The sequence below is a fragment of the Enterococcus sp. DIV0724b genome (genome assembly GCF_050531475.1).
Taxonomy (GTDB): domain Bacteria; phylum Bacillota; class Bacilli; order Lactobacillales; family Enterococcaceae; genus Enterococcus_L; species Enterococcus_L haemoperoxidus.
The window spans coordinates 1095757-1153427 of record NZ_CP172890.1 but is presented as its reverse complement, the minus strand read 5'-3'; the positions used below and the strand labels follow the sequence as shown (position 1 = coordinate 1153427).

Here is a 57671-nt window from a genome sequence, read left to right as displayed (position 1 = left end):
TTTATCTGTTGGGATTTCTTCCATTAATACTTCAGATATCCGCTTATGACTTCCCTGTTCCAAGCCTTTACTAGCATGAATGATCAAAGGTTGATTTGTACATTTTTCTGTAAATTCTTGCGCCACCGTTCGAATGGCTTTAGTCGGAACAACAAACAAGACCGCATCTGCATCTTGAATACATTCTTCTAAAGAACTCTTCCCTTGAATCGATTCTGGAATGACCAAATCAGGTAAGTAATGATGATTCGTATGATGCGTGTTGATTTCATCAATTTGTGCTTTATTATGTCCCCATATACGAACCTCATGACCATTTTCTGCTAAAACTTGTGCCAATGCAGTTCCCCATGAACCTGGACCTAAAACAGCAACTTTTTGTTTCATTGGTGAAAATCTCCTTTCAAAATAAGAAGAGCTGATTCGGTGAATCTAGATCATAGAAAAGTTGAACAAACTAGATCAGCTCTGACAGAAAGATAGGAAAAACAATTGAGTCGTTCTTTGACTCGTTTATTTTTTATCTTCTTTCCTAAAAGCTCTTTAGTAGAAAATCTAGCTCAAAACGTTTCTATAACTCTACCGACTATCCAACTTCTTATTTCTTTAAATAACCAAAATAAATTACTATTCTTATAGTTTTTGTATCCACCTATCATTTTACCATAGCTTAGATGGAATAGGCAGTTCTAAATAGCCTTTTTTGATGTTCCTTTTTCACGGTCATAAAATTTTACAGACCCCTTTTTACGGCGAATAATCATAATCACAATTGCACCGAAAAATAACACAAGAGAAACTAATTGTGAAACTCGGACACTTCCAAATGCATATAAACTATCTGTCCGCATCCCTTCAATAAAGAACCTTCCGAAAGAGTACCAAATGATATATCCTAAAAAGACTTCGCCTTCTTTTAAGAAATTTTTCTTTTTTCTCAAAACAATCAATACAATAAAACCTAAAACATTCCAGATAGATTCATATAAAAAAGTTGGTTGATGATATGTTCCTTCAATATTCATATTGTCGATGATAAATTTTGGTAAATGCAAGCTTTCCAAAAAACCTCGAGTTGTTGCGGGACCATAAGCTTCATGGTTCATGAAATTCCCCCAGCGCCCGATCCCTTGAGCCAAAATCACACTTGGTGCTGCAATATCTAAAAAGGTCCAAGTTGAAATAAAACGATGCCTTGTGAAGAAAAATAAAGCTAGACCTCCGCCGATTAGCCCACCATAAATCGCGAGACCACCGTTTCTAGTCAAAATAATCTCAATTGGATTATCGACATAATCTTGCCACTGAAAAATGACATAGTACAAACGGGCACCAATAATTGCACTAGGTAAGCCCCACAACATAAAGTCAATTACGTCATCTTCTTTTAAACCGACACGAACTGCTTCTCTACTACTTAACCAAACAGCTAGCACGATTCCTGAAACAATAATAATTGCATACCAATACACCGCTATCCCAAAAAGATTAAGCGCTACTGGATTTACTTGTCCTAACATTCGGCTTCCTCCTAATTTAAAAGTGAAGCGGGATCGCTCAGCTCTGACAGAAAAATAGGAAATTATGAATAAGGTGTTCTTTACCTCATTCATAATTTATCTTTTTTTCTGAAGTGCTAACCCGCTTAGCTAGATAATACATATTGGTAAAAAACGTTCCACTTCGCTACACCTTGCACTTTTCAACATCAGTTCATTTTATTCACAGTGTTTCAAAGCAAAAACTGAACAGGCACGTTCAGTTCCAACTGAAAAATAGGAAAATATGAGAGTGGTGTTCTTTACCACAATCAGATTTTATCTTTTTTCCAAAGAGCTAGCTCACATAACTAGATAACCTTAAAAGTGAAACGGGCTCGATCAGCTCTGACTGAAAAATAGGAAAATATGAGGGTGGTGTTCTTTACCACAATCAGATTTTATCTTTTTTCCGAAGAGCTAGCTCGTATAACTAGATAACCTTAAAAGTGAAACGGGCTCGATCAGCTCTGACTGAAAAATAGGAAAATATGAGGGTGGTGTTCTTTACCACAATCAGATTTTATCTTTTTTCCGAAGAGCTAGCTCACATAACTAGATAACCTTAAAAGTGAAACGGGCTCGATCAGCTCTGACTGAAAAATAGGAAAATATGAGGGTGGTGTTCTTTACCACAATCAGATTTTATCTTTTTTCCGAAGTGCTAGCTCGTATAACTAGATACTTCCTGAATTTTCCTCAATCAATCGAGTCAAACGTTCTTCAAATGATTTTGTCGCATCATAGCCCATAGTCTTCGCACGAAAATTCATTGCAGCAACTTCAATAATGATTGCCACGTTCCGCCCGGTTTTAACAGGAATACGGATTTGAGGAACATCAACATTTGCGATTTCAACCATTGCATCATCTGATCCTAAACGGTCATATTTTTTATCTTTTTCCCATGCTTCTAAGTAAACAACAAGTTGGACTTGCATAAAGCCGCGAACCGCACTTGCACCAAATAAATTCATTACATCAATGATTCCAATCCCACGAATTTCAATCAGATGCTGTAAAATTTTAGGCGGTTCACCGACAACTGTCAATTCATCTTGCTGATAAACATCGACTCTGTCATCTGCTATCAATCGATGACCTCGCTTGATCAACTCTAACGCTGTCTCACTTTTACCGATACCACTATCGCCTTGAATCAAGACACCTAATCCATAAACGTCGACTAAAACACCATGTACGCTAGTTCTTGCTGCTAAACGACTGTCTAGGTAGCTGGATAACTCTCCTAATAATCTCGATGTAGAAATCGGTGAACGTAACACTGCCAGTCCTTTTTCTTTTGCGGCTTGTACCATTTCCTCAGGTGCTTCTAATCCTCTAGAGATAATAAAAGCCGGCGTATCCTTTTCACATAAACGACGCATCACCATCAAACGTTCTTCAGGTATCATTCGTTCAGAAAATGTAATCTCCTTACTACCGAATAATTGCAAGCGATTATGAGGATAATAATTAAAGTAACCTGTCAATTCCAGACCAGGACGGGAAATATCTCCTGTTGTGATTTCTCTATTTAAACTTTCTTCATCGCCATAAACGACTTCTAAAGAAAGCTTCTCTACCAGTTGATGAATTTTTACAACTTCTTCCATCTTTATCATTCATTCCTTTCCAGTTCTCTACTCGTTCCATTTTATCATTTCAGGTGGGAAGTTTCTAGCTATTAGGAAGATGTCAGGGGTTTATTTGATTTTCTTTATATCTGATTATTTATTTTGACTAAAGAAACATTATAAAAATGCAACTTTGTTAAAGTCTAAATGTAATTACCTGTTCTTTCAATTTTTCGATAGTAATATGCTTCACTCAATGATTCTATGTTATTTTTCTCATTAAAAAATAAAAAAGATGACTGATGTACCACTCTCATCAGTCATCAAGCCTAAAATAGGCCAATTATTCTACTATTTAAATTCTCAACACTTATGACTTATTGCCGAACTAGTTCTAACTTTTGTTCGTTGACAATTACAGAGTTTTCTTCTCCATTTGTTATATCACGCGTCACAACATTAAACTCAGTACCGTACACCGCTTCAACATGACCGAATCCTCCATCATATAGAAGAATATCATCATTGTTATAAACCGTATCAAAATTGTCTGCGAAACCACTTGGTACAAGTTCAGGAAACCAATTTACTGCATTGTTGTAATCATAGTATGTTGTGCTCATTTTCCTATACCAGAGACTTGTTGGTGATTCAGCAAAATAGATCTTTGCCTTAATGTTAGAAGTTAGTTTGATAGCCGCTTTTGTTGACACTCTACTCACTACGAGTTCTAATCTATATTTTTTATGTGCTGGTACTTTTATATTTTGAGCGGGCACTGTAAACGTCTCCGTGTGAGACTTTGTACTAGAATCCTCTTTGTTAAAATCAGCTTGAAAATGGATCGTTGAGGAAGCATTCACAATAAGATCAAAGTTGATATTGGACTCTATTCCTAGTGAATAATTTTGTGTGATGGTTGATGTCTCTGACTCTTCAATGGTCTCATTACGAGATAATGAGGTAAATACCTGTTCTTCATCAGTATCGTTTCTAAAAGTATCCACATCAATATATTTGGGCTGGAGATTATCGTGTATGATATCGTATGCTCTTACATGATGGTCAAAGGCTTCAAAATCACCTGGATCTCTTAATGCAGGCTTTGAACCAGGAGGTAAAAAACCACGCGGTTCTTCAGAAAGACCAACGTAATATCCCATCATCATTAACTGATACCTTGGTTGTTGCAGACCTGGTAATCTTATCCCGATATCTTGGTTGACCAACAGATTATTTTGAACTGGTATACTATTTTTTTTTTCAACTTCTGCTTCAGCAATACTTGCAATTGCTCCTACAGACGATAAACACATAATTGAAGCTATCATATAACAAAATATTTTTTTCATTTTTACCCCTCCTATGCTATTTTTATAAACTACTCTTCATCTTTTACCTTATTGCCTAATTAGTTCTATTTTTTTTTCGCTGACAACTACTGCTTTATCTTCACCGTCAGTTATGTCTACTATTTGCGCACGAAAATCAGAACCATATTCAGCCTTTACATGACCACGTCCTCCATCGTATAAAACAGGTATGTCTTGATTACTCCCATCTGCTTGTACTTCCCAATTTTTTAAAAGATTTGGCAAACTAGAATCATTTTTTCGAGCTTGAATATAATGATTTAGTAGTGGATTTACTTTTTCAAAATATCGAGTTCCGTTTGCTCCTTCTACTTTATAAACGTCCCCATTTATTTTAGAGGTAAGCTTGATATCTGCTGTTGTTGCTGTTTTTGCCATTATTAGTTGCAGTTTATATTTTTTATGGGCTGGTACTTTAACTTGTTGAGAGTTCAAAGTAAGTGTCTCAGAATGACTCTTCTTGGTAGAATCTGCTTTGTTAAAATCTGCTTGAAATTTAACGCCTATGCCAGCTTTGACTATAATTTCAAAACTAAGTTTTGCATCTACCCCTAAAGCATAATGTTGTGTAATCGTTGTCATTTCAGATTCATCAAACGTCTCTGAATGCGCAATTGACATATATGTTTGCTCTGTATCAGTTTCATTTGAGAACGTATCCACATCAATATACTTAGGCTGATAGTTATCATGTGAAATATTCTCTACTCTTATATGACGATCAAAAGCTTTAAAATTTTCTACTGAACCTATAGGGATTGAATCCTTATCCATATCACCTCTTTTTATTTGATATTGACCATAGTAAAAACCCATGTACATTAAATCGTTCCATGCTTCAGTATCCGCTTTTGATATTTCTTGGTTCATCAAAGGACTATTTTGTATGGGGGTAACGTTTTCTTTCTCCCCTACGGCTTCGGCAGCACTTGCAATTGACCCTACAGACGACAAACACATAACCGTTGCTAAAAAAAAGCATAATTCTTTTTTCATTTTTTAACCCTCCTATCTTATTTTATAAAAAATAGTTCATTTCGATAATCATCAGCCCTCGCTTTCTTTTAGAACTATTCATTAGCTCTATTCGTGAGTCTATTTTAATTATATTTACTCGTCCTAAAAAAAACATTTGTTTATTCATTTATATATTAATACATTAATATGAATAAGAACATACCATACATGTTATACTTACATAACTTATTGTCCTCCTTCATCGCCATAAACGACTTCTAAAGAAAGCTTCTCTACCAGTTGATGAATTTTTACAACTTCTTCCATCTTTATCATTCATTCCTTTCCAGTTCTCTACTCGTTCCATTTTATCATTTCAGGTGGGAAGTTTCTAGCTATTAGGAAGATGTCAGGGGTTTATTTGATTTTCTTTATATCTGATTATTTATTTTGACTAAAGAAACATTATAAAAATGCAACTTTGTTAAAGTCTAATTGTAATTGCCTGTTCTTTCAATTTTTCGATAGTAATATGCTTCACTCAATAATTCTATGTTATTTTTCTCATTAAAAAAATAAAAAAAGGTGACTGATGTACCATTCTCATCAGTCACCCAGCCTAAAATAGGCCAATTATTCTACTATTTAAATTCTCAATACTTATGACTTATTGCCGAACTAGTTCTAACTTTTGTTCGTTGACAATCACAGCGTTCTCTTCTCCATTTGTTACATCAATCGTCCGAACATTATAATCAGTACCGTACACCGCTTCAACATGACCGAATCCTCCGTCATATAGAAGAACATCATCATTGTTTTTAACTATTTCTAAATTGTCTGCGAAACCACTTGGTACAAGTTCAGGAAACCACTGTGCTGCAAGTCTGTAATCATAATGCATCAAGCTCATTTGCCTATACCAGAGACTTGTTGGTGATTCAGCAAAATAGATCTTTGCCTTAATGTTAGAAGTTAGTTTGATAGCCGCTTTTGTTGACACTCTACTCACTACGAGTTCTAATCTATATTTTTTATGTGCTGGTACTTTTATATTTTGAGCGGGCACTGTAAACGTCTCCGTGTGAGACTTTGTACTAGAATCCTCTTTGTTAAAATCAGCTTGAAAATGGATCGTTGAGGAAGCATTCACAATAAGATCAAAGTTGATATTGGACTCTATTCCTAGTGAATAATTTTGTGTGATGGTTGATGTCTCTGACTCTTCAATGGTCTCATTACGAGATAATGAGGTAAATACCTGTTCTTCATCAGTATCGTTTCTAAAAGTATCCACATCAATATATTTGGGCTGGAGATTATCGTGTATGATATCGTATGCTCTTACATGATGGTCAAAGGCTTCAAAATCACCTGGATCTCTTAATGCAGGCTTTGAACCAGGAGGTAAAAAACCACGCGGTTCTTCAGAAAGACCAACGTAATATCCCATCATCATTAACTGATACCTTGGTTGTTGCAGACCTGGTAATCTTATCCCGATATCTTGGTTGACCAACAGATTATTTTGAACTGGTATACTATTTTTTTTTTCAACTTCTGCTTCAGCAATACTTGCAATTGCTCCTACAGACGATAAACACATAATTGAAGCTATCATATAACAAAATATTTTTTTCATTTTTACCCCTCCTATGCTATTTTTATAAACTACTCTTCATCTTTTACCTTATTGCCTAATTAGTTCTATTTTTTTTTCGCTGACAACTACTGCTTTATCTTCACCGTCAGTTATGTCTACTATTTGCGCACGAAAATCAGAACCATATTCAGCCTTTACATGACCACGTCCTCCATCGTATAAAACAGGTATGTCTTGATTACTCCCATCTGCTTGTACTTCCCAATTTTTTAAAAGATTTGGCAAACTAGAATCATTTTTTCGAGCTTGAATATAATGATTTAGTAGTGGATTTACTTTTTCAAAATATCGAGTTCCGTTTGCTCCTTCTACTTTATAAACGTCCCCATTTATTTTAGAGGTAAGCTTGATATCTGCTGTTGTTGCTGTTGTTGCCATTATTAGTTGCAGTTTATATTTTTTATGGGCTGGTACTTTAACTTGTTGAGAGTTCAAAGTAAGTGTCTCAGAATGACTCTTCTTGGTAGAATCTGCTTTGTTAAAATCTGCTTGAAATTTAACGCCTATGCCAGCTTTGACTATAATTTCAAAACTAAGTTTTGCATCTACCCCTAAAGCATAATGTTGTGTAATCGTTGTCGTTTCAGATTCATCAAACGTCTCTGAATGCGCAATTGACATATATGTTTGCTCTGTATCAGTTTCATTTGAGAACGTATCCACATCAATATACTTAGGCTGATAGTTATCATGTGAAATATTCTCTACTCTTATATGACGATCAAAAGCTTTAAAATTTTCTACTGAACCTATAGGGATTGAATCCTTATCCATATCACCTCTTTTTATTTGATATTGACCATAGTAAAAACCCATGTACATTAAATCGTTCCATGCTTCAGTATCCGCTTTTGATATTTCTTGGTTCATCAAAGGACTATTTTGTACTGGAGTAACAGTTCCTTTTTCACCTACGGCTTCTGCAGCACTTGCAATTGACCCTACAGACGACAAACACATAACCGTTGCTAAAAAACAGCATAATTCTTTTTTCATTTTTTAATCCTCCTATCTTATTTTTATAAAAAATAGTTCATTTCGATAATCATCAGCCCTCGCTTTCTTTTAGAACTATTCATTAACTCTATTCGTGAGTCTATTTTAATTATATTTACTCGTCCTAAAAAAACATTTGTTTATTCATTTATATATTAATACATTAATATGAATAAGAACATACCATACATGTTATACTTACATAACTTATTGTCCTCAAATTATTTAGTATTATTATTTTAACTAGATTCAAACATACTTACTTATTGACTATCTCTATTTAATTCGTATACTTAGTTTGTACTATTTCCAGTGATAAAAACATGTATTGGATGTGTTTTTCATGAAAAATAATTTAAAAGAACAAGCGAGAAATCTACCTTTAGCCCCCGGTGTCTATTTAATGAAAGATAAACATGGAGCAATTATTTATGTAGGTAAGGCAAAAAAACTGCGAGAACGTGTCGGCAGCTACTTTGTTAAGAACAAACAACATTCAAGCAAAACAATTCGGATGATTCAACAACTAAATAGTTTCGATGTGATTGAAGTAGACTCGGAGCTTGACGCTCTCTTGCTAGAATGCCAATTAATTCAAGAATGCCGTCCAATTTATAATCGGCAGATGAACTCTTTTGAAAAGTATAAATATATTGAAATCAATATGGAAAAAGAAGACATTTCAATCAATATACGCACTGTCCCAACGAAAAAAAATTGCTTTGGTCCATTTTCCACTAATAGGAAACTTTCAGAACTAAAACAAATTTTAGAGAACCTATATGGATTAAATCAGAAAAATTATTGGCAACAAACTTTCTCTGAAAACGCCATGCCTCAATTAGACTCAAAGACTGTTGCTACAGAATTGCTCGGTGCATTCACTCAGAACAATCAACTACCTCAAAATCGTTTAGAAGAAAAAATGATTGTAGCAGCAGAAAATCAATCATTCGAAAAAGCGTCTAAATTACGTGAAGATTGGCAATTCCTCACGCGCTTTTTCAATCAAAATACAAAATTGATCCTAGCATCTCAAACCAATTGGCAGCTTTTGTCCATTCCGATTGGTTCTAAAATAAAATATTATTTGATTTATCAAGGTCTTATTCTAAATAGCCGAATCCTTACAAAACAAACTTTTTCCAACTATACATCTAGCGAACTTGCAAAAAAGATTCTGCCTAAAAATAAACCTGAAAAGATTCAGCAGTTTTCCAAAGAACAAGTCGATTTTATCAATATTTTATATGGCTATATTAACCGACACAAAGAATGCCGATTAGTCGAGCTTACTGATCCATTTGCATAAAGAAAAGGATAAAACCCAACTTATCGTTTGGGTTTTATCCTTATTCACTATATTTATCTAAATTACGTTCACTGACGATCATATTTACTAAAGACATGATTACTGCCATCAAAATCGCTGCTCCAAAGCTGGAAAAACCGAAATTTGTTTCTCCAACAAATGAAGAGGTCATTTTTAAAATTGCCGCATTCACAATGAAACTAAACAAACCAAATGTAAGTAAAGTAAACGGAAGCGATAAAATCGTCAACACTGGTTTTACTAACATATTTAATATGGAGAGCACAAAAGCAGCAATGATTGCCATCCAGATACTTCTCACGAAAATCATATTTGGAAAAATCACTGAGAGTGAAACAAATGTCAACGTATTAACGATCAAACGTTGAAAGTATGTCATTAGAAGTCACTCCAGTCATCATCGTTCACTTTTTCTGCTTGTTTTCTTTGTTTTTGTTCGTTAGCATATGGATTTGCGTTACGTGTATTTCTGTTGTATGGATTTTGATGGCCATAGCTGTTATAGTTTTTAGTTCTACCTGAAGGAATCAAGATAGCTAAAACAATATATAGAAAAATTGGACTGCCAATAAAGATAAAGCTGGCTACCACATAAATCACACGTACAATCGTAGGATCAATACCTAACCATTCCGCAATTCCCGCTAAGGTTCCTGTTAGTACCACATTATTGGGAGATTTTGTCAATCGTTTTCTCATTTTTTTCACCTCTTATCAATTAGATTTTACAATAGAATGGATGAAGAATCATCCTTTTTTTCTTTTATTTCCTCCTATATCGATAGTTAAGAGAACTATTCTTAACTATCGAGAAGGAAGTCAGCACAATTTAAGCAATCATGTTCTACGCATTTATTTATCTGTGTCTTTTAAATAAATGTTTCCTGTTGTTGTAGAAGCATTGATTTGAGCCATATCTTCATCATTTAATCGTCTAAATTGTAGTAATTGGTTGGTTCTTTCTTTCTTCTCACGAATCACTTCATAATCACTTAAGCGACTATTGATGCTACCTAAGCTCGTTTTCACTGTACCTTCAACACCCAGTTCATTTGGTAATGCGATTTTTACATTGCCGTTGACAGAACTTGCTTCTACTTTACGTAGTGTCTTTTCTTTCGCCGTGATACGAACATCACCATTGATCAATGAGACACTAATTGTTTGTGGTGTTGCAGCAATCGTTACAGTACCATTCACGGTTTCAATGATATTATCTAGGATTTCACCATCTAAGACTTTGATATCACCATTTACACCTTCAATTTCAAGCATTGTTGCATCGATTTTATTGAATGTGATTGAGCCATTTGTTGATTTAGTGTAAACATCTTTTGCCTTCAACGATTCAATCAAGACATTTCCATTTAACAATTTAATTGATACATGATCAAATGTACGTTCAGGTAAGTAGAAAATCAAATCTGCGCGAACACGTTTGTTTGGAATTTGGAATGAAATCACTTCGTCATCTACATCGATTTGGCTTCTTTCCAAGAACGCTTCAAGCGGTGTTTCAGCATCCATTTTACCATAAAGTTTGATTTTTCCTTCTACTTTAACATCTGGTTGATCCCAAGTTCTAAAGATAATATTTCCATTCGCTACTTTGACATCAATCAAACTTGCAAGCGGTGCTGGGTAATTGAATTCATGTTCAAATTTCGTTGTAGCAACACCTGGAACTTTGAAACTAACGTCTTTCCATTCCATATTATCATTCATTGTTTCAGAAAATGTGCTAAATGTTTTCTTAAGGAATGAACCCAATTGAGATCCTGCTTCACTCATTTTTTCTCCGACTTGATTGATCGTATCCGTTGCTTGATCTTTCCAATCATCAGGAATATCAAATTTTGAAGCGACACGATCTTTCGTACCAGACCATTGTTCTTTACGAATATTTTTCAATTCAGCTTCAAGAGCGATTTTTTCTTGAATTCGTTCGTCTAAAGAATCTTCTAATGATTTGATCTCAGCTTCAAGGGATGCTCTTACTTGTAAATCTTCACTTGTTAATTCGCTTAATTCTTCTTTGGTATTAAGTTCCATCAATTTTTCTTGTGCTTCTTTGACTTCTTCTTTGACACCAGCAATTTCAGCGTTGATTTCATCTAACTCAACAGAAGCACGATTCGCTTCAGTTGCTAGATTATCTAGAATTTTTTCTAGACGTTCATGATCTTGCGCCTCTTTTGCTTTAACATCTTCATCAGAAATTTCAGGTTCGACTACGTCTTCTTCCTTTTTATTTTCTAACTTATTTAATAAATCTACGACTTTGTCATTTTCTTTTGTGTCAACTGTTGGATTTGTTACGTTTACTTGGTCGGCAGCTTTTTTGATTTGTTTTTCATCTTTTTCTGTCGCCATATTTTCTAATAAAACTAAAGCTTCCTCTGAAGATAGGATACCTTTTTTAACTAAGTCTAATACTCTTTCTCTTTCTTTCATGGAAATTGCCTCCTTAGCAAATTTTTCACCCGAGGGTGTTTTCCTTATGTACCTATTATGCCTTCTTTTTAGTTGTTTGTCATAGGACTTTAGAATGAATTTTGACCTGTACTTACGTATGGTATCAAAAAACATTGTGTAAAAACAAAAAAGAAGAAGATCCTCACTTTGAGTATCTCCTCTTTTTCCATTAAATCTACTACACTACACAATCAATCCTTCTAGAAGCTTCTATAGTAGTAGTAAATGAATGATTATTTTTAAGAAATTTGTTTATAGATTAATTTAGGTGCTATTCCTGTATCACCAATTTGGATATTTTCTTTGATCATTGCTTCTACTTCAGCAACATCTTTTTTGTTTGCATGGATCGTTACAAGAGAATCGCCAACTTTAACATCGTCACCAATTTTTTTGTTTAAAACCAATCCTACTGCTAAATCAATTTCATCTTCTTTCGTTGCTCGACCTGCTCCTAATTTCATAGCAGCTACACCAATGGCATCAGCAACGATCTCAGATACAACACCTTCTTTATCTGCTGTTACTTCAAATGTATATTGTGCCGCAGGTAATAATTCTGGATTTTTGACCCACTCTGGATTACCACCTTGATTTTTAACGAATACAGCAAATTTATCTAGAGCTGATCCGTCTTCGATCACACCTAACAACATTTTGCGTGCTTCATCTAAAGAATCTGTTTTTCCTGCTAAAACAACCATTTGACTACCTAAAGTTAGGACTAGTTCCGTTAAATCTTCCGGTCCATTTCCTTTTAGAGTATCGATTGCTTCTTTGATTTCTAAAGAATTACCAATCGCAGCACCTAAAGGTTGAGACATATCAGAAATGATTGCCATTGTTTTTCTTCCAACAAGATTTCCGATGCGAACCATCGCTTCAGCTAATTTCTCAGCATCTTCTTCTGTCTTCATAAATGCTCCAGCACCTGTTTTTACATCTAAGACAATCGCGTCTGCACCAGCAGCTATCTTCTTACTCATAATAGAGCCAGCAATCAACGGAATAGAACTTACTGTTCCTGTTACATCACGTAGTGCATAGATTTTTTTATCAGCTGGCGTTAGATTGCCAGATTGTCCGATAACAGCGATCTTGTCTTGATTGACAATATTAATGAATTCTTCATCACTGATTTCAATATGGAACCCATCAAATGATTCTAATTTGTCTAATGTTCCACCAGTATGACCTAAGCCACGACCTGACATTTTTGCAAAAGGAATATCTAATGCTGCAATGAGTGGAGCTAAAACTAATGTTGTTGTATCACCAACACCGCCAGTAGAATGTTTATCCACTTTTACGCCTTCAATTCCAGATAAGTCAATCACATCACCTGAATCGACCATTGCTAGAGTCAAGTTTGCACGCTCTTCATCCGTCATGTCTTGGAAATAAATAGCCATTAATAAAGCACTTGCTTGATAATCTGGAATTGTTCCAGCAGTATAGCCATCAATAAAAAACTTGATTTCTTCTTTTGTTAATTCAAGTCCGTTTCTTTTCTTCTCAATAACATCGACCATTCTCATTTCCTTCACCATTCCTTTTTTTTATTTTAAATCTCCTAAGAAGCTAGTCCCATATTCCGGCATACGTACATTGAAATTATCCGCAACGGTAGCACCAATATCAGAAAACGTTGTTCTCACACTTAATTCATAACCGCGTTTGAAACGTTTAGAATAGACTAATAATGGTACAAACTCCCTAGTATGATCTGTTCCTTTGTATGTCGGATCATTTCCATGATCTGCTGTAATAATCAATAAATCATCCTCTGTTAACTTAGCAAAAACCTCTGGCAAACGTTGATCAAATTCTTGTAGTGCTTGTCCGTATCCTAAAGGATCTCTTCGATGCCCAAATACTGCGTCAAAATCAACTAAGTTTAAAAAACTCATGCCATGGAATTCTTTATCCAGTAATTCGATAAATTTATCCATACCATCCATATTTGAAACTGTACGAATACTTTCAGTGACCCCTTCACCATCAAAAATGTCAGATATTTTTCCTAGCGCGATTGAATCCAATCCACTCTCTTTTAGTGTATCCATCACAGTTTTGTCAAAAGGTTTCAAGGCATAATCATGGCGATTAGCTGTACGTGTAAATGTTTCTTTTGATGTTCCTACAAACGGTCTAGCAATAATGCGGCCTAGCATATAGGGCTCATCTCTCGTAATTTCCCGAGCATATTCACAAATGCGATACAATTCTTCTAAAGGAATGATTTCTTCATTTGCTGCAATTTGTAAAACAGAGTCTGCAGACGTATAAACAATCAATGCGCCTGATTTAAGCTGTTCTTCTCCTAGCTCATCAAGAATTTCGGTTCCGCTTGCAGCTTTATTGCCAATAATTTCTCTTCCAGAGAAGGCTTTGAGTTTTTCTAATAATTCATCTGGAAATCCATCTGGGAAAACTCTAAAGGGTTTATCGATATACAACCCCATAATTTCCCAGTGACCTGTCATTGTATCTTTACCAACAGAGGTCTCTTGCATTTTTGTATGATAGCCGATAGGCACTTCTACTTTTTCAACGCCCGCAATTTCTTTAATGTTAGACAAACCTAGTGCTTCCATGTTAGGAAGGTTCAGTCCGTCCATTTCTCTAGCAATATGACCTAGCGTATCCACATTGAAATCATCAAAATCATTTGCGTCAGGTGCCTCACCAATTCCTACTGAATCCATTACAACAACATGAATTCTTTTAAATTCTTTCATTCCTTTTCACCTCACCTATTAAACTTAAAAATTAATAAAGCAAACCAACGATCGTCGCTGTTAAACAACTAACTAACGTTGCACCGAATAATAATTTTATACCGAAACGTGCCACAACATTTCCTTGTTCTTCGTTCAGGCTTTTTACAGCCCCAGAGATGATGCCGATTGAAGAGAAGTTTGCAAAAGAAACTAAGAAAACAGAAATGATAGCTGTGGTTCTGCCAGAAAATTCTATCGAGCTTGACGTTAAGTTCGTCATTGCGACAAATTCATTTGAGACTAGTTTAGTCGCCATAATACTTCCAGCATCTACGATTTCATTTGCTGGTACACCCATTAAGAACGCAAATGGTGCAACGAGATAACCGATAATATCTTGGAATGACATTCCAAAAATTCCTTTGAAAATTGCGTTGATCATTGTAATAACAGCTACAAATCCGATCAACATCGCAGCAACTGTAATCGCTACATGGAAACCATCCATGATGTATTCCCCTAACATTTCAAAAAAGGATTGTTCTTTTTCATCTTTTACTTCTAAAACATCTTCTTCTGCTGTCACTTCATACGGATTAATCACGGATGTGATAATGAATCCTCCAAATAAATTTAAAACAATGGCCGTCACTACATATTGTGGTTTCAATAAAAACATATAAGAACCGATGATTGCCATCGATACAGTTGACATCGCTGAAGCACATAATGTATATAAACGATGTTTTGGTAATAAACCTAGCTGTTTTTTCACAGAAATAAAGACTTCTGATTGACCTAAAATAGCTGAGGCAACTGCATTATATGATTCTAATTTTCCCATGCCATTCACCTTACTTAAAGCAAGTCCAATGTATTTCACAATAAATGGAAGAATTTTAAAATACTGCAGAATTCCGATCAATGCCGAAATGAAAACGATCGGTAGTAAAACACCAATAAAAAATGAGCTTTCGTCTGGATTGATCAGACCTCCAAAAACAAAATTCACACCTTCAGCAGCATATTGCAGTAAATTATCAAATCCTTTGGCAATTCCTTCTATAACGAAATTACCAACGCTTGTATTCAGTAACACAAAACCTAAAATAAATTGCAAAACTAACATGACAATAATCGGTCTAACTTTAACTTTTTTACGATCATTACTCGTTAACCATGCCACTCCGATAAAAAATAACAAACCTAGGCAACCAATTAAATACTTCATCTTATCCTCCAATTGAACTCGTTTACATTAGCTTGTAAAAGTAAGCAAGTTGCTTACTTTATTTTCTTTTTAATAACCGCTACCTTGGTCAGTTGTTTCACCAGAAACGATTGAAACCCCAGCACTTGCACCGATTCTTGACGCGCCTGCTTCGATCATTGTTACTACTTCTTCTTTTGTACGAACCCCGCCAGAAGCTTTAACACCAACATCAGGTCCTACAGTTTTTCTCATTAAAGCAATATCTTCTGCTGTTGCTCCGCCTGTAGAAAATCCTGTTGATGTTTTAACAAAATCGGCACCTGCTTTAACTGATAACTCAGAAACTGTGACAATTTCCTCTTTTGTAAGCAAACATGTTTCAAGAATAACTTTTACAAGAACATCTCCTGATGCTTCAACAACTGCACGGATATCTGCTTCAACTGTTTCTAAGTCGCCAGATTTCAGTGCACCTACATTGATTACCATATCGACTTCTGTAGCACCATTAGCAATAGCATTTTTAGTTTCAAAAGCCTTTGTTTCAGATGTATTTGCACCTAAAGGAAATCCAATTACAGTACAAACATCAACGCCAGATCCTTTTAATTCAGTACTTGATAACTTAACCCAATAGGGATTCACACAAACTGAAGCAAACTGATATTTTTTAGCTTCTTGACAAAGTTTTACAATCATATCCTTTGTTGTTTCAGGTTTTAATGCTGTATGGTCAATCATTTTTGCAATAGTCATTATAACTCTCCTTTAGTTTTGATAATTGTATTATACACTCCGCAAGAACATTTGTAAACACCATCATGAAATTATGTTCAAATTAAGATAAAAATAGATAGGAACGTTGTTTTAATCCGTTCCTATCTATTCTCATTACCTTGTTTATAGCTTCAGTAAACCTTCCGCAGCGCTTTGATCGATGATCAATACATTAGCGTACTTACCTGCTAAAGCGCCATCAATCGCTTCAATTTTTCGTGAACCGCCAGCGACTAAAATCGCTTTTTCTTTTTCTCTTAGATCAGATAATTCAATACCGATCGTCCGTTCATTGATTTTCTGACTGCATATTTCACCACTGCTATCAAAGAAGCGAGAACAAATATCGCCAACCGCTTGTTCTTTAAGAAGTTGTTCTTCTTCATCACTAAAATAGCCTAAACGAAATAACAGCGCTTCGTCTCTAACTGTTCCTACTGTAAATAGCGCAATATTCGCTTGTTTCCCTTTTGTGATGATTTTTTGGATATGACGATCTTGCTCTACCATTTTTTTTACTTCTGCATTGTCAAAAATAACTGGTAACGGAAGTTGCATCGCAACTGTTTGAAAAGCTTTTTCAAATAACGTCAGCGTTTCATTGGCGTATGTATTCACATTAGAATGACTGATTCCGCCCTTCAATTGAACAATTTCTACACCAACTCTCTCTTGGGTATTCAGTTTTCTTGCCACTTCATACATCGTTGTTCCCCAACTAACCCCTAGAATATCACCATTTTTGATTGTTTCTTCTAAATACTCTGCTGCATAAGACGTAAGGTACTCTGTAATAACTTGATAATTTGTTTCAGGTGAAAATACAACATGTACTTCTAACAAGTCATATTTTTCTTTAAGTCGTTTTTCGAGCTCAAACAAATCGGAAAAAGGGTCTGAGATCGTAATTTGTACATATCCTTTTTCTTTAGCATAATTCAGTAATCTAGAAATCGTCGGACGGGAAACATCTAATTTTTTTGCAATTTCCTGCTGACCAAGACCAGATTGATAATACAATCTGGCTGCTTCAATACTAAGCTGTTGTTTTTGTTTATCCATAATTATAATCCGTTCTTTTTATTTTCTTCAATTATAGCAAGAAAAAATTAGGAAAACAAACCACACTTCCTTAGTCAATTAAATAAATATGTCTAAATTCTTCGAGTTTTTCTTTGTCAAAATCTAAACATTCTGCTGCGTAATTTTCTGCGGTGCCAAAATGTTTCTCAATCAAATGGAAGGCATGATCTAAATAATCTTCTTTTACATAAAGTGCAGTTGCTAAAGATTCCAATTGTTCTTCACTAAACCCTTGTTCTCTAAACTGCTGTACCAGTTCGTCATTAGCTTGTTTTCTTTCTTCATTCGTTACTAAGAAATCTTTATAAATCTCTTCTTTTTCGACATTTAGGAGTAATAGTAATAAAGCTGAAGCATAACCTGTACGGTCTTTTCCAGCAAAACAATGAAAAATGGTTGACCCGTTTTTATTTGCTAAGATATACGCCATAAATTCTGTGAAACCTTCTTGCGCTCCTGGATTTAAGATCAAATCTTCATAAACACCTAGCATATGTTTATCAACAGCTTCAATCGATTTTAGTTTAGCAAAATCAGCTAAACTCGAATTTTTAGCATTCATTTTCCCAAGCAAATCTAAATTGACATATTCCACATCTTCAATCGGTGTATCTGGTGACTCACTGATTTCAAACTCACGTCTAAAATCGATGATTCTTGTTAAATTGAATGACTCAATCAATGTTGTTTGTGTTTTTTTATCTAAATTGACTAGATGACCTGATCGTAATAATTTTTTTGATTTAATCATTTTTCCCTCTTTATTTTTAATACCACCTAAGTCTCTAAAATTCGTAATTTTTACATTCATATGTTTATTCCACCTTTACGCGTTTACTTTTTTTCTTCTTTTTTCTTCTGCAAATGCTACACTTCCTAAAAGAACCACAATAATTACAATGGAAATATAGAAGATAATAAATGTATCATTCCAACCATGAAGTACATGTCCAAAGAAATTCACACCATTTTTAGAGGGATCTGAAATTTTAGCTAATAAGATTTTCGCCATTGAGTCCCCAAACAAATAGGCAAACGCTCCTAATAAACCTCCTGAAACGACTGTTGCTTTTTTGGGCACGAATCCTAACATAGATAAGTTGATCAATAATTGTGGACCAAAAACCATCATACCTAACATAAATAATGATACGTTGATTACAAGTTCTGTCGTACCCAGTTGATAGCCGATAATGCCAATCGGTAATAGAATACTGCTGATTGTGGCAACTAAAGCAGGACGTCCTTTAAGTAAATCTGAGATATAACCCCAAGCTAAGCAACCGACTAAAGCGCCCATTTCAAAATAGAAAATCGTTTGAGCTGCTGCTTCTTGTGAAAAATTGAGATGTTCTGTCACGTATAATGGCGCCCAATTATCAATCCCAATACGGACAATATAGACAAAAACATTCGCTACGCATAAAATCCAAATGTATGGATTTGTTAATAAATACTTTTTAAAAATTTCCCATTTCGTTAAATTCTCTGCATCTACGTTTGCTTCTTCAATCGGTTCGCCAAAAATCTCTTCACTTGAATTCCAGCCTAAATCTTCTGGTCTATTTTTACCAATAAAAAATGTAACTACAGCAACTACTGCCGCAACGATTGCTGGAATAATAAACATTCCTGCTACTTGTCCTTTAAAGAAAGTCGTTGCACACCACACTGCAAAAATCCCAGCAAAACCACCACCGATATTGTGAGAAGCATTCCATAAACCGATATATCTCCCACGATTGCTTCTTGTTGTCCATTGTGTAATAACAGAAGCACTACTTGGCCCGCCCACACATTGGAATAATCCATTTAAAGACCATAAAACAACGATCCATCCCATCGGAACATTATTCATCGTAAATAATAGCCCTAAACATAAAACGGTAATTGATGATAACAACAATAAGATAGACAAAATTTTCTTGGTATTTTTACCATCCACAATATAACCAACAATAAATTTACCAAATCCATAAACAATCGAAAAAACAAAACCGATATAGCCAAGGTCTGTCGTTGTAAGTCCCAATTGACTTTTTAATAATGGCTGAGCTGCTTTAAAGTTATTCCGTATCATATACATCGTGATGTAAATAACCACGACAACTAAAAACGGTTTCATAAATTCTTTAAACCATCTTTTTCTTTGTTCAGCAATCGTTAGCTGATTCGTTTTTCCAACTTCACTATTCATTTCTTCCAATTTTTTTCACCTCAAACAAAATAATTATAATGGTCTGCGCTTTCCAATATAATTGTATAATACATGTTGAATGAAATAATGTAAACACTTTATTGAAATTATGTTCAATTTGATCGCTATTTTTCGAATGTTTAATTCTGATTTAACGTTTTTTTACAAAAAAATACCTTCGAAAACTTATCGAAGGTATTTTCTTTGATACTTATTCATCATGATTACTGTTTAACTCTGTGATTTTTCCTGTCGCAAGATAGACGATCCACTCACAAATATTTGTCACATAATCCCCGATACGTTCTAGATACGTTGCGACATGAAGATAATCTGTCCCACTGATTACAGTTTCTGGATTTGACTGCATCGCCTTGATTGAGTGGCTATAAATGCTATCAAAATACTCATTTACTCTAGTATCCATTTTAGCAATCATTCTTGCGTCTTTTTGATCGGTTTTGACATAAGCAATCAATACATTATCAACCATTTTCTTCACGTAGTCAGACATATCAGAAATTTCTTTTTCAATTTCAGGAATTCTTGTCTCACCTTTTAAGCGTATAGTTGATTTTGCAATTGATACAGCATGATCTGCCATTCTTTCCAAATCAGAGCTGGCTTTCATGACTGTGATGATCATTCTTAAATCAGTTGTTACTGGTTGCTGTAAGGCAATCATTTCAAAGCTTTTCTTTTCTAGCTTAACTTCCATATCATTGATTTCTACATCATAATCGATTACTTCGTTGGCAATCTTTTTATCATGATTGATATAAGCACGTACAGATTTATGTACGACATTACTTACCATCATGCCCATTTCATAAAATTGATTATGCAGATTTAATAGTTCTTCTTCAAATTGGCTGCGCAACATGTGTATTCCTCCTTTTTTTTAACCAAATTTCCCAGAAATGTAATCTTCTGTTTGTTTTTCTTTAGGATTTAAGAATATTTTCTTCGTATCATTAAATTCTATCAATTCGCCTTGTAAAAAGAAAGCTGTTTTATCAGAAATTCGTGAAGCTTGAGACATATTGTGGGTCACCATGATCATAGTGTATTTTTCTTTTAATGTTAAAAGCATATTTTCAATTTTACCACTTGAAACAGGATCAAGCGCACTTGTTGGTTCATCCAATAAAATAATCTCAGGATCAACAGCTAAAACACGAGCGATGCAGACACGCTGTTGTTGTCCGCCAGATAAAGACAAGGCACTTTTATGCAGTTTGTCTTTCACATCTTCCCACACAGAAGCTGCTTTTAAGCTATTTTCCACAGTTTCATCTAGTACTTGTTTATCCTTCTCACCTTTTAAACGTAAACCATAAATCACATTTTCATAAATCGAAAATGGAAACGGATTGGGTTGTTGAAATACCATACCGATTTCTTTACGTAAATCTACGATGTCCGTTTTCGGACCATAAATGTCTTTGCCTTTGTAAACCACGCTTCCAGTGATCGTAACACCTGGAATCAAATCATTCATTCGGTTCAATGAACGTAGATACGTCGATTTACCACAACCAGATGGTCCGATCATAGCAGTGATCTCCCCTTGATTGATGCTCAAATCAATCCCCTTTAGAGCTTCTTTTTTACCGTAATATAAATGCAAATCTTTTGATGAAATAATTTCTTTTGTCATCTTGCTCCTCCTAACCAAAATGTCCAGAAACGTAATCTTCTGTCGCTTGAATTTTTGGTCGTGTAAAGATTTTTCTTGTTTCATCGTATTCAATCACTTTGCCTAGGTAGAAAAAGGCAGTGTAATCACTGATACGGGCAGCTTGCTGCATATTATGGGTTACGATAATGATCGTATAATCATCTTTTAAATTCACCAATGTTTCTTCTACTTTACCAGTTGAAATTGGATCTAGTGCACTAGCAGGTTCGTCTAAAAGTAAAATATCAGGCTTCATCGCAATGGCTCTAGCAATACATAAACGCTGTTGTTGACCACCTGATAAGGCTAAAGCACTTTTGTCTAAATTATCTTTGACTTGCTCCCAAAGTGCTGCTTGTTTTAAACTTGTTTCAACAATTTCATCTAGTTTTTTCTTGTCTTTTTCACCATGTTGCTTTAGAGCAAATGTGATATTCTCATAGATTGATTTGCTAAATGGGTTAGGACGTTGAAAAACCATGCCGATTCGTTTGCGCATTTCATAAACATCGACTTCTTTTGTATTAACATTTACCCCTTTGTACATGATGTTACCCGTTACTTTGGTATTAGCGATCCCATCATTCATCCGATTCAATGAACGTAAATACGTCGATTTTCCACATCCTGATGGACCAATCAAAGCAGTGATTTTATTTTTTTCAAATTCCAAATCCACGCCCTTGATTGCTTCATTGTCTCCATACCAAACATGAAGATCATCTGTATGCAACGCAATCGGTTCAGGCAGTTTAATGATATTTGTGTCATTTAAATTATATTCTTTCATTCTGATTCCCCTAACATTAGGCTGATGTCATTCTTTTATATAATCTGTTTCCGATAAAGCGTGCGCCGAAATTGAAGAGTAAAACGACTAAAATCAGAACTGCAGAAGCACCCGCAGAAACAGCTGCACCATCCGGCATTGTACCTTCTGTATTGATTTTCCAAATATGAACAGCTAAAGTTTCAGCTTGACGGAAAATACTGATCGGACTTGAAACACTTAATGGATTCCAATTACTGAAATCTAATGCTGGTGCACTTTGACCTGCCGTATAAATCAAAGCAGCTGCTTCACCAAAAATTCTTCCTGAACTCAAAATCACTCCTGTTAAAATACCAGGTAACGCTTCTGGAACAACTACTTTCATCACTGTTTCCCAGCGAGACAATCCTAATGAAAGTCCAGCTTCTCGTTGTGTATAGTGAACTGCTTTTAATGACTCTTCAACATTTCTTGTTAATAAAGGCAAGTTGAAGAATGTTAATGCCAAAGCACCAGAAATGATCGAAAAACCATAGCCCATTTGTACAACAAATATTAAGAAACCAAACAAACCAACAACGACTGAAGGCAGTGAACTTAAAATTTCAATCGACGTGCGAATCACATCTGTTACCCAGTTTTTCTTCGCATACTCAGATAAATAAATGCCCGCACCTAACGAAATAGGAAAACTGATCAGCATCGTGATCAACAATAAGTATAATGAGTTAAATAACTGAATACCAATACCCCCGCCTGCTTGATAAGCTTTGGAAGGTTTCGTTAAAAAGTCCCAAGATATATGCGGGATACCGCGAATTAAAATATAAAGCAGCAAAGCTGCCAAAATCAAAACGATCACGCCTGAAATAGCGTATAGAACGCCTGTTGCAAATTTATCTGCTTTTTTTGCATTCATTATTTCAAGGCCCCTTTCCTACCGATGATCCGAATAATAATATTAAATAGCAATGACATTAACAACAGGATCAACGCAAGTGACCAAAGCACGTTGTTTTCTACTGTTCCCATAATTGTATTTCCGATGCCCATCGTCAAAATACTTGTTAACGTTGATGCTGGTGTCGTCAAACTTGACGGCATGATTGCTGCATTTCCGATAACCATTTGAATCGCTAAAGCTTCACCGAAAGCACGTGCCATTCCAAAAACGACGGCTGTTAAAATACCAGGGACTGCAGCGCGTAAAACAACTTTGTAAATTGTTTGCCAACGAGTCGCTCCTAAGGCTAACGATGCTTCCCGATAATGACGAGGGACTGACTTTAGCGCGTCAACTGTCATTGTTGTAACTGTTGGTAAAATCATAACAAATAGTACAAATGTCCCCGCTAAAATCCCAAAACCTGTACCACCAAAGATCGAACGAATAAAAGGTACGATCACAGATAAACCAATAAAGCCATAAACAACAGAAGGAATCCCAACCAATAATTCAATAACTGGCTGTAAAATCTTTGATCCTTTTTTAGGTGAAATTTCTGTCATAAACACAGCTGCACCAATCGCAAATGGCGTTGCAATGATCGCAGACAAAAACGTTACGATAAAAGAACCAGCAATCATCGGTAAAGCTCCTACCATTGGCTTACCATCTGTTCCTGTTTCACTTGGATTCCAGTTTGTACCGAATAAAAAGTCGGATACTTTGATTTTATTCGTAAAAAAAGTCGCTAAACCTTTACTTGCCACAAAATAAAAGATGGATAAAACAACCAAAACAATCAAAGCGATACAAAGAAAACTAATAAATTTTCCTCGTTGTTCCATTCTGGCGCGCTTTGATTTTGTTAACAATTTCTTCTGCACATCTTCCAAGAAAATTCCTCCTTAAATTAAAAGCGTAGCGGGCTCGTTCAGCTCTGACAGAAAAATAGGAAAAATTGACTGTGACGCTTTTTGTCACATTCCATTTTTATCTTTTTTCCAAAGAGCTAGCCCGCAAAGCTAGATAGCATTAAAAGCGTAGCGGGCTCGTTCAGCTCTGACAGAAAAATAGGAAAAATTGATTGTGACGCTTTTTGTCACATTCCATTTTTATCTTTTTTCCAAAGAGCTAGCCCGCAAAGCTAGATAGCATTAAAAGCGTAATGAGTTCATTCAGTTCTGACAGAATAATAAGAAAAATTGAATGCGATGTTTTCTACCGCAATCAGATTTTATATTTCTCCATTTGCTCAACACTTTCCATAATAAAATCAGTGTAACTTTTGAACATAAATTTGCGTTTAATAACATGTAAATCTTATGTTAAGTTTGTAAATTTTGTGTAAAGACGGATTATTTAACAAGATTTCCTTGCCAATCACGTTCTATTTTCATTTTTGAAACAGGGATATACCCTAATTGAGCAATAATTTTTTCCTGTACATCATCTGACAACATAAATTGCAAAAATTCATCTGTCAATTGCTTTGGCTTTCCTAACGTATACATATGTTCATAGGACCAAATTGTCCATTTATTCGTTATAACATTCTCGTCAGTTGGCTTTACCCCATCAATGCTTAACGTATTCACTTGATCATTAACATAAGAAAAGGCAGTATAGCTGATTGCTCCAGGTGTATCGGCAACAATAGAACGAACCATCCCACTTGAATCCTGTTCTTGAGCTTGAATCGCTGTTTTGCCATCTAATACCCAACGCTCAAAAGTCACGCGTGTACCACTTCCAGCTGCACGATTCAACATAACAATTGCAATGTCATTTCCACCAAGTTCTTTCCAGTTCGTTATTTCGCCTAAAAAGATTTTTCTAAGGTTTTCTAATGAAATATCTGATACCCCAACATTCTTATTAACGATTGGTGTAATTCCTACTACAGCAACCTTGTGATCTGTCAGTTTAGATGCATCGATTCCTTTTTTTTCTTCTGCAAACAAGTCAGAATTCCCAATGTCTACTGCACCAGACTGAACTTGACTCAATCCTGTACCGCTTCCGCCTCCTTGAACATTGACAAAGCGTCCTGGGTTTTGGTTTTGAAACTCTTCTGCTGCCGTTTCAACTAGCGGTTGTAGCGCAGATGAGCCGACTGCTGTGATCGATTCACCTCGATCGATCCACTTAGCACATCCTGATAAAGTTAGTATTCCAACTAGACTAAAAAATAATAGCATTTTCTTTTTCATTTATCTGATAATCCTCCAAACTAATTCAATCAATTCATTTTAACATTAACTGTTTCCATTGAAAATTATAAGTTGTCGACATTGGTCATTTTTTAGAATAAAATAACAGAAAAAGGCAAATTAAAAAGTGACTGGAATCCAACTCTTTGAGTCACATCCAATCACATGAATTCCGGATAAACTGTGAAATCAGAAGCAAGTACTACACTTCAATCACATCAAATTCTAAGTGCTAAAATACTGATTTTTGAAGAATTCGGAAATAAGTTCTTCTGTCCCCACAGCATTATAATAGTGGTGAAATTAGGCGTGCTAATCCTTCTTTTAATTTAATCAGAACACCACGATTCCGATATTTTTCTTCTGTCAAAAGTTCAGATACTTTAGAATCTTCGTAAAAAGCATCCCGTACTTCTTTCGAAAATTCTTGATCATAAATTATCGTATTGACTTCAAAATCAAGCCGGAAAGAACGAACATCGATATTCGCTGATCCAACAGAAACAATTCCTCCGTCAATGATCATTGTCTTCGCGTGAATAAACCCATGTTCATAAGTTTCAATAATCGCACCATATTCCAATAGTTCAGCTGAAAATGAATACGTTGCCCAATAAACCAATATATGGTCGGGCTTATTTGGTATTTGTATACGCACTTTAACACCAGATAGTAAAGCTAATTTTAACGCCTCGTGAATCGAAGCATCCGGTATATAATAAGGTGTTTGAATTAAAATTTCTTTTTTAGCGATTGATATCATTTTTAAATATGTCATTTTAATTTGCTCGTGTTCTGAATCGGGACCACTCGTTACTACTTGAACCGCTTTCTTCCCAATAGAACAAATGGGTGGAAAATAAGTCGAATCATAGCTCAACTCTTTTCGATGTTGTGAATTCCAATCCATCAAAAAACGATTCTGTAAACTATAAACAGCTTCACCGTGAATTCTCAAATGATTATCTCGCCAATAGCCAAATTTTTCAACTTCACCTAGGTATTCATTTCCAACATTAAAACCGCCCGTATAACCAATTTTCCCATCAATCACCACAATTTTTCGGTGATTGCGATAATTGATTCTTGGATTTAAATATGGAACAAATAATGGAAAGAAAAAAGCAATTTCTCCACCAATTTTCTTTAGTTCTTCAAAAAATTTCATATTTACTTGGGTAGAACCCCAAGCGTCTAAAAGCAAGCGAACTTTTACTCCTCTTTTCACGGCATTAATCAATTCCTGACGAATTTCTTTCCCTAATGTATCTCCACGGTAAATGTAATATTCCATATGGATGTGCTCTGTTGCTTGTCGAATATCTTCGATTAAGCCGTCAAATTTCTCTCGTCCATCTGTATATAAACGAATCTCATTATTTGTGGTATACAACGAACTTTCAAACACAGTTAGCATGTAAATCAGTTGCTTTGAATCCACTTCTCCTGTTGGTGGATGAGGAAAAAGTCCTCTCAATAATGACTGCTTTTCTGATTCTATTTCTGCATTCATACCGATTTTAGCCTGCATTTTCATATCAAAAATCTTATCTTTTGAAATTCCTCGTCCTAAGAAAATATAAAGAATAAATCCTAAGACTGGAATAAACATCAATACAAGTAGCCAAGACCATGTCTGAGCCGTTTGTTTCCGTTCTCTAAAAACAATAACTAACGATAATAGCATATTCGCAATAAAAATAATAACAAATATATTTTCATATAAAAATTTCATTTATGCCCCCCAATCATTTCACTCTTACATCCCCAGTAAAGCATAACGAACTTATGAAAATAAGTAAAGAAAAAGCAGACAAAAATGTCTGCTTCCTCTTACTAAATTTTTAAGAAACGACGCATTGAAATGATTGACCCAAGTGATCCGATTGTCATTCCAATTACAATCATTAATAAATCGATTTGCCAAACAAATGATTCAGGTTTTAATAATGAATAATTTGAACTCAACAGTTGTGGGTTGAACAACGTATAGAATTTTTGGTATCCGAAAGTTAAAACCAAAATCGGGATGATCGAGCCAATTAAACCGATCCAAGCCCCTTCTATAAAGAATGGCCAACGGATGTAACCATTTTTCGCACCAACTAGACGCATGATTTGAATCTCTCTTTGGCGAGAAAGAATCGTAATACGAATCGTGTTAGAAATCAAGAATACTGCAACAAACAATAATAGAATTGCGGCGCCCAATCCCCATGTTCTAACTTTTCCGGCAATACTGAAAATCTTATCTGAGGAAACACCACCGTAATCGGCTTTAAATACATTCGGCAGTTTTGCTGCTTTCTCTGAAATCTTCTTCGTATCTGATGGTTCTTTCGCACTTACATAATAAACATCGTATAAAGGATTGCTATCCCCTTCAAATAAGTTCCAAGCTTCACCCATTTGTTTTTGGATTTTCTTTAATTGCTTGTCTTTATTTGAATATGAAATCGTCTCGACATTATCGATTTTATTTAATTCTTTTTCTAATTTTTGCATTTCATCTGGTGTTGTACCAATATCCACAAAAACAGAAACTGTTACGTTTTCTTCGATATCTTTTGCTAATTTTGTTGCATTAAAAATTACTGCCATAAAAATCCCAACAAGGACTAAAGTAATCGTAACGGCACTGGCAGAAGCAATTGTCATCCACCCATTACGTTTTAAACTTTTGATACTTTCTAGGACATGAGAAAAGAACGTTCTAATCATCGTAGCCATATTCTCCTTCCGCTTGGTCTCGAATAATTCGGCCATTCTCGATGGCGATTACGCGATGACGGATCGTGTTTACAATCGTACTGTTATGTGTTGCCATTACAACGGTCGTTCCTTGTGCGTTGATCCGGTCTAAAAGTTTCATGATTTCCCATGAGTTTTCCGGATCAAGATTTCCTGTTGGTTCATCGGCAATTAGAACTTTAGGTGTATTTACGATTGCACGAGCAATTGAAACACGTTGTTGTTCCCCACCAGATAGTTCACTTGGGAACACTCGGACTTTATGTTTCAAACCAACAAGATCAAGAACTTCCATTACTCTTTTCTTGATATCTCTTGGCTTACGCCCAACAACTTGCATAGCATAAGCAACATTCTCATAAACAGTTTTCTTCGTCAATAATTTATAATCTTGAAAGACGATACCGATTTCTCTTCTAAGATAAGGAACTTCGGCATTTTTTATTTTCATTAAATCATGACTAGCAACTTTTAAACGTCCTTTAGTTGCTTTTTCTTCACGGTACATTAATTTAATAAATGTTGATTTTCCGGCTCCGGAAGGTCCAACAACATAAACGAATTCACCTTGTTTTATTTCTACTGAAATATTTCGGATAGCTGTAGTACCATTCGAATATTTCTTCATTACATCTTTCATTTCAATCATGGCGTATTCTCTCCATCTCTGTTTTCTAGACTATCAATCATTATAACATGACTTTGTTTCAAGGCTCTTTCAACAGTTTACAATTTTGTTTCATTTCTGTGAATTGATCAATTTAGTTTTTGTTTCAAGTAAGCATCAATAAATCCATCTAAGTCTCCATCCATTACAGCCTGTACATTTCCAGTTTCATAATTGGTACGATGATCTTTGACCATTGAATAGGGGTGGAAAACATAAGATCTAATTTGAGAGCCCCAACCAATCTCTAGCTGCTCACCACGTAATGACGCTGCTTCCTGCGCTTTTTTATCCATTTCTAATTGATAAAGCTTTGCTTTCAGCATGCCCATCGCTTGCTCACGGTTTTTTAATTGTGAACGTTGTGCTTGACTAGCAACAACGGTTCCAGTCGGAATATGTGTGATTCGAACTGCTGATTCTGTTTTATTAATATGTTGTCCCCCAGCACCGCTAGCTCGATACGTATCGACTTTTAGATCATCTGTATTGATATCAATCTCAACGTTTTCATCTAATTCTGGCATAATATCAACTGAGCAAAAGGAAGTATGACGACGTTTGGCTGAATCAAACGGTGAAATCCGGACCAAACGATGAACACCTTTTTCTGATTTTAAATAGCCATACGCATTATATCCTTTAATTAAAAGCGTAACACTTTTAATGCCTGCTTCATCTCCAGACTGGTAATCCAATGTCTCTACTTGAAAGCCGTGACTTTCAGCCCAACGAGTATACATTCGAAGCAGCATACTGCCCCAATCTTGCGATTCAGTACCGCCAGCTCCCGGATGAAGTTCCATGATAACATTATTTTTGTCATAAGGCTCGTTTAACAATAAAGAAAGTTCATAAATACTTAATTTTTCTTTTAAAGCTAGTAGCCGTTCTTCCAATTCTACTTGCGTATCAGAATCGTATTCTTCTTGCTGCATCTCACTCATGATTTCCAATTCTTCTAACTCATCAGCAAATTGATGAAATTGTTGATATTTCTCTTTATAGGAATTGGTTTCATTGATCAATTGTTGTGCTGTTTCAGAATTATCCCAAAAACCTGGCTCTGCCATTCTGTTTTCAGCCTCGGCTATATCTTCTTCTAACTGATCTAAGTCAAAGAGACCCCCTAAAGCTTGTGATTGATTGATTCATTTCATCTAAAATAGTGCGGATTTCAGCATTTTCCATGATATTTTCTTCCTTCCATTTTCAATACTTTGTGACACAACAAATGAAGGCGAGGCGAATGCCTCACCTTCATCAATTTTTAAAGACCTTTACCGTGACAATTTTTGTATTTCTTACCACTGCCACATGGACAAGGGTCGTTACGGCCAATTTTTTCGTCAACATGAATGGGTTGCTTCTTAGCACTTGTATTACTTTGAGGTTCTTCTTCATCTGTTGGATGAACAGCTTCCCCTTGCGCCACTTGTTCACGTTGAACGTTTTGACGAATTTCTGATTTCATAAACAGACGAGTTACTTCGTATTCGATTGCTCCAATCATTTCTTCAAACATATTGTAGCCTTCAGTTTGATATTCAACTAATGGATTATTTTGTCCGTAAGCACGTAAGCCCACTGATTGACGTAATTGATCCATTGCATCGATATGATCTGTCCATTTTGTATCTACAACACGTAGAATAACCACTTTTTGGAATTCCAGAATTTGTTCTGGACCATTTAATTGTTCTACTTTGATGTCATAAACTTCTTGAGCACGTTTTACTAGATACGTTTTGATTTCTTCTGGTGATTTGCCTTCTAGATCAGCTTTAGAAATAGAGTCTTCATGAACCAATGTTGAAGAAGCGAAATCAACGATTCCGTCAAGGTTCCAGTTTTCTTTTTCTAATTGTGTATGGCTATCTACAACGCGAGTGATTGTACGTTTTACCATGTTTAATAATGTTTCAGTCAACTCTTTATCTTCCATGATAACTTCTTGACGCTGCGCATAAATAACTTCACGCTGCTCACGCATTACATCATCGTATTGTAAGACATTTTTACGTGTATCGTAATTGTTCCCTTCAACACGTTTTTGAGCTGATTCTACTTGTTTACTTAACATTTTACTTTGGATCACTGCATCGGATTCTTCAATATTCATACGATCCAAGAATGCTTTGATTCGTTCTGAACCAAAACGTTTCATCAAATCGTCTTCAAGTGATAGGTAGAATTGAGAAACCCCAGGGTCTCCCTGACGACCAGCACGTCCACGCAATTGATTATCAATACGGCGTGATTCATGACGCTCAGTACCTATCACAGCTAAACCGCCAAGTTCAACAACACCAAGACCAAGCTTGATATCTGTACCACGACCAGCCATATTGGTAGCGATCGTAACTGCACCTTTTTGACCAGCATTCATGATGATTTCGGCTTCTTTAAAGTGATTTTTCGCATTCAATACTTCATGCGGTACTTTTTCTTTGTTTAATAACTCTGATAATAATTCAGAAGTTTCAACAGCAACTGTACCAACTAAGACGGGTTGACCATTATGGTAACGTTCTTTAATGTCTTGGACGACTGCTTTAAATTTACTTTGTAGTGTTGGGTAAAGTAAATCTGCACGGTCATCACGAATGATTGGACGGTTTGTTGGAATTTGGAAAACTTGAATATTGTAGATTTCACGGAATTCTTCTTCTTCTGTTTTAGCAGTCCCCGTCATCCCAGCTAATTTCTTATACATACGGAAATAGTTCTGGAATGTAATTGTTGCCATTGTTTTTGTTTCGTCTTCGATCTCTACGCCTTCTTTGGCTTCAATTGCTTGGTGTAACCCATCTGAATAACGACGACCGTCCATTATACGACCAGTAAATTGGTCAACAATCAAAACTTTGCCATCTTGAACAACGTAATCAATATCACGAAGCATAATAAAATTCGCACGTAATGCTTGATCCATATGATGTGTCAAAGCAGTGTTTTCAATATCATAAAGGTTCTCTAAACCGAAGTTTTCTTCTGCTTTTTCAATACCAGCTTCAGTTAAACTAATTGTTTTCGATTGAACATCGATTTTATAGTCTTCTTCTTCTTTTAAACGTTTAACAAAATTATCTGTACGTGTATAAAGAGCTGTTGATTTTTCTGCTTGTCCAGATATAATCAACGGTGTACGAGCTTCATCGATCAAAATGGAATCGACCTCATCCACGATTGCATAGTTCAATGGACGTTGTACCATTTGATTACGATAAACAACCATGTTATCACGTAAATAGTCAAACCCTAATTCGTTATTCGTACTGTAAGTGATATCACAGTTATAAGCATCACGTTTTTCTTCTGATGTTTTTGAATTGATATTTAAGCCTACTGTCAAGCCTAAGAAATTGTACAATTCACCCATCTCATCTGAGTCACGAGTTGCTAAATATTCATTGACGGTTACGACATGAACCCCTTCACCTGTCAATGCATTCAAATAAACTGGCATTGTAGCAGTCAAGGTCTTACCTTCACCTGTTCTCATTTCAGGGATATTTCCATCATGTAAAACAATACCACCCATTAACTGTACATGATATGGATATAAGCCCAACACACGTTTCGCAGCTTCACGAACAACCGCAAAAGCTTCCGGTAATAATTGATCCAATGTTTCACCTTTTTTGTAGCGAGCTTTGAACTCTTCGGTCTTTGCTTTTAGGTCTTCATCACTTAGCGCTGCAATAGCGGAAGCGTGAGACTCTACTTGGTTAGCTATACCATCCAAGCGTTTTAATTCTTTTTTATCATTTTCGATTATCTTTTTTAAAAAATTCGCCATGTTTTAAGTGTTCCTTTCAATTGACTCTATTTATTTTTTGCACTAAATGCACAATCATCCTTTCTATTTTATCATTAGTTGGCAAGAAAGGAAATAACTTCTCTTAATATTAACAATATATTATTTTATTTTTTATGTACATACGTTTGAAATAAGGAAAGAGACTGCGGCAAAACGTGTGCCGTCCTGCTACAGTCTCTTAGAAAATCGGAAATTTGAAAAAAAATACTCTTGATAACAATTTTTCTAATACTAGCTAGTCTTAGTTTTCCCTTGTTAAACCAAAGAAATTTACTTCCTTCATACTAAATTAATCTGTTTCGATCAAACCATATTTACCATCTTTACGACGATAAACAATGCTTGTTCCATTTGTTTCTGAATCTTCAAAGATAAAGAAGTTATGTCCTAACATGTTCATTTGCAAAACAGCTTCTTCACTATCCATTGGCTTCAATGAAAGACGTTTTGTACGAACAATGTCTAATTCTGGCGTTTCATCTGGTGTTTCTTCACCATTCAAGAAAATAGCTGCTTTAGCAGTGTTCATCCCTGTTTCACGAGATTTACGGTTAATTTTTGTTTTAAATTTACGAATTTGTCGTTCTAATTTATCTACAACTAAATCAACACTTGCATATAAATCAGGTGATGTTTCTTCAGCACGTAAAACTAAATAAGGTAGAGGAATCGTAACCTCAACTTTTGCTGTTTTTTCAGTATATACTTTTAAGTTCACGTGAACAGTTGCTTCAGGTGAATCACTGAAATAACGCTCTAATTTACCAACTTTTTTCTCTACATAGTCTCTAATAGCTTCAGTAACTTCGATATTTTCTCCACGCACATTATATCTAAACATAACGATTACCCCTTTCATCTGACACTAAAGAAGGAATAAAAGGACCACTCTGTTATCCTTCTTCTTAATTCTATTATAACGAATTATATTACTTTTGCCAACCAAATTGCGGTCGATTTTTCATTTTAATTCTTCTGTTATCTCGCAATAGAAAACGTATACAGTTTTGAAGGGTTCATTTCCAAAATAACTTGTGCTGCATGAAAAATTGTCCGACCGGTTGTATAAATATCATCAACTAAAAGAATTTCTTTATTTGAGATTTTTTTTTGACCTTCTTTTGTCAGTAGGAAAGGTTGTTTTAACGCTAGTCGGTCTTTCCTTGTTTTTTGTACTTGTGATACACCATCTACGAAACGCTCGAGATAGGGCTGATAAGTGATCCCTGCTGCGTCCAAAAGACCTTCAACTTGATTAAAGCCTCTGACCTTCATTCGTTCATTTGAAATTGGCATTGGAATCACTATAACGTTCTTTTTATGCTTAAAATAGTCCTGTAAGAAATTCGCAAAACTATATCTAAGACGATAATTACCTTTGAATTTATATTCTTCAAACCATTCTTGCATTGCTTGATTGTAGAAAAAAAGTGCTTCATGGTGAAAATCATAATTTGGATAATGTCTCTGCCATTTCAAACAGTCTTCACAATACAGTTTATTCGTCTGTCGCTGACAACCATGACAACTATCCTTTTTCTCTAGCAACTGAAACGTTTTTACACAGTGTGAACACAATTGTTCGGAGACTATTTTTTTAGGCAAAAAGATTTCTTTAAGCGTTAAATTTCTATTGATCATTTGAGCGCAATAATTACATTTCATCAATTAATCCCCGTTCTATCCCTAAAGCATTCATCTTTTTGATTTGCTTAATTGCACCTTTCATAGCTTTTGAACATCCGTCGTGCAAAAACCAGACTTCGCCTGCTGTATATTCCTTTCTTCGATCCACTCTGCCAGCAATTTGAACAAGAGCGGATGTCCCAAACACAGCATGATTTGCTCCTAGAACTATTACAGACACACCATCAAATGTCACACCTCTTTCCAATATTGTAGAGGTTATAAGAATTCGATATTTTTTATTTCGCATCTTCATAACTTTCTCCAGCCGCTCTGGATCTTGTGAATGAACGCAAGCCAGTGGTACTTCTGGAAATTTCTTTTCAATAGTTTCCTTCAAATTTTCCATCAAAGAAATACTAGGGCAAAAAATCAGCACATCGTTTTTATTCCCCAGCGTACGAATTTTTTTTAGTAACGCTCTAGGAGCATTACCTTTCTTGATTTTCTTTTGCCATTGATTGCACCACTTTGTTCTTGGAACTGGCAAGGCTCTTCGATGATAACGAGCTGGTAAAATACTAGTCTGTAATTCATTTTTTGCAGTCTTTTTGGTTAACTCTTTTGTCGGTGTTGCGGTTAAATAAATCAGCGAGCTAGTTTTCTTGATTGCTTGTTTTACTGCGTATTGTAATAACGGATTATCAACAAAAGGAAAAGCATCTACTTCATCAATGATCAATACATCAAAAGCCTGAAAGAAACGTAATAATTGGTGTGTTGTACATACTAACAGTTTAGTATAGTGATACTGCTCTTCCATTTTTCCATGAAGAAGGATCATGGGTTCATCTGGAAAAACTGCTTGTATTCTGGGAAAAAGCTCTAAACAAACATCTACTCTTGGCGAAGCAATACCAACTCGATAACCGCATTCTAAAGAATGATGAATGGTTTTGAATAACATCTCAGTCTTTCCAGCGCCAGTAACGGCCCAAATCATTCGAGACTCATTTTCTTTTACAGAAGCTAATAAATCATTTGATACTGCTTGTTGTCCTTCAGTAAGCTTTCCTTCCCATGCAAAATTAACTGTTCTTTGAACAGGTATCGGTTCTGATAAATGATAAAATTTCTGACTAGTGTCTACTCTGCCTAATTGAATACATTCTGGACAAAAATAATGATTATTACATAATTGAACTATAGACTTATTCTGAATCTGACCACACCGTAGACATTGAATTGTTTTTTCATTTACTTCTTGCATCGTTGATAATTTTTGACCATGTTCCTCGACTAGTTCTATATCATCAACTTCTTTTTTTAAGATTTTTCTTCCCCATAATTCCTGCATTTTTCTCCTCCGTAATTAAACTACGCATTTTATCCTTACTATCTTTTTATTTTAAAAAAAAGTTTAAATACAAAACATTCCGCAAAAAAAAAACACGGCTAATTCACTTTTCAGCAAATCAGACGCATTTTTATTTGATATGAAGCATTATCTGGGCTTAGATAGCCTATTTCAAAAAAATAAGTGAACCAAAACTTAAAACACGTTTTGGTTCACTTGATTGATTAGTCATTTCCAATTAAATTTAGTGCTTGCTGTAACACTTTTTCTCCGTTCATCATGCCGTAATCTGCCATGTTGATCACTTCTAGCGGAATCCCTTTTGGTTCTAAACGTTTCTCAAAATCGCTTTTCATGAATCGAACTTGAGGACCTAATAATAACACGTCTACAGGTTTACTCTCTAAATTGTTATCTGCATCTGAGGCAGATACAGCAAAAATATCCGTATCTAATCCCTGTGCATCAGCTGCTTTTTGCATTTTCGTTACAAGTAAACTTGTACTCATTCCAGCAGAACATACAAGCATGATTGTTTTTTTAGCCATGAAAGCCATCTCCTTTTTTCTAATGATAACATAACATATTTTTAAATTCTCTTAATCTTAGTATAGTAAAATTTTGCTTTTTGTCAACGCTTCCTGCTTTTGGTCGTTTATGTTTCCCTATCTTAAAAAATCCAATTAGATTTTAATAGTTTATTAAAAACTATATACTCTTTTTCAATATTGACTTGTGCCACTTGGTAACCTGCATTAAGCCAACCATACGCGCCTTTTTCAGGATGTTTGTGGTCATTTGCCCACCAATCAATATCTGTACGTGCTGTTTTAGGAAGTCCTGAATGTGGAAAAAGTAACTCGTCAAATTGAGTAAACGTTAAAGTTACTTGTGAACCACCATTGGTTGTTAAATAATGGGTAACGCTATCATATTTCTTTTGACGCTCTTTTGCCAAATCATTCACTCCCTTGTCTTTACAGTAATTTTCCTTGTCATCATTATCTCATAAAAACTAGCATAAGCAAATGAAGGTCTCTTATCTTTTAAGAGAATGGTTGCGTCTTGTCTTTATTTTTTTTATACTTAAAGTATTATGTAGTAAAGGACTGAGCAAATGCTTGATAGTTATTTTACCATTCGCTCTGATGGAGAGAGCGAAATCGAAATAAAAAAGTCACGTTTTATCTGTTCGCTTAAACGAGTTTATTCAGAGGATGAAGCAAAAGAATTTATTGCTCAAAAGAAAAAGGAGCATTGGAAAGCCAGTCATAATTGTAGTGCTTTTATAATCGGTGAAAAAAGTGATATCCAACGTAGCAGCGATGATGGAGAACCAAGTGGAACAGCGGGTGTTCCCATGCTGGAAGTTTTAAAAAAGCAAGAATTGATCAACGTAGCGGCCGTCGTCACTCGCTATTTTGGCGGAACAAAACTTGGGGCTGGCGGCTTGATCAGAGCTTATAGTCATGCTGTTTCACATGCATTAAACACCATTGGACTAGTTGAAGGGAAATTGCAGCAGGAAATTCGTTTAACGATCAGTTATCCTAATTTGGGAAACGTTCAAAATTTTATAGAACATAATCCTTATACACTGCAAGACACGGTTTATGGAGAACAAGTTGACGTTATTTGCCTTGTAGATGAAATAAAATCCGAGCAATTTATGGCAGAAATCGTCGAACTATTAAATGGACAAGTTACATTTAAAGAAGGCGAATGTTCTTATCATGAAATACCCATCATAAAAAAGGAGCAATTAGATGACATTTGAAGAAGTATTACCTCATATTAAAAAAGGAGCCAAAGCTGTAAGAGAAGGTTGGGGAGGTTTTGAATTATATATTGAACTCAGAGATGAGCTTGGGCTATCTGACGGGACTTTTCTACAAGTTACCCCTTATTTTCTAATTAAAACATCTGATGAAGGATATAGCATGTTTTCACCAACACCGTGTGATGTCTTGGCTGAAGACTGGAAAATTGTCAGCATAGATTAGAAAAGTCATAATAAAGCTAGAACACTTGAACTAAGTTGTTCTAGCTTTTCTTATAGTATCAAGAAAAGAGGGGCAAGTATGAAATTTGATGAATACCAAGGAAAAACAATCTTTATAACTGGTGCTGCTTCTGGCATAGGGCAAGCTCAAGCAATCGCTTTTGTAAATCAAGGCGCCAATGTTTTAGGAATGGATCTTGATGAAACAGGATTGGCTGCGACTATCAAAAAAACAAGAGACTCTACTGGTAAATTCATAACGTTTACTGGAGATGTGACAAAAGAAAATGAAATTAATACAGCTGTTAAAAAAGCGAATGCGTTATTTGGACCTATCCATATTTTATTGAATACTGCTGGGATTTTAGATGATTACACCCCTACTTTGGACACAACAGAAGCCCTATGGGATCGGATTTTAGCAGTTAATCTGAAAGGAACATTCTTAGTTACCAATCAAGTCTTACCCCAAATGTTGACACAAAAACATGGTGTGATCATCAATATGGCATCAATTGCTGGATTGGTTGCTGGTGGCGGAGGTGCTGCTTATACAGCTTCTAAACATGCCATAATAGGCTACACTAAGCAATTGGATCACGACTATATAAGACAAGGTATCCGAGCAAATGCAATTGCGCCTGGTGCGATTCAAACACCTATGAACGCTGCTGATTTTGCTGGTGACGGAAAAATGGCGCAATGGGTCGCAAACGAAACACCCGCTGGACGTTGGGCAAAACCAGAAGAAGTTGCTTCTCTAACTCTTTTTCTGGCTAGCAAGCAGGCAGACTATATTCATGGAACTGTGATGACAATCGATGGCGGCTGGTTGGAAAAATAATAACCTAGTACTTTACAAGCAACACAATCTTCGTTATCATAAAAAACAGTGAAGCAATTCACACTATGACACTTCAGCTGGCAATCTTTTTTTCTGTCACTTCCTTTGGTCATAGTTATCACTAAAACAGAGAATCTGTTTTACAAAGGAGAATACAAATGAATGATCCAAACTCACAGACTAAAGCTTGGTCTGTTATTGCTTTAACAAAAATGGCCTTGATCACTGCACTCTATGTTGTTGTCACTATTTTTTTGGCCCCTTTTAGTTTCGGAGCTGTCCAACTCAGATTTTCAGAGTTATTTAATTATTTACCACTTTTCAATAAGCGTTACATCATTGCCGTAACTTTAGGGGTAGCTATCTCAAATTTTGCTTCACCATTAGGGTTAGTGGATGTCATCATCGGTAGCTTGTCGACATTTGCTGTCTTACTTTTATCCTATTATGTGACGAAAAGGCTAAAAAATCCGGTTAAAAAAATGATTGTCACAGCAATTATTTGTTCGCTATCGATGTTTACCGTTGCCGGACAATTAACTTTTTTTTATCATCTGCCGTTTTTCTACACATGGCTAACAGTTGCTATTGGTGAACTATTATCAATGGCCTTTGGCGGGATTTTTATATACTGGATCAATGAAAAAATAGATTTAACAAAATAAAAAAAGGGAATGAAAACAGACGGCTCTCCAATTATAGATGAGCTGAAAGTCTTCATTTCCTTTTTCGCTTATTTTTCTAAATAAAACTCAAAACGGTTTCCTACATATTGTGTTCTTACATATTCAAACGGTGTACCATTTTCAAAATAAGATATTTGACGTAAACGAAGAATAGCATCACCACGTTTGATTTTTAAATAATCCGCAATTTGTTCTGAGGCTAACATTGCTGAAATTGTTTGATTAGCATGTCCAATCTTATTGCCGCCTTTTTCTTCCAAAGTTTTATAGAAAGAACTGGTAATTTCTGTTTTACTATATTGATCGACTAATGAGTATGGCACACTAGCAACTTCAAAACAGATTGGTAAATCATCTGCAAACCGAACCCGCTCCATGCGTACGATTTGTTCATTTTCTTTTAGGTTTAATTTTTCCATTTCACTAGAACTTGGTTTGGCTACATAATAGGAAATAGTACGGCTGGAAGGTACTCGATTTTGGGAAAGCATGATATCTGTGAAGCTGGTTGTTCCTGTCATTTTTTCTTGAACTTTCTTGCGGGCAACATAGGTTCCCGAACCAATCTTACGCTCTAAAATCCCTTCATCAGCAAGTGTCTGAATGGCCTGCCTTAACGTCATCCGACTAACACTGAACTGAATGGCCAGCTCACGTTCTGACGGAAGCCTGTCTCCAATCTTCCAAACACCATGTTCAATGTCATCTTTAATTTTATCGTGTATTTGAATATAAACTGGTAAACTTGAGACCATCTTATTTCCTCCTTTTTATTCTTCTTCATTATAACTGGTATATACCTCATAAACAACCAAAAGTTCGAAAAGCTAGTGAAGAAAGCGTTCGTAAAAACAATTTGGTACGCTTAAAGCAAAATAAATGCTATTTGTAAGCATTGTCTTTATTGTATAACGAAACCTAAACAAAAAGAAAGAAAAATTCAAGAAAGTAGACTATTTTTCTAAACAATTATTTGCAAAAAAGGGTGTGGTACAAAAGTAAAAATCACTTTTGTTTCACACCCTAAATATGAATAAACGGTGGGAGCAGAAGCAACCCCCCTTCTTATTTCTCGGGGTTAAACACTCCTGTCCCAACCTCAACTATTTACGAATGGACTTTTTCTTCATCCATCATTTTATTGGCCGTTGCCATCATCAAACGAATCCGATTCAGCTGATTCACTAATGACACACCTGGATCATAATCGATTGGCGCAATATTAGCTTTAGGATATTGACGGCGAAGTTCTTTCGTCACACCTTTCCCTACAACATGGTTAGGTAAACAACCAAAAGGCTGCATACAAACGATATTATTGACATCCGACTTTAATAGCTCAATCATTTCTCCTGTTAAGAACCAACCTTCACCTGTATGATTTCCGATTGAAAGAATTTTTCCAGCATCTTCAGCTAAATCATGGATAGAGCTCAGTCCTTCAAATCGTTTAGAATTTCTCAATGCCTTGTCCATTGGTTTCTCAACATATTCAATGATTCGGATGGCAAATTGAGCGAGATTCTTACTTTGTTTAGACATCCCCATATTATCGTATTTCCAAATTTGGTTATACAAAGAGTAATTCATAAACCCAACTATATCCGGTACAACGGCTTCCGCTCCTTCGGCTTCAAGCAAACGAACAATATCATTATTCGCAGTTGGTGAGTATTTCACTAAGATTTCACCAACGATTCCAACTTTAGGTTTCTTAACTTCGTTCAATGGAATTTCATCAAATTCTTTGATGATTTTTTTCATATTTCGATTGAATAAGGTTAATGAACCATTGCGAACATTTTTCTCGATTTTTTTTAGCCATTTAGCGTGAAGGGCATCGATCATTCCGACTTCTGTTTCATAAGGTCGAGTGCGATAAACAACTCTCTCGAATAAATCTCCATATAAAAACGCTACAGCGACACGTTTCAACATTGGTAATGTAAATTTAAATCCTGGATTAGACTCAACCCCTTTATTTCCCATCGAAACTGAAACGACAGGAACTTGCGGGAATCCTGCATCGTTCAAGGCTTTCCTAAGTAACGGAATATAATTTGTTGCACGACAACCACCACCTGTTTGCGTCATCATCACGCTGACGTGATCTAAATCATATTCTCCACTTTCTAGCGCTTCAACTAATTGACCAATTGAAATGATGGCTGGATAACAGGCATCATTATTTACGTATTTCAGACCAACGTTTACAGCTTCTCGATCATCTGCTGGTAAACAAACGACATTATAGCCAGAAGCTTTTAAAGCCACATCTACTAAACCAGATTGATGAATTGGGCTTAACATCGGTAATAATAAGGTATGCGTCTTTTTCATTTCCTTGGTAAAGATAATTTTCTCCGGTTCTTCGTGCTGTAATTTTGGCTCAAAATTCATTTTTTCTCGCTCTCCAACAGCTGCTTTTAAAGAACGTAACCGAATACGGATCGCACCTAAATTCGAGCCTTCATCGATTTTCAAAACGGTATAAATTTTCCCGTATTGGTCCATGATTTCTTCGACTTGATCCGTTGTGACAGCATCCAAACCACAACCAAACGAATTCAGCTGAACCAACTCAAGATTCTTCGATTTCGCGACAACACGAGCCGCCGCATATAAACGAGAATGATACACCCATTGGTTCACAACACGTAAATTTCCGACATCACTTAAATGAGAAACACAATCTTCGGTCAATACATGGAATCCTTCTTGAGTGATCACATCTGCAATGCCATGATTGATTTCTGGATCCAAATGATAAGGACGGCCAGATAAAACGATGCCCTTTTCCCCTTTTTGATTCAGCATCACGAGTGTTTCTTCCCCTTTATTGCGGATATCTTCTTTGAACGCATCTAATTCTTCATACCCATGTCGTAATGCTTGAGCAACTTGTTCCGCTGTGATTCCTAAATCTGCAAATGTTTCGCTTAAAACTTTGGCAACCGATGCTTCATTAGCTAAATTGATATACGGATTACGATAATCGACTTTTCCATCACGAATGTCATCTACATTATTACGGATAACATCAGGGTAACTTTGTACAATGGGACAGTTAAAATGATTATCTGCTTCGGCTGATTCTTGGCGTTCAAAAACGACACCCGGGTAAAAGATCATCGGTATGTTTGAATCGATCAGTGCTTGAATATGACCATGAGAAATTTTTGCAGGATAACAAGCTGTATCACTTGGAATTGTTTCCATTCCTTGTTCGTACAGCGCTTTGTTTGATCGTGGTGACAACTCCACTCTAAAACCTAGATCAGTGAAAAACGTATGCCATAGTGGATAATTTTCATACATATTCAAAACTCGTGGGATTCCGATTCTGCCATGTACTGCATCTTTTTCTTTCAACGGACGATATTTAAATAGTTTACGGTATTTATAGTCAACCAAATTAACTCTGCGATCTTCTCTTTTCACCTTTATTCTAGCGCCGCGTTCACAACGATTTCCAGTCACAAATTGGCGTCCATCAGAAAAAATCGTAACAGTCATCATACAATTATTTTCACATAAACCACAATGGGTAAACTCTTTATCTGCAGTAAAAGTGTCCAGCTCTTCCAAACCGAGAATCGTTGTTTCCTGTCCTAATTCATAATTTTCTAACGCGATCAACGCAGCCCCATACGCGCCCATCAAGCCTGCAATAGAAGGACGGACGACTTCTCGTTCACTAATCATCTCAAAGGCACGCAAAACAGCTTCATTATAGAACGTTCCACCTTGGCAAACGATTTTTTTGCCTAATTCTTCTGGACGTCGCACTTTGATTACTTTATAAATCGCATTTTTGATTACAGAATAAGACAAGCCAGCAGAAATATCCCCTACTGATGCGCCTTCTTTTTGCACTTGTTTGACTTTTGAATTCATGAATACCGTACAACGAGAACCCAAATCAACCGGCGCTTTAGAGCTCAGTGCTTCGAGGGCAAAGTCTTTTACATCAAAATTCAATGATTTGGCGAACGTTTCAATGAACGAACCGCACCCTGAAGAACAAGCTTCATTCAATTGAATGGAAGATAATACACCGTCTTTGATGGTCATCGCCTTCATGTCTTGACCACCGATATCTAAAATGAAATCAACTCCTGGCTGAAAATGATCAGCAGCTTTGTAATGAGCCATAGTTTCGACTTCTCCAATATCGACTTTCAATGCATTTTTGATCAAATGTTCTCCATATCCAGTCACGGCAGCTTTTCCGATAAATACATCTTTTGGTAATTGTTGGTACAACTCTTTCAAAACACTCATTGTTGTTTCTAAGGGCTGCCCTTGATTGTTCCCGTAAAATGAAAATAATAGGTTGCCTTCTTCATCAATCAATGTAACTTTTGTCGTCGTAGATCCTGCATCGATCCCTAAGAAAGCAACACCATGATGGTCAGCTAACGCTTTTTCTTGTGCTTTAGCTTGATCATGACGTGTTCTAAACTCTTTTAATTCTACTTCATCTTGAAATAACGGCTCTAATGTATCGGTTGGTTTTAATTGTTCTTGATCACCTTTTGTCAAACGGTGGATCAAATCAGATAAGGTCGTTGGCCTTGCTCCTTCTGAGTAAATTGCCGCGCCCATCGCCACAAATAGTTGTGGATTTTCTGGAAAGATTACATCTTCTGGTTTCACATCTAAAGTTTCAATGAATCGTTTTCTAAGTTCAGACATAAAGAAAAGTGGACCACCTAAAAAGGCGATTTTTCCTTTGATCTTTCGACCAGCTGCGAGTCCTGCGATTGTTTGGTTGACCACTGCTTGAAAAATACTTGCTGAAATATCTTCTTTTGCGGCGCCTTCGTTGATCAAAGGCTGAACATCGGTCTTAGCAAAAACGCCACATCTTGATGCAATCGGATAAATTGTTTGATAATTTTTAGCCAGCTCATTAACTCCGTTAGCATCGGTTTTTAACAAAACCGCCATTTGATCGATAAAAGCACCCGTTCCACCAGCACAGCTCCCATTCATTCGCTGTTCTAATGCTCCTTCAAAAAAGGTGATCTTCGCATCTTCCCCACCTAATTCAATTGCTACGTCTGTTTCTGGAATGATCTCTTCTACTGTTTTTGTACAGGCAATTACCTCTTGAACAAAAGAAATAGTCAAGACATCTGCAAGTCCCATACCACCAGAACCTGTAATCGTCATTGTGATCGGTGTTTTTTCACCCAATTCAACCATTGCTTCATGTAAAACTTTTTCGGTTGCCGCTTTTACATCTGAGTAATGTCGTTCATATTTTGCAAATTTTGTATGATTTTCTTTATCAATAATTACTAATTTCACAGTTGTTGAACCAACGTCTATTCCTGCTCTTAATGTCATAATTTTTATCTCCTTAAATTCCATACCCTTTTATTTCACAACACTTTGTTGATTATCCTACAAGGTGTCTGATATAATACTTATGTATATTTTAGAAAGATTCTAATTTAATTGCAACTAGCAAAACACCCAAATTTGTGAGATAAGCAACAAACTTTCAAAAACTGTTGATTATTTCGAAAGGAATTTTTTATGTCAAAGAAAACCGACCTTCGGGTAATGCGAACACACAAAATGATTATTGAAGCTTTCTTTCACTTAGTAGATGAAAAAGGATACGACTGTATAACGATCCAAGACATTGCAGACGAAGCAATGATCAATCGAGCGACTTTCTATGCTCATTTCAAAGACAAACAAGACCTTTATGAACAAATTTTTGATTTTGCAATCAATGCCTTTACATCTGTTATCGACACAGAGCAGATTATTGTCAGCAATCGGATCAAAGTAAAACAGATTGAATTTTTACTGTCAAATATTTATATTAATATTCAAAAAAATAAAAATTTCTTTCTGACAATCATGGACGGTAGTTCAAACGAGTTGTTACGTAAGAAGTTAGCAGATATTGTTTATGAGAAATATGCAGATATCTTTTCTAAGCTAAAAATCACGGAGAATGATATTGAAGTGCCAATTGATTTTATCATCGAATATATGACTTCTATATTTATCGGGACACTTCATTGGTGGATCACAAGTGACACAGACATGTCTCCAAACCATTTAGCTAGGTTAGTTATTAAATTAGTTGGAAATGGCCATTTAACTGTTTTAGGGCTTGAAATCGATAAATAAATACCCATCTAAAGGAAAATAGCCTGAACCAACATTTTTATGTTGGTTCAGGCTATTATTAATTAAAAGATTTAGCGGTTCTTCGCACGCCATTTTTTTGTATGGGCAGTATCTCTAGTAGACACAATTTGGATGCCCTTTGCGTTGTCCTTATTTTTCTTTTTAGAAAAAAGATTTACTTTGACATCATATTTACCTTCACGTGCTAAGTCATAGACTTTTTCAGCCGTTTCAGTTATTTTCTCTTTGATATTCATTCCGTTCACTCCTCATACTTTTTCATTCACTTTATCACATATTCCGAAAAAAGAGAACAAAAGTTACTATCAAATTTTTTAACAAAAAAAGAACAACTCCATCTGAGTTGTTCTAATAAAAAACTGGGGTAGCTGGATTCGAACCAACGCATGACAGGATCAAAACCTGTTGCCTTACCGCTTGGCTATACCCCAAAGGTTAAAATGGAGGAAAGTGGATTCGAACCACTGAACCCTAAGGAACGGATTTACAGTCCGTCGCGTTTAGCCACTTCGCTATTCCTCCAAAAGGTTTTTAGTAACAAACCTGACTTAGTTATAATACAAAACTTTTGAACAAAATGCAAGCCTTTTTCGAAAAAAAGTTGTTATTTATTTTAGTCGTTTAAATTCCACTGACGAATAATGTATTCGATCGCTTCATCAAGCGTTTTCACAGTTGCTTCATTACGACCATCAATTACTACAGCAAACTTTTTTGTGTCTTGTGCTAAGACCTGACCGATTTCTTTTTTGCCGATTGTTAAGGTACTTACTGTAATTGTCTCACCATTTACTTTTTTTTCTGCTTCTTCTATTTTTACTTCTATATCTTTATTTTTCTTTGACATCTTCATCCCTCCAAACATCTATGTTATCACGTTACGTAAAAAAAAGAAAGTAGCGCAAAACATTTACGTTTTGTTCCACTTTGTCTTTTTTCTGAGTGAACAGACAATGCTACCTGACACTCATCAAATTTTAGTTGTATTTAAGCACTAAACAGCTGTTTTCTCTTAATCTCACTCAACACACCGAAAATAATACCGGATATGATGGACAAAACTCCAAGTATAATAAACAACCATAAAAAGCTCGATAAATAAGTCTGAATGAAATCATACATCGCTTTAGATTGAATCCCCAATCTTTTTAACGAGCCTTGGACTAAAATTACTGTAGGAGCTACAATCATCATCAAGCCGCTTCCTACCCAAATATATGCCCAATATCTCAATAAACGATGGAAATAGCCTCTTAACGAAGAGTATAAAGAGAAACTTAATAAGGCCCATAAAACACCACAAACTGCCATAAAAATGACCAATTTCGACTTATAGTTCATAACTTTTCGTCCGTAAGAAACTAAAAATGGCAATTCTATATAGCCTTTATAGATTTTCACAGCTTTGTCTGAAAGTCCCGTTATCGCAAGCTCTGATTCAGGAGTTGCTTGAATGGCTTTTTCATTCATATAATCTGTAATCGCTCCAGAAACAGAATCATGAATCTTTTTTTCATTAGAAATCGAATATTTTGTACCTGTATTGTACATCGCTTTAAAATACGCATCTACATCTGTCTTTACTAATTCTTTGCTGACTGCTTGATTCAAAACACCTTCTGGAATATTACTTCCCAAAGCACTATTTTCGATTTGTCGATTGATTTCTTCAGTTAATTCTGAATAATAATCTGCTTCAGCTGCTTGTTTTGCAATATAATTTTCACTAAAAAGTGTCAGTCTTAATGTCAATAAAATCAAAAAGGCAAATAAAAATACAGAGGATAAAAAGGCAATAAAAAAGCGAGAAAATACTTTCATTAAATGACCGCGTTTTTTCATCTGACTGATTCTCCTCCTTTATGACTTCTCATCAATGATTGGGCCAGATACATAATCTGCAGAAACGAAAACACGTTCTGGTGTTAGTCCAATCGCATCTAATGGATAACAAGTATAAAGGATCAATGATCTTTTTGAGCGGTCTCCTAATCTTGTCTGAATCGCCTGATCTTTATAGTCAGCAACTTTTACTTCTGTTACTTGATAAGTATAGTCACCATAGTGGGTATGAATATTGACTTCATCTCCGGGTTCTAAGTAATAAATTTTCCCAAAAGAGGGAAGATTATGCCCACCGATCAAAGTCGTACCAAGATCACCTGGAATCATACTGCCGAGGTATTGTCCTGCGCCTAAACGCAAAATTTCTTCACTATCTCCGTAATATAATGGTTCATTAATTTTAACTTTATCGATTACCACTTCACCAAATTGATCTCCTCCTACTGGATAGACCATATTCGAAGAAGCAATCTCGCCTTTTTCAGTCACTTCCGCCCCACCCACAACTGCTTGCTCTGACTCTTGATCAGTTCCATCACTTGCTTGTTCAACTGTTTTATTCGTTGTTTTATCTGATGAGGTTTGCTCTTTTTTTTGGTTTCTTTTTTCAAAGAGATTCGTCCCTTTTTGATCAAAAGACGGGGCATCATTTAGTGAAATCAATTCAACTGCTGAAGTAGCAAAATTAATGACAGGTGCACCAATTATGTAAATAATGAGATAGCCAAAAAACATAAAGAGAAGAGGCACGTAAATAAATGCCCCTACTCTTTTTAGTTGTTTCATATTATGCTAGTTTGTTCTTTCTGCTCACGAATACTGCACCTGCTGCAGCTACGATCAATGAACCAAAAGTAATTCCGCTTAATGCGTAATTTGATCCTGTATTTTTCACTGGAGTTCCAGTTTTGTAAACAGGCGCACCATTAGCATCTGTAATCGTCACTGCAGAGTAGCTTCCGCTACCAAAAGTGATTTTTACGCCAACAGCATTTCCAGCAGCAACTGCGTAATTTTGTACTTGAGAAATTACGTTAGCTGGCAATAATTTAATTGCACTTGCAAGTGAGTTAGCGCTTGAAGTATTAACAGATACACTTTCAACTAAACCACGTGCTGCTTGGATATTTTTTACAGCTTCATCTGCTTGAGCTTGTGTTAAATCAACACGTTTCAAGTGATTAGCTGCTGCGTTTGTTTCAGCCGCATCAAAATTAAATTTTTTGCCGCCGATTGTTGCGCCAGCATTCAATTCGTTAAGAATAGACTGCTCTGCTGTTGAAATAGCACCGTCAGCTGAAGCATTAGTTGCAAAGCTTACAGTTGCCACAATAGCAATGATAAATCCAATAACTTTTTTCATTTTTTCTCCTCCTATCTTAAAATATTTATAATCAATTACAGAAAATCTGTAATGGTTATACCAACAACAATAACCCCTATTGTTTTTAGGACATCATGAAAAGATATCAAAGAAACAAAATACTTTAATATCCCAACATTAGAAGATAAATTATTTACTTCACTATATAAAACTATCATATGCTTTAATAATAGTCAAACTCTTTTTCGGTAAAAAAAAATCCTCTATCTCTTGTTACTATTCGGTTTTTGTAATTTTTTTAGATATAAAGGTTGTTTCAAAAACATCATAATTCGCTTCTTTTAAAATTTTCTCAATTTGTTGGGTTTCACGACTTTCGATTTGAAGCTCAATAATTGTTTCCAGCTCTTTTCGGTTTACGACAACTGTTAAAATACTAAAATTATTATCAGCCAATAACTTGGTAATACTCGCTAAAATCCCCTTATGGTCTTCTGGAATACGGAGTTGCACTCTGGTTCCACCGTCATTGTAGCCAGTAATTTTTAAAAAAGCATCAAAAATGTCATTATTTGTTATAATTCCCACAAGTTTCTTATTTACATCAACAACAGGTAAAACACCAATATTATTTTGGCGCATTTTGAAAATACCATCTTCTAACGATGCTTCTGGCTTAATCGTTTGAACATCTTTTACCATTATATCTGCCACCGTTGTCTTGTTAAGTAAATAATTAACCTCATAAACACTTAAACTTGTGGCTTTTGATGGTAGTGCTGACTGAATCGTTCCTTCCGTGATCAATCCTATCACTTGCTCTTTCTTAACTACTGGTAAACGATGAATATTATTTTTTTTCATTAAATCTACAGCGTCAAAGATTTTCATTTCAGGTTGCGCGACGACTAAATTTCTTGTCATAAAATCACTTACACTCATGTTCTTAACCTCCTAAATATGCTTTTTTGACTTCTTCACTTTCTAACAATTCTTTTCCGGGTCCACTTAAAACAACTTCGCCTGTTTCTAAAACATACCCTCGATCTGCAATCGACAAGGCCATTTTGGCATTTTGTTCAATTAATAAAATTGTTGTTCCTTGCTTATTGATTTCTTGAATGATATTAAAGATTTCTTGAATGAAGATTGGTGCCAGTCCCATAGAAGGTTCGTCTAATAGTAGCAATTTGGGTTTGGACATAAGTGCTCTGCCCATCGCCAACATCTGTTGTTCTCCACCAGATAAGGTTGAAGCATCTTGATTTTTACGTTCTTTTAAAATTGGAAAACGATCAAATATCATATCGTAATCTTTTTTTAAATCGCTGTCTTTCCGTAAGAATGCGCCCATTTCTAGATTTTCCTGAACAGTCAAGCCAGCAAAAACATGGCGGCCTTCTGGTACTTGACATAGTCCTGCTGCCACGATTTTTTGCGGAACCATTTTGTGAATTGTTTGCCCTTCAAACGTAATAGTTCCATTAGATGGACGATTCAAACCAGAGATCGTTCTTAAAATCGTCGTTTTACCAGCGCCGTTCGCTCCGATAAGTGATACGATTTCTCCTTGTTCTACATTAAAACTTACGTCACGCACTGCTTGGATCACACCATAATGAACGGATAAATTTTCGATTGTCAGCATTATAGTTCACCTCCAAGATATGCTTCGATCACACGCGGATCGTTTTTGATTGCCTCTGGTTTTCCTTCAGCAATAATTCTACCGTATTCTAAAACATAAATTCTTTGACAGACATCCATAACTAAACTCATATCATGTTCAATCAAAACAATCGTAATTTGAAATTCTTTTTGTATTTTTCTGATTAACTGAGTTAAATCTGCTGTCTCTTGTGGATTCATACCTGCAGCTGGTTCATCTAAAAATAGAACTTTTGGTTGTGTCGCTAAAGCACGCACAATTTCTAAACGTCTTTGTTCTCCATATGGAAGGTTTTTGGCTAAAGTTTGAACTTTGCCTTCTAAGCCAAAAATCGCAAGAAGTTCGAATACTTTCTTCTCCATCTCATCTTCTTTTTTATAAAAACTTGGTAATCGTAAAATACTCGAAAGAATTCCTTCTTTATTTTTACTATTCATTGCAATCAAAACATTGTCCATCACGGTTAAATCTTTAAACAACCGAATATTTTGAAACGTTCTACTTAAACCCATGTCAGCAATTTTATAAGGTTTCATGCCGTTTAATACTTGTTCTTTTCCTAAAACATCTAGGGTCACTGTTCCTTCGCTTGGCTCATAAACACCTGTTAACAGATTAAATAAAGTTGTTTTGCCTGCTCCATTTGGACCAATTAAACCAATCAGTTCATTCGTTTCTAAAGAAAGATTAACATTTGAAACGGCAGCAAGTCCACCGAAATTTTTAGTTAAATTACTAACGTTCAATAGAGGCATTTGATTTGTCCTCCTTTTTCTTGACTATTTTTTTTACGGAAAATTCCCAGGTTCCAAGTAGTCCGCCTGGTTTGAAAATCATGATGATAATCAAAGCTAATGCATAGATGATCATTCTAAGTGCACCAGCGTCTTGCAAGAACATATTCAAAATTCCTAGCACAATAGCCGAAATGAAGGTTCCCGTAACACTGCCGATTCCACCGAATACCACAATAATTAAAATATCGATTGATTTCATAAAGCCAAAATCTTTTGGTGCAATCGTTTGAACATAGCTTGAGTAAATCGCACCAGCTACACTTGCTGTAACAGCACCGATGATAAAGGCTGCAACTTTATATTTTGTCGTATTGACACCCATTGACTCAGCAGCAATTTCATCTTCTCGAATCGCCATTGTCGCACGTCCTGGACCACTATGAATAAAATTGACAATGATCAATGTTACAATCACCACAAATCCAAAAACAAGCGACCAGTTGACCATCGGAGGGATACCAAAGATCCCTGCTGGACCATTCGTTACATCTTTCATATTAATAATAATAATCCGAATAATTTCAGAAATACCTAAAGTTGCAATTGCTAGATAATCCCCTTTTAATCTCAGAGTTGGAATACCAACAACTAATGCCACGATTCCAGATAAGATAATTCCTAGCAAAATACCACTGAAAAAACCACCCATCGTTGGGTACTTGACTGACATGATTGCCGCACTATAAGCACCTATCGCCATAAATCCTGCATGTCCTAAAGAAAATTGACCAGAAAAACCGATAATCAAATTCAAGCCTAACGCCAACATAATATTGATCCCGATCGTAATCAAGGTATATTCAGTGAACGGAGTAATCACACCTGTTACATATAATATGTAAATGAAAGCGTAAGCTAGTGCAGCAATTAAAAGCCAAACAACGTTATATTTTAAATTCTTTTTCATGCATACCACCTACACTTTCTCTTTGATATTCTTGCCGAGAATTCCAGCAGGACGAATCAATAAAATAATAATCAACAATGCATAAACCACTGCATCTTTATAATCTGAAAACCCTAATGCTATCGTGATTGTTTCTAACAAACCAATTACAAAACCACCAAGCGCTGCGCCAGGTATGATTCCAATCCCACCTAAAACTGCCGCAACAAATGATTTAAGACCTGGGACCACGCCCATCATTGGATCGATAGAATTATAATACAGACCAATCAACATACCTGCTGCAGCTGCTAGTGCTGATCCTAAAGCAAATGTAAATGAAATTGTACGATTGACATTGATTCCCATCAATTGTGCTGCATCTGCATCAACAGAAACCGCCCGCATCGCTTTCCCCATTTTTGTCTTCTTAACGATTAATTGCAAAGCTACCATCAATACTAAAGAAATTACTAAAATAAGTACTTGAATATTTGATATTTGAATAAACCCTAATTGATAATTTTTGAATTCAATTGCTTGTGGAAATGATTTTTTTTCAGGTCCTAACCAATAAATCATTCCGTTCTGTAGTAAAAATGAAACACCGATTGCTGTGATCAATGCTGCGATTCTTGTTGATTTTCTTAATGGTCGATATGCCAAAAATTCAATCACAACTCCAATCACGGCAGCTCCTACCATAGATAAAATCAAAGCTGGAAAAAAGCCTAAACTTAATTTGTTGATAAAAAAATACCCCATAAATCCACCCAACATATAAATTTCTCCATGAGCAAAGTTGATCAATTTGATAATTCCATAAACCATCGTATACCCTAAAGCTAATAGAGCATAAATACTGCCAAGAAAAAGCCCATTCACCAATTGTTGGATAACTACTTCCATGTTTATCACTTCCAATATTTTAGTATAATTGTTGTTTGATTAAAGAAAAGAAGGTGGACAAAACACGGAACCTTGTCTCACCCTCTTTAAGTTTCATATGAATAATTGTATTTTAAGGATTTACTGCATCCGCAGAAGTTTCTTTTCCTTCTGTCAAACCTAGTACTACAGCAGATTTTTCAGGATTGTGATCTTTATCCATCGTCATTTTTCCTGTTACGCCGACAAAATCTTTTAATGAAGCTAATCCTTCTGTGATCTCTTTTGAATCAGCAGAATCTTTATCTTCCATTGCTTGTTTCAACATGTAAACTGAATCGTAACCCAAAGCGTTGAAAGCAGATGGCTGTTTATCATATTTTTTCTTAAATGCTTCTACAAATGGTTTTACTTTATCTGTTGCAGGGGCTTTTTCTGAGAAATGACCTGTGTAATAAACGTCAGATACATTTTTTGCTCCAGCGATTTCAACTAATTTTTCATCACCGAATCCGTCAGCACCAAGAATTGGTTTGTCGATACCCATCTCGCGTGCTTGTTTGATGATCAAGCCAGCTTCTGCATAGTAACCTGGAATGTAGATTGCATCGTAATCCAGGTCTTTGATTTTCGTTAAAATAGCTTGGAAATCTTTGTCTCCCGCTGTAAAGGTTTCTTCTTTAGCGATTTTACCTTTAAATGTATCTTTAAATGATTTTGTCAGCCCAATTGCGTAATCACTTGAATTGTCACCAATGATCACAACATTTTTAGCTTTTAAGTTGTCTTGTGCGAAGTTCGCTAAGATGACTCCTTGGAAGGTATCTTGGAAACAAGCTCTGAAAATATACTCTTGCACTTTATCATTTACAACAGTGATGCTATCATCCGTACCAGAAGGTGTGATTACTGGAACTGCTGCTTTCGTCATATTCGGTATTGTCGCTTTTGTTGCACCTGATGTTGCAGGACCCACGACGGCAACAACTTTATCTTTTGCTGTCAGGTTAGCCGCAACTGAGGTCGCTTCACCATTTTCAGATTTGTTGTCTTTTTCGATCAATTCTAATTTTTTCCCTAACACGCCACCGGCTTCGTTGATTTCTTCAACCGCTAATGTGATTCCTTCTTTTTCAGCGTTCCCGTACGCCGAAACATCTCCAGAAAGTTCCATGTTCATGCCAATTTTGATCGTATCACCTTCAGCCTTATTTCCACCTCCGCTTGCGCCTCCGCCAGCTGTTGGACCGCATGCTGCTAGTAAAAATAGACTAGCAAATAAAAAGCTAAATTTTTTCATTTTGTTTCCCCCTTGATTTTAAAGCTTGATGTGTTGATTAGCTCTGACTGGAAAATAAGAAAAACAGAATGTGGTGCTTTTTGCCACAATCAGTTTTTATCCTTTTTCCAAAGAGCTAACACAAAAAGCTAGATGATTTTAAAGCTGATTGTGTTGGTCAGCTCTGACTGGAAAATAGGAAAAACAGAATGTGGTGCTTTTTGCCACAATCAGTTTTTATCTTTTTCCCGAAGAGCTAACACAAAAAGCTAGATGATTTTAAAGCTGAATAAATTCGTAAACCCAGATAATTTTCTTCGCATATATAATTATTAAAGAAGTATGTATACAAATATAATCAATAACGAAAGAAATGTCAATGAATTTTCAGAAAATTTCTATAATTCAAATTATTAAGATTCGTCCGTTACTTAGAATCCAAGATTTTACTCTCTCTTTTTCGTAAAAAAAACGTCTCCTTGCAGTCAGCAATTCGACGTTTTCGATTCGATTATTCTTTATTCTTTTGGATCGTGATAAAATTAGCGGCTGCTCCAATCAGATTGGCATCATTTTCGTATTTGCAGGTGACGATTTGTGGGATAAAATCATTTAATTCAAAATGCGCTAGTTTTTCTTTCATTCGACGATTGATTTCATCTAACAATCCTTCTTTAGCAGAAACACCGCCGCCCAAAACAATCATCTCTGGATCAAGTGAAAATTGAATGCTAAACAGACCTTGGGTTAAGTACTCATAAAATAGATTGACTTCTTCTTTGGCCAATTCATCCCCATTTTCCGCTAAACGAAAAACATCTTCTCCAGTAAAGGTTTCTTTCTCTACGCCTTTTCGTTCGCAATAACGCCACGCCATTTGTACCGCAGTTCCCAACTTACTAAAAGTTTCCCCTTCACTTAGGTACATCAAACCAAATTCGCCGCCATAAAGATGGGCACCTTTTGCGATTTGCCCATTATGAAAAATTGCCCCACCGATTCCAGTACCAACAACAACAAAAGCGACTTCTTTTTTCCCTTTTGCTGCTCCTTCATAAATTTCAGCCATCCCAGCACAATTTGCATCGTTTTCAATTGCAACAGGTAGGTTAAATAATTCTTCCAGTTCTTTAAAAATGTTAAAGCGGTGGATATACGGAATTGCTGAAATACCATTGATCATTTGTTTTTCAACATCCACCACACCTGGCGCACTGAATGCTACACCTTCAAACTCTTGCTCCATTCCTAGAAATACAGCTAATAAGGACGCTTTCATTTCTTCCCATGTTTTAGGAGTAGTGAATTTCCCTTTGTCGGTCATTTCTTGTCCGTTCCAAACCCCATATTTTACTGCTGAACCACCAAAATCAAATGCCAAAATCGCCATATTTGCTGCCCGCCTTCATCTATTTATTGTGTTTGTTTCTTCTATAATTATAGGGACCATGATATTCTTGGTCCGGATTTCTTTTTAAGCTAAATTTCAACGGTACATAATCGATTCCGCCTTTGGTCAACGGATGACATCTTAAAAATCTCGCTGTTCCCATCGTTATGCCTTTAATACTGCCATGTGTTTGAATCGCATCGATCATATATTGTGAACACGTTGGGTGATAGCGGCAACTAGCTGGAAGCCCTGGTGAAATGAATCGCTGATACCCACGAACCATTCCAATAAAAATATTTCTTGCCATTTCGTCCCTCTTTTCTCTATCCGAAAAAACTATACCTTGTTTTATAATCGAATGCAAGCTTACAAATTTAAAGTAAAAACATTTTTATAAAAATTAGTAATGGTTGAAAAAGAAAACTATTCAAATTTCTAAAAGGATGCTAAACTAGAGAAAAGTAGTTGTACAAAACAACTTCCACACAATCTAAATCGAAATGGAGCTTATCAACGATGGGTTTGAAATTTGAAAGTACAAATGACTTAGATAAATTATTCGATTCTTTTGCACTAGATCCTAAGAAAGTAGAAATGCCAAAAGAAGAACTAGAAAAACAAGCAGCAAAAGCACAACAAAAAGAAGCGAAGAAAAAAGAAAAATAAAAAAATAGTGTTGACGTCTGTAAAAAGAGGTCAACACTATTTTCTATTATAAATACTTCTCAATGGCTTGCCATGCTTCTTCTTTACCTTCTTTGGTTTGCGAAGAGAACAGAATAAAATCATCTGATTTATCAAAGTTTAGTGCTTTTTTGATCACACTCTCATGTTTGTTCCATTTACCACGAGGGATTTTATCTTTTTTCGTTGCCACAACGATCACTGGAATATCATAGTATTTTAAAAACTCATACATTTGGATATCTTCTTGTGTTGGTGCATGACGCAAATCAACTAAAGAAACAACTGCTTTTAGTTGTTCTCTTGTTGTCATGTAGGTTTCGATCATCTCGCCCCATTTAGCTCGTTCTGTCTTCGACACTTTGGCATAACCATAGCCAGGGACATCGACAAAATGCAAGGCGTCTTCAATTAGGTAAAAATTTAATGTTTGTGTCTTCCCTGGTTTTCCAGAAGTTCTAGCTAAATTTTTACGGTTGATCAACGTATTGATAAAGGATGATTTTCCGACATTTGAGCGACCTGCTAAAGCAATTTCTGGAAGTTCTGTTTCCGGATACTGCTTAGGTGAAACTGCACTAATAATAATTTCTGCGTTATGAACATTCATAATTGAACCTCCTTCGTTTAAAAGCGGAACAAGCCGTTTAGCTCTGACAGAAAAATAGGAAAATAGGAATAAGGTGCTTTTTACCTTATTCCTATTTTATCTTTTTTCCGAAGAGCTGGCTTGTACAGCTAGATAAGTTACAAAGCTGAACGAACTCGCAAAGCTAAATAACGTTGTTGTATCAAAATCAGTAAAAAAGTAGAGACGCATCTCTACTTTTTAGTCTTTTAGCCTTAACCAGCTTTTTTATCTTTTTTATTATACACAATTGCTGGTTTTCCTGTACCTTCAACGGCCATTTCGGTAATAATCACTTTTTCGATTGTATCATCAGATGGCACATCAAACATGACATCCATCATGATTTCTTCAATGATTGAACGTAGACCACGAGCACCTGTATTACGCTCGATTGCTTTATTGGCAATCGCACGAAGAGCATCCTCATCAAATTCTAGTTCTGTGTCATCTAAAGATAATAATTTTTGATATTGTTTGACTAGTGCATTTTTAGGTTCAGTCAAGATACGAACTAAATCATCTGTCGTCAACTTCTCTAAAGCAGCTGTGACTGGTAAGCGTCCAATAAATTCAGGAATCAAACCGAATTTCAATAAATCTTCTGGAATGATTTGTTGCATCACGCTTTCATCTTCATTTAACTTGCTGTTTTTCGTACCGAAACCAATTGTTTTTTCGCCTAAGCGATTTTTAACCATGTTTTCGATCCCGTCAAAGGCTCCTCCAACGATAAACAAGACATTCGTTGTATCGATTTGGATAAATTCTTGGTGTGGATGCTTACGCCCGCCTTGTGGTGGTACGCTAGCGACTGTTCCTTCCAAGATT

57 protein-coding genes and 2 tRNA genes (2 of these 59 only partly in view) are annotated in these 57671 nt (G+C 35.7%); 7 read left to right on the top strand and 52 right to left on the bottom strand.

Annotated features, from left to right (window positions below):
- The 7 genes from IGJ02_RS05410 to IGJ02_RS05380 form a co-directional block, all read right to left on the bottom strand.
- Nucleotides 1-387 carry the 5' portion of an NAD(P)H-dependent glycerol-3-phosphate dehydrogenase gene (locus IGJ02_RS05410; protein ID WP_010760800.1) on the bottom strand. It extends 630 nt beyond the left edge of the window, so the window shows 387 of its 1017 coding nt (coding positions 1-387); its start codon is at nt 385-387; the stop codon falls past the left edge of the window.
- 302 nt (nt 388-689) lie between these two features.
- Entirely contained in the window at nt 690-1520 is an 831-nt protein-coding gene (lgt, locus tag IGJ02_RS05405; RefSeq protein WP_010760799.1) for a prolipoprotein diacylglyceryl transferase, read from the bottom strand.
- Nucleotides 1521-2215: 695 nt separating this feature from the next.
- Entirely contained in the window at nt 2216-3154 is a 939-nt protein-coding gene (gene hprK / locus IGJ02_RS05400) for an HPr(Ser) kinase/phosphatase (RefSeq protein ID WP_034682890.1), read from the bottom strand.
- 338 nt (nt 3155-3492) lie between these two features.
- On the bottom strand, nt 3493-4467 hold the full coding sequence (locus IGJ02_RS05395; RefSeq protein ID WP_430603518.1) for an ETX/MTX2 family pore-forming toxin: 975 nt from the start codon (nt 4465-4467) through the stop codon (nt 3493-3495).
- 48 nt (nt 4468-4515) lie between these two features.
- Nucleotides 4516-5484, bottom strand: coding sequence for an ETX/MTX2 family pore-forming toxin (locus IGJ02_RS05390; protein WP_430603517.1), 969 nt, complete (start codon nt 5482-5484; stop codon nt 4516-4518).
- Between the two features lie 628 nt (nt 5485-6112).
- Nucleotides 6113-7051 carry an ETX/MTX2 family pore-forming toxin gene (locus IGJ02_RS05385; RefSeq protein WP_430603516.1) on the bottom strand — a complete coding sequence of 313 codons (939 nt, stop codon included), beginning with the start codon at nt 7049-7051 and terminating at the stop codon, nt 6113-6115.
- Between the two features lie 84 nt (nt 7052-7135).
- Nucleotides 7136-8104 (bottom strand): ETX/MTX2 family pore-forming toxin, encoded by a 969-nt coding sequence (locus IGJ02_RS05380; protein WP_430603515.1) that lies wholly within the window; start codon nt 8102-8104, stop codon nt 7136-7138.
- 343 nt (nt 8105-8447) lie between these two features.
- On the opposite strand from IGJ02_RS05380, the gene IGJ02_RS05375 reads away from it, so the two are divergent.
- Entirely contained in the window at nt 8448-9416 is a 969-nt protein-coding gene (locus tag IGJ02_RS05375; protein ID WP_430603514.1) for a GIY-YIG nuclease family protein, read from the top strand.
- 40 nt (nt 9417-9456) lie between these two features.
- Here IGJ02_RS05375 and IGJ02_RS05370 read toward each other — a convergent pair whose 3' ends face one another.
- The 26 genes from IGJ02_RS05370 to IGJ02_RS05245 all read right to left on the bottom strand — a co-directional run bounded on the left by IGJ02_RS05370 (nt 9457) and on the right by IGJ02_RS05245 (nt 36696).
- Complete coding sequence (locus IGJ02_RS05370; RefSeq protein WP_010760794.1) at nt 9457-9816, bottom strand: phage holin family protein; 360 nt, start codon at nt 9814-9816, stop codon at nt 9457-9459.
- The gene (locus tag IGJ02_RS05365) at nt 9816-10136 is read right to left on the bottom strand and encodes a PspC domain-containing protein (protein ID WP_010760793.1); all 321 of its coding nucleotides are present in this window, start codon (nt 10134-10136) and stop codon (nt 9816-9818) included. Before IGJ02_RS05365 ends, IGJ02_RS05370 begins: the two co-directional genes overlap by 1 nt.
- A gap of 153 nt (nt 10137-10289) precedes the next feature.
- Entirely contained in the window at nt 10290-11891 is a 1602-nt protein-coding gene (gene liaX, locus IGJ02_RS05360) for a daptomycin-sensing surface protein LiaX (RefSeq protein WP_430603513.1), read from the bottom strand.
- Between the two features lie 260 nt (nt 11892-12151).
- Complete coding sequence (locus IGJ02_RS05355; protein ID WP_010760791.1) at nt 12152-13450, bottom strand: pyrimidine-nucleoside phosphorylase; 1299 nt, start codon at nt 13448-13450, stop codon at nt 12152-12154.
- Between the two features lie 21 nt (nt 13451-13471).
- Nucleotides 13472-14653, bottom strand: coding sequence for a phosphopentomutase (gene deoB, locus IGJ02_RS05350; RefSeq protein ID WP_010760790.1), 1182 nt, complete (start codon nt 14651-14653; stop codon nt 13472-13474).
- Between the two features lie 31 nt (nt 14654-14684).
- Complete coding sequence (locus IGJ02_RS05345) at nt 14685-15866, bottom strand: NupC/NupG family nucleoside CNT transporter (RefSeq protein WP_010760789.1); 1182 nt, start codon at nt 15864-15866, stop codon at nt 14685-14687.
- Between the two features lie 69 nt (nt 15867-15935).
- Nucleotides 15936-16604 (bottom strand): deoxyribose-phosphate aldolase, encoded by a 669-nt coding sequence (deoC, locus tag IGJ02_RS05340; protein WP_010760788.1) that lies wholly within the window; start codon nt 16602-16604, stop codon nt 15936-15938.
- A 144-nt stretch (nt 16605-16748) separates the two neighbouring features.
- Complete coding sequence (locus tag IGJ02_RS05335) at nt 16749-17687, bottom strand: sugar-binding transcriptional regulator (RefSeq protein ID WP_010760786.1); 939 nt, start codon at nt 17685-17687, stop codon at nt 16749-16751.
- Between the two features lie 70 nt (nt 17688-17757).
- Nucleotides 17758-18519, bottom strand: a complete 762-nt coding sequence (locus tag IGJ02_RS05330) for a tyrosine-protein phosphatase (protein ID WP_430603512.1) — start codon at nt 18517-18519, stop codon at nt 17758-17760.
- Nucleotides 18520-18534: 15 nt separating this feature from the next.
- Complete coding sequence (uhpT, locus tag IGJ02_RS05325) at nt 18535-19905, bottom strand: hexose-6-phosphate:phosphate antiporter (protein ID WP_034683289.1); 1371 nt, start codon at nt 19903-19905, stop codon at nt 18535-18537.
- A 211-nt stretch (nt 19906-20116) separates the two neighbouring features.
- Nucleotides 20117-20788 carry a phosphate signaling complex protein PhoU gene (gene phoU, locus IGJ02_RS05320; RefSeq protein ID WP_010760783.1) on the bottom strand — a complete coding sequence of 224 codons (672 nt, stop codon included), beginning with the start codon at nt 20786-20788 and terminating at the stop codon, nt 20117-20119.
- An 18-nt stretch (nt 20789-20806) separates the two neighbouring features.
- A complete protein-coding gene (pstB, locus tag IGJ02_RS05315; RefSeq protein WP_430603511.1) occupies nt 20807-21565 on the bottom strand; it encodes a phosphate ABC transporter ATP-binding protein PstB in 759 nt (252 codons plus the stop codon).
- A gap of 10 nt (nt 21566-21575) precedes the next feature.
- The gene (gene pstB / locus IGJ02_RS05310) at nt 21576-22376 is read right to left on the bottom strand and encodes a phosphate ABC transporter ATP-binding protein PstB (RefSeq protein WP_010760781.1); all 801 of its coding nucleotides are present in this window, start codon (nt 22374-22376) and stop codon (nt 21576-21578) included.
- 16 nt (nt 22377-22392) lie between these two features.
- Nucleotides 22393-23277: a phosphate ABC transporter permease PstA gene (pstA, locus tag IGJ02_RS05305; RefSeq protein WP_010760780.1), complete on the bottom strand. Its 885-nt coding sequence runs from the start codon at nt 23275-23277 to the stop codon at nt 22393-22395.
- Nucleotides 23277-24197, bottom strand: coding sequence for a phosphate ABC transporter permease subunit PstC (gene pstC / locus IGJ02_RS05300; protein WP_010760779.1), 921 nt, complete (start codon nt 24195-24197; stop codon nt 23277-23279). Before pstC ends, pstA begins: the two co-directional genes overlap by 1 nt.
- A gap of 462 nt (nt 24198-24659) precedes the next feature.
- Nucleotides 24660-25514: a phosphate ABC transporter substrate-binding protein PstS gene (locus IGJ02_RS05295; protein ID WP_010760778.1), complete on the bottom strand. Its 855-nt coding sequence runs from the start codon at nt 25512-25514 to the stop codon at nt 24660-24662.
- Between the two features lie 286 nt (nt 25515-25800).
- Entirely contained in the window at nt 25801-27249 is a 1449-nt protein-coding gene (cls, locus tag IGJ02_RS05290; RefSeq protein ID WP_010760777.1) for a cardiolipin synthase, read from the bottom strand.
- 101 nt (nt 27250-27350) lie between these two features.
- Nucleotides 27351-28235, bottom strand: a complete 885-nt coding sequence (gene ftsX / locus IGJ02_RS05285; protein WP_010760776.1) for a permease-like cell division protein FtsX — start codon at nt 28233-28235, stop codon at nt 27351-27353.
- Entirely contained in the window at nt 28228-28914 is a 687-nt protein-coding gene (gene ftsE, locus IGJ02_RS05280) for a cell division ATP-binding protein FtsE (protein ID WP_010760775.1), read from the bottom strand. The genes ftsX and ftsE overlap by 8 nt, the downstream gene beginning before the upstream one ends.
- 107 nt (nt 28915-29021) lie before the next feature.
- A protein-coding gene (gene prfB, locus IGJ02_RS05275; RefSeq protein ID WP_179190858.1) for a peptide chain release factor 2 occupies nt 29022-30123 on the bottom strand; the annotation gives its coding sequence in 2 pieces (ribosomal slippage) (nt 29022-30050 and nt 30052-30123; 1101 coding nt in all).
- A 79-nt stretch (nt 30124-30202) separates the two neighbouring features.
- On the bottom strand, nt 30203-32734 hold the full coding sequence (gene secA / locus IGJ02_RS05270) for a preprotein translocase subunit SecA (RefSeq protein ID WP_010760773.1): 2532 nt from the start codon (nt 32732-32734) through the stop codon (nt 30203-30205).
- Nucleotides 32735-33044: 310 nt separating this feature from the next.
- Entirely contained in the window at nt 33045-33596 is a 552-nt protein-coding gene (gene hpf, locus IGJ02_RS05265; RefSeq protein ID WP_010760772.1) for a ribosome hibernation-promoting factor, HPF/YfiA family, read from the bottom strand.
- Nucleotides 33597-33733: 137 nt separating this feature from the next.
- The gene (locus tag IGJ02_RS05260) at nt 33734-34420 is read right to left on the bottom strand and encodes a ComF family protein (protein ID WP_430603510.1); all 687 of its coding nucleotides are present in this window, start codon (nt 34418-34420) and stop codon (nt 33734-33736) included.
- Complete coding sequence (locus IGJ02_RS05255) at nt 34410-35738, bottom strand: DEAD/DEAH box helicase (protein WP_430603509.1); 1329 nt, start codon at nt 35736-35738, stop codon at nt 34410-34412. The genes IGJ02_RS05260 and IGJ02_RS05255 overlap by 11 nt, the downstream gene beginning before the upstream one ends.
- A 224-nt stretch (nt 35739-35962) precedes the next feature.
- Nucleotides 35963-36286 carry a PTS sugar transporter subunit IIB gene (locus IGJ02_RS05250; protein ID WP_010760769.1) on the bottom strand — a complete coding sequence of 108 codons (324 nt, stop codon included), beginning with the start codon at nt 36284-36286 and terminating at the stop codon, nt 35963-35965.
- A 122-nt stretch (nt 36287-36408) separates the two neighbouring features.
- Nucleotides 36409-36696 (bottom strand): DUF7662 domain-containing protein, encoded by a 288-nt coding sequence (locus IGJ02_RS05245; protein WP_010760768.1) that lies wholly within the window; start codon nt 36694-36696, stop codon nt 36409-36411.
- A gap of 159 nt (nt 36697-36855) precedes the next feature.
- Here IGJ02_RS05245 and IGJ02_RS05240 point away from each other — a divergent pair, with 159 nt between their 5' ends.
- The 4 genes from IGJ02_RS05240 (at nt 36856) to IGJ02_RS05225 (ending at nt 39249) form a co-directional block, all read left to right on the top strand.
- Entirely contained in the window at nt 36856-37515 is a 660-nt protein-coding gene (locus IGJ02_RS05240) for a YigZ family protein (RefSeq protein WP_430603508.1), read from the top strand.
- Nucleotides 37505-37741 carry a DUF2829 domain-containing protein gene (locus IGJ02_RS05235; protein WP_010760766.1) on the top strand — a complete coding sequence of 79 codons (237 nt, stop codon included), beginning with the start codon at nt 37505-37507 and terminating at the stop codon, nt 37739-37741. The genes IGJ02_RS05240 and IGJ02_RS05235 overlap by 11 nt, the downstream gene beginning before the upstream one ends.
- 78 nt (nt 37742-37819) lie before the next feature.
- Nucleotides 37820-38584, top strand: a complete 765-nt coding sequence (locus IGJ02_RS05230) for a 3-oxoacyl-ACP reductase (protein WP_430603507.1) — start codon at nt 37820-37822, stop codon at nt 38582-38584.
- A gap of 158 nt (nt 38585-38742) precedes the next feature.
- Nucleotides 38743-39249 carry a QueT transporter family protein gene (locus IGJ02_RS05225; protein ID WP_430603506.1) on the top strand — a complete coding sequence of 169 codons (507 nt, stop codon included), beginning with the start codon at nt 38743-38745 and terminating at the stop codon, nt 39247-39249.
- A gap of 68 nt (nt 39250-39317) precedes the next feature.
- On the opposite strand, the gene IGJ02_RS05220 is transcribed toward IGJ02_RS05225, so the two are convergent.
- Together IGJ02_RS05220 and IGJ02_RS05215 are read right to left on the bottom strand one after the other, a co-directional pair.
- On the bottom strand, nt 39318-40025 hold the full coding sequence (locus IGJ02_RS05220; RefSeq protein ID WP_010760763.1) for a GntR family transcriptional regulator: 708 nt from the start codon (nt 40023-40025) through the stop codon (nt 39318-39320).
- Between the two features lie 352 nt (nt 40026-40377).
- Nucleotides 40378-44625 (bottom strand): acyl-CoA dehydratase activase-related protein, encoded by a 4248-nt coding sequence (locus IGJ02_RS05215; RefSeq protein WP_430603505.1) that lies wholly within the window; start codon nt 44623-44625, stop codon nt 40378-40380.
- Nucleotides 44626-44817: 192 nt separating this feature from the next.
- Between IGJ02_RS05215 and IGJ02_RS05210 the strand changes: the two genes are divergently transcribed.
- Complete coding sequence (locus tag IGJ02_RS05210) at nt 44818-45426, top strand: TetR/AcrR family transcriptional regulator (RefSeq protein ID WP_010760761.1); 609 nt, start codon at nt 44818-44820, stop codon at nt 45424-45426.
- 71 nt (nt 45427-45497) lie between these two features.
- Here IGJ02_RS05210 and IGJ02_RS05205 read toward each other — a convergent pair whose 3' ends face one another.
- The 15 genes from IGJ02_RS05205 to yidD form a co-directional block, all read right to left on the bottom strand.
- Nucleotides 45498-45683 carry a hypothetical protein gene (locus tag IGJ02_RS05205; RefSeq protein ID WP_010760760.1) on the bottom strand — a complete coding sequence of 62 codons (186 nt, stop codon included), beginning with the start codon at nt 45681-45683 and terminating at the stop codon, nt 45498-45500.
- 123 nt (nt 45684-45806) lie between these two features.
- A tRNA-Gln gene (locus tag IGJ02_RS05200) sits at nt 45807-45878 on the bottom strand.
- A 10-nt stretch (nt 45879-45888) separates the two neighbouring features.
- A tRNA-Tyr gene (locus IGJ02_RS05195) sits at nt 45889-45969 on the bottom strand.
- 91 nt (nt 45970-46060) lie between these two features.
- Nucleotides 46061-46294, bottom strand: a complete 234-nt coding sequence (locus IGJ02_RS05190) for a DUF2969 domain-containing protein (protein ID WP_010760759.1) — start codon at nt 46292-46294, stop codon at nt 46061-46063.
- 140 nt (nt 46295-46434) lie between these two features.
- Nucleotides 46435-47289 carry a hypothetical protein gene (locus IGJ02_RS05185; RefSeq protein WP_010760758.1) on the bottom strand — a complete coding sequence of 285 codons (855 nt, stop codon included), beginning with the start codon at nt 47287-47289 and terminating at the stop codon, nt 46435-46437.
- An 18-nt stretch (nt 47290-47307) separates the two neighbouring features.
- Nucleotides 47308-48078 carry a class D sortase gene (locus IGJ02_RS05180; protein ID WP_010760757.1) on the bottom strand — a complete coding sequence of 257 codons (771 nt, stop codon included), beginning with the start codon at nt 48076-48078 and terminating at the stop codon, nt 47308-47310.
- Between the two features lies 1 nt (nt 48079).
- A complete protein-coding gene (locus IGJ02_RS05175; protein ID WP_010760756.1) occupies nt 48080-48655 on the bottom strand; it encodes a hypothetical protein in 576 nt (191 codons plus the stop codon).
- Between the two features lie 237 nt (nt 48656-48892).
- The gene (locus tag IGJ02_RS05170) at nt 48893-49558 is read right to left on the bottom strand and encodes a CBS domain-containing protein (RefSeq protein WP_010760755.1); all 666 of its coding nucleotides are present in this window, start codon (nt 49556-49558) and stop codon (nt 48893-48895) included.
- A gap of 4 nt (nt 49559-49562) precedes the next feature.
- A complete protein-coding gene (locus IGJ02_RS05165; RefSeq protein WP_010760754.1) occupies nt 49563-50264 on the bottom strand; it encodes an ABC transporter ATP-binding protein in 702 nt (233 codons plus the stop codon).
- Complete coding sequence (locus IGJ02_RS05160; RefSeq protein WP_010760753.1) at nt 50264-51040, bottom strand: ABC transporter ATP-binding protein; 777 nt, start codon at nt 51038-51040, stop codon at nt 50264-50266. The genes IGJ02_RS05165 and IGJ02_RS05160 overlap by 1 nt, the downstream gene beginning before the upstream one ends.
- Nucleotides 51021-51989, bottom strand: a complete 969-nt coding sequence (locus IGJ02_RS05155) for a branched-chain amino acid ABC transporter permease (RefSeq protein WP_010760752.1) — start codon at nt 51987-51989, stop codon at nt 51021-51023. The genes IGJ02_RS05160 and IGJ02_RS05155 overlap by 20 nt, the downstream gene beginning before the upstream one ends.
- Nucleotides 51990-51998: 9 nt before the next feature.
- Complete coding sequence (locus IGJ02_RS05150) at nt 51999-52877, bottom strand: branched-chain amino acid ABC transporter permease (RefSeq protein WP_010760751.1); 879 nt, start codon at nt 52875-52877, stop codon at nt 51999-52001.
- 112 nt (nt 52878-52989) lie between these two features.
- Complete coding sequence (locus tag IGJ02_RS05145; RefSeq protein WP_430603504.1) at nt 52990-54156, bottom strand: ABC transporter substrate-binding protein; 1167 nt, start codon at nt 54154-54156, stop codon at nt 52990-52992.
- Between the two features lie 490 nt (nt 54157-54646).
- A complete protein-coding gene (locus IGJ02_RS05140; RefSeq protein ID WP_430603503.1) occupies nt 54647-55525 on the bottom strand; it encodes an ROK family protein in 879 nt (292 codons plus the stop codon).
- 19 nt (nt 55526-55544) lie between these two features.
- Entirely contained in the window at nt 55545-55835 is a 291-nt protein-coding gene (gene yidD / locus IGJ02_RS05135) for a membrane protein insertion efficiency factor YidD (protein WP_010760748.1), read from the bottom strand.
- A gap of 209 nt (nt 55836-56044) precedes the next feature.
- On the opposite strand from yidD, the gene IGJ02_RS05130 reads away from it, so the two are divergent.
- Nucleotides 56045-56194 carry an SPJ_0845 family protein gene (locus IGJ02_RS05130; RefSeq protein WP_010760747.1) on the top strand — a complete coding sequence of 50 codons (150 nt, stop codon included), beginning with the start codon at nt 56045-56047 and terminating at the stop codon, nt 56192-56194.
- A 46-nt stretch (nt 56195-56240) separates the two neighbouring features.
- Here the strand turns inward: IGJ02_RS05130 and yihA are convergent, their stop codons facing one another.
- Nucleotides 56241-56822 carry a ribosome biogenesis GTP-binding protein YihA/YsxC gene (gene yihA / locus IGJ02_RS05125; protein ID WP_010760746.1) on the bottom strand — a complete coding sequence of 194 codons (582 nt, stop codon included), beginning with the start codon at nt 56820-56822 and terminating at the stop codon, nt 56241-56243.
- 233 nt (nt 56823-57055) lie between these two features.
- Nucleotides 57056-57671, bottom strand: partial view of an ATP-dependent Clp protease ATP-binding subunit ClpX gene (clpX, locus tag IGJ02_RS05120; protein ID WP_010760745.1) — the 3' portion only. 638 nt of this gene lie beyond the right edge of the window; only the last 616 of its 1254 coding nucleotides appear in the window; the start codon falls outside the window, past its right edge — the gene reads right to left on this strand; it ends in the stop codon at nt 57056-57058.

Bases quoted from the DNA above. Each gene is read 5' to 3' on its own strand.
- IGJ02_RS05230 (WP_430603507.1), top strand. From the start codon at position 37,820: ATGAAATTTGATGAATACCAAGGAAAAACAATCTTTATAACTGGTGCT.
- IGJ02_RS05380 (WP_430603515.1), bottom strand. From the start codon at position 8,104: ATGAAAAAAGAATTATGCTGTTTTTTAGCAACGGTTATGTGTTTGTCG.
- ftsX (WP_010760776.1), bottom strand. From the start codon at position 28,235: ATGATTAGAACGTTCTTTTCTCATGTCCTAGAAAGTATCAAAAGTTTA.
- IGJ02_RS05375 (WP_430603514.1), top strand. From the start codon at position 8,448: ATGAAAAATAATTTAAAAGAACAAGCGAGAAATCTACCTTTAGCCCCC.
- uhpT (WP_034683289.1), bottom strand. From the start codon at position 19,905: ATGAATAGTGAAGTTGGAAAAACGAATCAGCTAACGATTGCTGAACAA.
- IGJ02_RS05260 (WP_430603510.1), bottom strand. From the start codon at position 34,420: ATGAAATGTAATTATTGCGCTCAAATGATCAATAGAAATTTAACGCTT.
- IGJ02_RS05395 (WP_430603518.1), bottom strand. From the start codon at position 4,467: ATGAAAAAAATATTTTGTTATATGATAGCTTCAATTATGTGTTTATCG.
- IGJ02_RS05385 (WP_430603516.1), bottom strand. From the start codon at position 7,051: ATGTGTTTATCGTCTGTAGGAGCAATTGCAAGTATTGCTGAAGCAGAA.
- yihA (WP_010760746.1), bottom strand. From the start codon at position 56,822: ATGAATGTTCATAACGCAGAAATTATTATTAGTGCAGTTTCACCTAAG.
- IGJ02_RS05155 (WP_010760752.1), bottom strand. From the start codon at position 51,989: ATGAAAAAGAATTTAAAATATAACGTTGTTTGGCTTTTAATTGCTGCA.
- IGJ02_RS05330 (WP_430603512.1), bottom strand. From the start codon at position 18,519: ATGAATGTAAAAATTACGAATTTTAGAGACTTAGGTGGTATTAAAAAT.
- pstA (WP_010760780.1), bottom strand. From the start codon at position 23,277: ATGAATGCAAAAAAAGCAGATAAATTTGCAACAGGCGTTCTATACGCT.
- IGJ02_RS05210 (WP_010760761.1), top strand. From the start codon at position 44,818: ATGTCAAAGAAAACCGACCTTCGGGTAATGCGAACACACAAAATGATT.
- IGJ02_RS05345 (WP_010760789.1), bottom strand. From the start codon at position 15,866: ATGAAGTATTTAATTGGTTGCCTAGGTTTGTTATTTTTTATCGGAGTG.
- IGJ02_RS05130 (WP_010760747.1), top strand. From the start codon at position 56,045: ATGGGTTTGAAATTTGAAAGTACAAATGACTTAGATAAATTATTCGAT.
- IGJ02_RS05235 (WP_010760766.1), top strand. From the start codon at position 37,505: ATGACATTTGAAGAAGTATTACCTCATATTAAAAAAGGAGCCAAAGCT.
- IGJ02_RS05165 (WP_010760754.1), bottom strand. From the start codon at position 50,264: ATGCTGACAATCGAAAATTTATCCGTTCATTATGGTGTGATCCAAGCA.
- IGJ02_RS05355 (WP_010760791.1), bottom strand. From the start codon at position 13,450: ATGAGAATGGTCGATGTTATTGAGAAGAAAAGAAACGGACTTGAATTA.
- hprK (WP_034682890.1), bottom strand. From the start codon at position 3,154: ATGGAAGAAGTTGTAAAAATTCATCAACTGGTAGAGAAGCTTTCTTTA.
- pstB (WP_430603511.1), bottom strand. From the start codon at position 21,565: ATGACAAAAGAAATTATTTCATCAAAAGATTTGCATTTATATTACGGT.
- IGJ02_RS05250 (WP_010760769.1), bottom strand. From the start codon at position 36,286: ATGGCTAAAAAAACAATCATGCTTGTATGTTCTGCTGGAATGAGTACA.
- deoC (WP_010760788.1), bottom strand. From the start codon at position 16,604: ATGACTATTGCAAAAATGATTGACCATACAGCATTAAAACCTGAAACA.
- IGJ02_RS05255 (WP_430603509.1), bottom strand. From the start codon at position 35,738: ATGCAGGAATTATGGGGAAGAAAAATCTTAAAAAAAGAAGTTGATGAT.
- IGJ02_RS05185 (WP_010760758.1), bottom strand. From the start codon at position 47,289: ATGAAAAAACGCGGTCATTTAATGAAAGTATTTTCTCGCTTTTTTATT.
- hpf (WP_010760772.1), bottom strand. From the start codon at position 33,596: ATGTTTAGATATAATGTGCGTGGAGAAAATATCGAAGTTACTGAAGCT.
- secA (WP_010760773.1), bottom strand. From the start codon at position 32,734: ATGGCGAATTTTTTAAAAAAGATAATCGAAAATGATAAAAAAGAATTA.
- IGJ02_RS05365 (WP_010760793.1), bottom strand. From the start codon at position 10,136: ATGAGAAAACGATTGACAAAATCTCCCAATAATGTGGTACTAACAGGA.
- IGJ02_RS05150 (WP_010760751.1), bottom strand. From the start codon at position 52,877: ATGGAAGTAGTTATCCAACAATTGGTGAATGGGCTTTTTCTTGGCAGT.
- IGJ02_RS05175 (WP_010760756.1), bottom strand. From the start codon at position 48,655: ATGAAAAAAGTTATTGGATTTATCATTGCTATTGTGGCAACTGTAAGC.
- IGJ02_RS05295 (WP_010760778.1), bottom strand. From the start codon at position 25,514: ATGAAAAAGAAAATGCTATTATTTTTTAGTCTAGTTGGAATACTAACT.
- pstB (WP_010760781.1), bottom strand. From the start codon at position 22,376: ATGAAAGAATATAATTTAAATGACACAAATATCATTAAACTGCCTGAA.
- IGJ02_RS05335 (WP_010760786.1), bottom strand. From the start codon at position 17,687: ATGGATAAACAAAAACAACAGCTTAGTATTGAAGCAGCCAGATTGTAT.
- IGJ02_RS05240 (WP_430603508.1), top strand. From the start codon at position 36,856: ATGCTTGATAGTTATTTTACCATTCGCTCTGATGGAGAGAGCGAAATC.
- IGJ02_RS05140 (WP_430603503.1), bottom strand. From the start codon at position 55,525: ATGGCGATTTTGGCATTTGATTTTGGTGGTTCAGCAGTAAAATATGGG.
- yidD (WP_010760748.1), bottom strand. From the start codon at position 55,835: ATGGCAAGAAATATTTTTATTGGAATGGTTCGTGGGTATCAGCGATTC.
- IGJ02_RS05145 (WP_430603504.1), bottom strand. From the start codon at position 54,156: ATGAAAAAATTTAGCTTTTTATTTGCTAGTCTATTTTTACTAGCAGCA.
- IGJ02_RS05170 (WP_010760755.1), bottom strand. From the start codon at position 49,558: ATGAGTGTAAGTGATTTTATGACAAGAAATTTAGTCGTCGCGCAACCT.
- phoU (WP_010760783.1), bottom strand. From the start codon at position 20,788: ATGTTGCGCAGCCAATTTGAAGAAGAACTATTAAATCTGCATAATCAA.
- ftsE (WP_010760775.1), bottom strand. From the start codon at position 28,914: ATGATTGAAATGAAAGATGTAATGAAGAAATATTCGAATGGTACTACA.
- IGJ02_RS05220 (WP_010760763.1), bottom strand. From the start codon at position 40,025: ATGGTCTCAAGTTTACCAGTTTATATTCAAATACACGATAAAATTAAA.
- liaX (WP_430603513.1), bottom strand. From the start codon at position 11,891: ATGAAAGAAAGAGAAAGAGTATTAGACTTAGTTAAAAAAGGTATCCTA.
- IGJ02_RS05390 (WP_430603517.1), bottom strand. From the start codon at position 5,484: ATGAAAAAAGAATTATGCTTTTTTTTAGCAACGGTTATGTGTTTGTCG.
- deoB (WP_010760790.1), bottom strand. From the start codon at position 14,653: ATGAAAGAATTTAAAAGAATTCATGTTGTTGTAATGGATTCAGTAGGA.
- IGJ02_RS05205 (WP_010760760.1), bottom strand. From the start codon at position 45,683: ATGAATATCAAAGAGAAAATAACTGAAACGGCTGAAAAAGTCTATGAC.
- IGJ02_RS05180 (WP_010760757.1), bottom strand. From the start codon at position 48,078: ATGAAACAACTAAAAAGAGTAGGGGCATTTATTTACGTGCCTCTTCTC.
- IGJ02_RS05160 (WP_010760753.1), bottom strand. From the start codon at position 51,040: ATGCCTCTATTGAACGTTAGTAATTTAACTAAAAATTTCGGTGGACTT.
- cls (WP_010760777.1), bottom strand. From the start codon at position 27,249: ATGAAATTTTTATATGAAAATATATTTGTTATTATTTTTATTGCGAAT.
- IGJ02_RS05370 (WP_010760794.1), bottom strand. From the start codon at position 9,816: ATGACATACTTTCAACGTTTGATCGTTAATACGTTGACATTTGTTTCA.
- IGJ02_RS05190 (WP_010760759.1), bottom strand. From the start codon at position 46,294: ATGTCAAAGAAAAATAAAGATATAGAAGTAAAAATAGAAGAAGCAGAA.
- IGJ02_RS05225 (WP_430603506.1), top strand. From the start codon at position 38,743: ATGAATGATCCAAACTCACAGACTAAAGCTTGGTCTGTTATTGCTTTA.
- lgt (WP_010760799.1), bottom strand. From the start codon at position 1,520: ATGTTAGGACAAGTAAATCCAGTAGCGCTTAATCTTTTTGGGATAGCG.
- IGJ02_RS05215 (WP_430603505.1), bottom strand. From the start codon at position 44,625: ATGACATTAAGAGCAGGAATAGACGTTGGTTCAACAACTGTGAAATTA.